Here is a 57,671-nt window from a genome sequence, read left to right as displayed (position 1 = left end):
CCCAAAATTACCAAAGTCTAGACACATCTGGACAGCGATAACCTTAGTGTTTACTTCCTGCTTCATCACGGTCTTAGAATGGCTTCTAAGAGGTTTTTCCACTCGACAGACAATCTCGGTAGAACTTACCGTTTCTGACCGTAGTTCCTAAAAGGAACCGCTACGCTACAGGGATAAAAATATCCGCAAACCATCGGTCAATGTTCCGCGCTGCATTTAAGTCCCTATCGGCTTTATAGCCACAATCAGGACAAACATAAACGCGGTTTTTTAATGGCATTTTATGACGATGATTCCCACAGTTAGAGCATATTTGAGAACTGGGGAAGAACCTATCCACAAGGATTAATTCACTCCCGAACTTCTCGGTTTTATACTCTAACTGTCGTTTGAACTCATACATCCCACAATCGGCGATAGCACCCGCTAATTTGTGGTTCTTCAAAAATGCCTTAACGTGCAAATCCTCTAGGTAGAGTCGAGGAGGGATATTATTCCCTGCCCCTCTCTGTTAAATCTGGGCGTGCAACTTTCACTGCACCCAGCTTCCGATGTTCTTAGCTTTCGCTTTTGCTGATATGAATATAATCGTGGCAGCTTTCATGAATTGCTAGAAGGTTTTTAGGTTTACCATTCTTATGGTTTCCATCTATATGATGTAAATGTACCTTCTCATCACTGAGCATTTTTAAACCACAATGACCACATTTATGGCTTTGCCGTTTGAGGGCTTTAGAGGTATGGTTGTCATAGAGCTTGCTGTTACGCTCGCTCCAATAACTCAAATCTCCGTCATAGGGTGATTTCTCACCTTTAACGTTGATGTATTTGTTTTCGGAGTAAGGAACTGATGGAAACGCTTTATCTAGTAATTCCTTGCTAGTGTAGCGATTCTGTTTGGTTTCCTTGTTGAATACCCTGTAAGCTCTGTGTTGAATGTGGAATAACGAGTTGCGTGACCCTTTCATCTTACAAAAGCGGTGGTAGTTCCTCCAACCTCTAACTACAGGGGCTAATTTCTCAGCCTTAGTGATAGCACCATAATTCGAGTTGTTGACGATGTGTTTTACTTTCTTGCGAAAAGCTTTGAAGTTATCCACTGATGGAACGCATTTAAACTTCCCGTTTTTCTGGACTTTAAAGTGCCAGCCGAGGAAATCAAACCCACCTGTCGCGGCGGTTAGCTTGGTCTTTTTCTCACTGACTTTCATTCCCCGCTCTGCTAGGAACTGACTGATTTTGTCAAGTATAACGGTAGCATCGTCTTGAGGTCTAAGTATTATCACCATGTCATCCGCATATCGGACTGATGGTTCTATTACGTTGTTTCCGGCATCTTTATATCTGTGGATACTTTCGATGCCGTTTAAGGCGATGTTAGCTAATAGTGGACTTACTACCCCGCCTTGAGGTGTTCCCTGTTCTGGGAATTGAGGATTAACTCCGGCTTTGAGACAGCGGAATATTCCCTGTCTTATGCTATAAGGAGCGATGAGTCTATCCATGATGGCGGTGTGGTTTATCCTGTCGAAGCATTTTTCGATATCGAGTTCTATAACTCGTTTATCTATTCCTTTTCGTGTAGAGCATAGGTTGTTGTACAGGTATTTCTGTGCGTCATGCGCTGAACGACCCGTCCTAAACCCGTAGCTCCTGGCGTGAAAGGTTGCTTCGTGTGCTGGTTCTAATGCGTATTTGACAAGGCATTGGTAAGCTCTGTCTGCAATAGTGGGGATTTTCAGCATCCTCATAGTACCGTCCTTTTTGGGGATTGGTATTTCTCTTAATTCCTGGTGTTTCCAGTTGCTAACAGATGCTTTTAGCAGTTCATTAAGCTCGAAGCGTTCCTTAAAGGTAAGGGACTTTTTGCCATCAATTCCTGCGGTCTTTTTCCCAGCGTTTAGCTGTGATACTTGACGAATAGCCAGTAATCTTGCTGCGGTTGATTTCAGAATCAGCTTCTGTAGTGACTGCGCTTTCCGCTTGTCTCCAACTTGAACCGCTTTATACACTCGTTTTTGTAGGCGGAATAAGTTACGGCGGAATTGCTTCCAGGGTAACGTCTTCCAAGATTCACTAGAGTTTTCTCTGTGTCCAATCATGCTCTGCTCCAATTTGTGTATTCTGAACACCTCAGACCAATTACGGTCTGTCCTACCCGAATTGAAGGGATTCCGCTGCTCGTCCAGCCTACTTATGGGGTTCGACCGCCCCTAGACCTTCAATCCGTTTTTATTCGTTCCCTCGGTTGATTAATAGTTCCGTCAGGTGTAGCCATTTCAACCACTGGATTCCCTGGACTCTGACCGCTATTTAAAAAAGATGCGGCGGGATTTCGCTCCAGTGAAGTCAGGTTTTTGAGTTGTGTCCTGCTTGCGTGTAGGTTGCTTTTCTAGGCTCTGTTTCACCGTGGGAACTCCCCATTAACGCCAAGTGTCACCCCACAACGGATGTCTGATTGCGTCCTGTTCCCAGCTTCACCCTCTAGAAACCGAGTCTAGTCAGTGTGGGCAGGTAGGGAGTCATACCTGAGTCTGGTAGATGGGACTTGCACCCATATCAGACCGAGAGTTCAACCTTTCTCCTTAATTGGGTTAGGTTGGTTAGTTTATGTACGGACTGATTACCGTGATTCAACTAACAACGAATCGCACTCTTTATCACGCTGTGGTTTTTAGCTAGATAGTAGGTTAATTTGTGTATGGAATCCTTGCGAATATTAGAAACTTTGGCGTGTAATTTAGCCAATTTTCTTACAGCTTTCTTGCGATTATTAGACCCCTTCACCTTTCGGCTAACGCTACGCTGTAAGCGTTTCATGCGTTTACTCATGCGGCGGTAGGCTTTAGGATTCTCGAATACTTCACCATTACTGCAAACGGCTAACTCAGTAAACTCAACGAGGTTGTCGCCAACCCCGTTGGTCTTCAAAACCGTGCTTGAGACTTTCACCTCACACGGCTCCTCAATGATTTGGTGCTTGTCACGCATACCTCATTACCCATTTGTCCGCGACTTTTTCAAGTTTTCTGGTGGGCTTAGGCTCGGCACTATTACAGCCAGATTTTATGCCAGGATTGCCATCATTGGCTGTCTTTATGTCGTGGCAATGTCTGTGTAAAAGTTGAAGATTTTTATACTCATCCTTACCACCTTTCGATATCGGGATGATATGGTCAACTTCCATCACATCGTCTTCACGGAAAAACATTCCACAGTGGGTACATTTCCCTTTTTGCTTTTTCAGGAGTTTTGATACTCTGGTTGGCATTTCTAGGTTATTACCCATTCTTGAACTCCAGTAAACCAGATTTCCGTCGTATGGTGACGATTCGCCTTTGACTTTCACATGACGCACTATTGGTGTGTCGGCATGGTTTATTAACCGAAGTGGGGTTAAACCTTCCTTCCTGGTTGCGAATACCCAGTTATCACCGTCTATGGATTGCCAATACCTTTTTGACACCCATTCCCCGTTCTTTTTGGGGTGGCGGCGTTTTGCCCAAGAGCTTAACTTTTGGTACGTGAGGTCATCTATATCTGAGAAAGCAACCTTACTTACCGCAGTCGCGTAGTAGTTAGCCCATCCCCTAATAATTGGGTTTAAACGGCTAATTAGCGCCGCCTGCGGTGCTGCCTTGTGAGCCTCGATAACCCTAGCGATTTGTTCGTAATGTACCTTTTGCTTCTGCTTGCTTGGGGTGATGATTGTCTTAAATCCCTGCTTTGAGTGATACTTTCCTTGTGGAAATTGTTGTATCGTAAAACCGAGGAAGTCAAACCCTGGTTTTTCTTGCTCGTACTGTGTGAGAGTATGGGCGAGTCTCGTCTTACTGGGATTTAATTCTAAACCCATGCCTTTTAACCATTCAGAGATAATCTCTTTACATCTTTGGACAACGGTTAGGTTTTCGTGGAGAATCACGAAATCATCGGCGTATCGGATTAAACTTAGGCTTCTACGGTTATCCCGTTTACCATGACTACTTCGGGTAGGCAAGGTTTCTGCATACTGTTTAATCCGTTCTTCCATCCCGTGGAGGGCAATATTTGCCAATAATGGAGAAATAACACCTCCCTGTGGCGTACCCTCGGATGTTGGAAACATTTGCTTACCGTCCATCACTCCCGCTTTTAACCATGCCCGGATTTGTCGGCGGATGGTGGGGAATGTATTTAATTTTATTAGCAGTGCTTCCTGGTCGATGCGGTCGAAACACTTTGCAATATCTGCGTCTAGTACGTATTTAGGCTTGAGCCTAATTGCACTAAATATTGCCTCTACCGCATCTTGGCATGAACGTCCGGCTCTGAACCCGTATGAGTTAGGTTCAAATCGCGCTTCCCATTCTGGCTCTAGTGCCAGTTTGACTAACGCTTGCAAGGCGCGGTCTTTCATTGTAGGTATGCCCAAAGGTCGCTTCTCTTCCGTTCCAGGCTTAGGAATCCATACCCGCCTGGTTGGGCTGACTATTGAACCCAAGTTTAAGTTACCAGTAAGTTCTAAACGTTGCTTTGGAGTCAGCGAATTAACACCGTCTACCCCTGCCGTCTTTTTCCCCTGGTTATCCTGGGTAACTCTACGAACCGCTAAAGCTCTTGCTGACCATGACCTCATCAGCGTCTTTTGGAGTCTGCGATATGCTTTCACATCACCACGGACAGAGGCTTGATAAATTCTCTTTTGGAGCTTATACACGCTACGCTCTAGCTTGCGCCAGTTAATAGAGTGCCATTCCACCATCAGTTGTTGAGACTGTGTATTAGACATATATACTCACTACTAGGGACTTTATCATCCAAATCACCGTAAATCTGTCAGCATATTCTGGGCATTACCCCAGACATTCGCTTCTGACTTAATCTCTCCTACTCGCTGCATACGGTTAGCACCTACTCAGGGATTCGACCACCTGAGAGCATACGAGAGGTTATCTCGTTCCGAATGACCATACTATGTACCTTTAGAGTGATGCTGTTCGCCGGGTTTATAGGAAGTGCTTGTTGGTCAAATCAAATCTTGCCAACTCCTTATCCTGTGCCTTTTGGCTCCAGCGCATTAAGCCTTATTTCGCTGGTTCATCGTAACGACGATTCAATCGCATCTTCAAGCCTGGGCTTTACTCATGGGTACTTTGCTCGATGCTTACCGACTTAGGCTATCAGTAATAACACCTTTTCTCCTCGCTTCAGGCGTTGATAGCTAGTCTCAAACCTGGGGGTGATGCTTTCACCGTTGCACCTACGGGGTAAGATTTGAGGGTTCTAGGATACTGGCTCTCACCTACATGGTCATTCAGTTGTCAAGGTTCATTACCTTGCGGCTAATCCCCCTAATCCTTTACAGGATTGGTTTCTAGCCAACGATTCGCACTTTGATTCCAATGTCAACGCCGATGGTCGGTCTATCTGCAAGTATGGGAGGTTTTTCAATCTCGTACTTGACAGAAATAAACCATTTATCAGCTTGTCGGGAAATTACACAGTTATGAGTTGCGGTAATTGGTAAAGGTATGGCTAATCGTACCCAACCGATTGACGGTAATTTAATTCTTTTACCATCGTTTTTAATTAACGGTTTCGCCTTAGTCCCTGACTCTAAATAAAAAGAATCGTGCTGTCCTTTTTTCTTGAATCGGGGTTGTTTCGATGTCTTTCTGAAGCATCGGTCCCATGCTTGGCGTAAGTCAGTTAACGCCTTTTGTGGGACATTTTTGTTAACTTCGTAATACCAAGCGTGTTCAGATTTAACCTCGGCGACTAACTTTTTATGCAAGTCAATCGCTGATGGTCAGAGGGAACAGGGAACAGGGAACGGGCAACAGGGAACAGGAAAAACTCATGTTTAAAAACATGAGATTGAAATAATGACACTGTTATATTATAGTAAGTATACCAACGATTAAGGTTAATGTCAATGAGATTTGAGAAAAATAATAAACTTGGTGCTAAAAAAATCCTCAAAGCTGAGTTAGACGCTCAACCAATTTGTTTTAAAGGTCGGAAAGGACAGAGGGTAAAAATTAAAACCGTCCCTAACTGGCAACAACGGTTAAGGGAATTTGTTGATCAATTAATTGAAGACTTGGACAAACAGTAATATATGGATAGTTATGGGTAGAAATTATCAAACTGTTTCTACCCCCCAATCTCAAAACAAAAACAACCCCCAAATTTGGAGGTTGTGAATTTTTATTTTTAAAACAAAACTGATTATTTTATGGACATAATACAAACGGAAGCTAGAAAAGCAGCGATAATGTAAAATACAGCCACTACTTGCAATTCTGACCAACCAGTTAATTCTAAATGATGATGTAAAGGAGCCATTTTAAATAATCGCTTACCTTTGCCATCTGGTCCTTTTGTAGCTTTATAATAACCAACTTGTGCCATCACAGAGAGGGTTTCCACAAAGAAGATACCACTCAGGATAAACAGAGCCACCAAGCTATTTGTTAACAGTGCAACCGCAGCTAAAGCGCCACCCAGGGCTAAAGAACCGGTGTCACCCATGAAAACACTAGCCGGGTTGCGGTTATAGGCTAAAAAGCCTAAGCAACTACCGCTGACAGCAGCACAAAAAACCATTAAGTCGGGGGAAGTTGGCGCAATGATCACACCTAATGCGAAAATAGCGATCGCCACTGTTCCCGCTGCTAAACCATCAATCCCATCTGTTAAATTAGTAGCATTGCTCTCTGCAACCAGGACAAATCCGGCTACAGGCCAGAACAACAGTCCCAAAGGTAAGGATAAACCCACCCAAGGTAAATGGATATTAGTTATACTAAAGTCACCTTTAAACATCAACCAGGCGCAAAATACAGCCCCAAAGATAACTTGCAAAGCTAACTTCATCTTCGGAGAAATTCCCTTGTTAGACTTCCGACGTAAAATTTGCCAGTCGTCTATCCAACCAATGAAACCGTAGCTGAGAGTTAAAGCCGAAACCGCCAGGACATTTTCAGAAAAATCCGCCAATATACAAGCAATTATCACCGCTACAGGGATAAAAAATATACCTCCCATAGTTGGTGTTCCTGCCTTTTTGAGATGTGCCTGGGGTCCATCTTCCCGGATAATCTGCCCCGTTTTCAGCCTTTGTAACAGAGGAATCACCCACTGTCCCAGAATTGTCACACCCACAGCAGTCAATAAAAAAGGTAGGGTGAGGGAAATAGGATACCAAGGGGTTCTATGCCCCATGCTATCGAAAATCAAGGCTGTTGCACTCAGTACCAAGGCCAGCAAGGAAGCCAAGCCAATTCCCGAAAAATTCAAACTTTGGTTAGGAGATAATTTAGCGTCCACAAAAAAAATTCCCTTCACTCCACACTTTAAAAAACCTAAATAAAACCATAGAGACTGTTTTTAGCTGATAGTTCGCAGTATTTTGGGAACTAGTACAGCACCGCCTCAATAAACTAACCATTCTCAATCGCCAAAAAGCTTGCTTAATATTACTTTTGACTTTTGATTTTTGACTTCCGCCCTGCGGTGCTAGTCATCATCAACAGGTGTATCATCGTCATCATCATAATCAATATCACCAATTCCGTCGTCTGCGCCCAGAAAATCGGATATTACTTCTACATCTTCCCGCGAGTCGGTGTCATGGATATCACGGGCTATCAATCTGCCACTCAGCCGCAACCAGTCCAACATAGAGGACTCTTGTTTTAAGGGAATAACTGATGCTCGCTGATTTCGGGGGGCTTCACGGAGGGGAGAATCTAACATATTAACAATCACACACGAGGGTTTATATAACTAGACACTAAGAGTCTATCATACTGACTTGATACGAGTTAATTTATTCCTTCATACAGGTCTTTAACTGCTGAATCCGAATCAAAGAAAATTTTCATTTAATTACCGAACGGTAGTCAAAAAGGCATTATTCATGAATTGTCTGGTTATAGACAAAGAACATTAATATTTTATTAATGCTATTTCATCATGTAAACTCTCTTGAGGCATTGGGTAATGATAGGCAAATCAACTCTTATTGATCTAATTGTTGGCACTAATCGCGGTTTATTAGCAAGTCAGCCACAACAACAAGCTATTTTAGCAGCGATCGCCAACCTAGAAGACTTTAATCCCACGCCACGACCATTAGCAGCTAGTAATTTACTAGAAGGTGACTGGCGACTACTATACACCACAAGCAAAGCCTTATTAAACATAGATCGTTTACCCTTTTGTAAACTTGGTCAAATTTACCAATGTATTCGGGTAGAAAGCAACAGTGTTTATAACATAGCTGAGATTTATGGCATTCCTTTGTTCGCAGGAGTAGTTAGCGTTGCTGCTAAATTTGAACCAGTATCCCAACAGCGTGTGCAAGTAAAATTCCAGCGTTCTATAATTGGTTTACAAAGCCTAATTGGCTATACGACACCGGGAAACTTCATCCAACAAATTGAATTAGGCAAAAAATTTACCGCTTTTGATTTTCCCATTCAAAGTGAACAACAACAAGGTTGGCTAGATATTACTTATATAGATAATGATCTCCGTATAGGTAGGGGGAACGAAGGTAGTGTTTTTGTATTAAGTAAGACATAGAACATTTTGCCAGGAGTGTTTGGGAATGAACTTACCCTATTATGGGTAGTTTGTCAAGAAGTCAAAGAGAAGATTAACAACTCATTACCCATGAAAACCCAGCAATTTGACAAATAACTTAACAAAACCACAAGCAAATACCTTGAGGTTGTAGAGTGAAAACAATCAGCCCTACTTTAACGGCAATTCATACTTCAAAAGGGAAGATCCATCATGGTTCAACGTGGTTCTAAAGTACGTGTTCTCCGCCCTGAGTCCTACTGGTTTCAGGATCTTGGTACAGTGGTTTCTGTTGACAAAAGCGGGATTAAATACCCTGTAATTGTTCGCTTTGACAAAGTTAACTACTCTGATCTCAACACCAACAACTTTGCTGTAGATGAATTAATTGAGGTGGAAGCACCTAAACCCAAAGCCGCAGCCAAATAAATAGTCAAGCATCAAGGGGATTGTTTAATGGAATAATAGGAGGAGATATCAACGTCAACAGCTTGATCAATTTCCTCTGTTTGACCATACCTTCCCCTAAAAATATTATTTGCTTGAATGCCTGAACTGCCTGAAGTTGAAACAGTCCGCCGGGGTTTGAATCAATTAACCCTGAGTCAAGAAGTGACGGGAGGGGATGTGTTGCTACAACGTACCATTGCCTACCCGTTTTCTGTTGATGAATTTATTGATAAAGTTAAAGGGAATACTATTGCTACCTGGCATCGTCGTGGTAAATATCTCTTAGCTGAACTTTCCTCATCTTCTCCCAGTTATTTAGGAGTTCACCTCCGCATGACCGGTCAGTTACTTTGGTTAACCCAAGATCAACCTTTACACAAACACACCAGAGTCAGGTTATTTTTTGGGGAAAAGCAAGAATTACGCTTTGTTGACCAGCGCACCTTCGGGCAAATGTGGTATGTTCCTGGTGATGTAGCTGTAGAAAGTATTATTACAGGTTTGGCAAAATTGGCAGTTGACCCCTTTTCCCCAGAGTTCACTGTGGCGTATTTTGCCGATAAATTAAAAAAATCCCGTCGTCCTATTAAAACTGGATTATTAGATCAGTCAATGGTGGCAGGATTAGGTAATATTTATGCAGATGAAGCTTTATTTAAAAGTGGGATTTTACCAACTACTCTCTGTACAGAATTACAACTTCCCCAAATTGAACTTTTACGAACGGCAATTATTCAAGTTTTATCAGCGAGTATTGCGGTAGGTGGAACGACTTTTAGTAATTTCTTGAGTGTTAAAGGTGTTAACGGTAATTATGGCGGTGAAGCCTGGGTTTATAACCGCACTGGAGAACCTTGTAAGGTTTGTGGTAATGTGATCGGGCGAATTAAGTTAGGTGGGCGTTCTAGTCATTTCTGTTCTCAATGTCAAAGTTAAGTAGGGTTTGCTGAAAAAGTTGCCTGTGAGGGCAGGGAACAGGGAACAGGGAACAGGGAACAGGAAGAGAGTTTTGAGTGATTTTACGTTTCTTTACACAGTTTGGTTTTATTGTGTTCACCTACTTAGGGACTTCCAATTAAAAAAATACCCAAAAATTTCTTGTGGTGCGGGACGAATTGCCTGCTAATCATCAAGGACGGGCAGGACTTGTGCTGAGCTTGTCGATAGCGTAGCGTGGCGTTAGCCATAGTATGCCCATCCCACAAAATTGGGTAATTTATTTTTTGGTGTTCACCTACTTAGGGTTTGCTGATAGCATAGCGTGGCGTTAGCCATACTCCTGAGTGGGCGCAGGCCCTGCGCCCCTACCTCCTGATAGCGTTCACGTAGTGTGCCGTATGCCTGCGGGAGCCGGAGGCATCAGGCGTAGCGTGGGGTTAGTCATACTTCTAGCCCTCACAGACAACTTATTCAGCAAGCCCTACTTAGATGCCGCTATATTTGAATGGTGCGGAAAAAATATGATGTTTGATTAATTAGTCGCACTTCGGCATATACATTGACTACATACCGCTATATCATGCGATTGATTCCCATTTAATCTCAGATAAATTAAGTTTATGACATCTACCATTTCCATTAACGACAGTCAGCGGTTAGGACTTGAACCTCTAAATATTCCCCACCGTCTCCTATTGGGTCCAGGTCCTTCTAACGTCCATCCAGCCATATTACAGGCGATGAATACCACACCTGTAGGGCATTTAGATCCGGCTTTTTTAAACCTCATGGATGAGATTCAATCTCTGTTGCGTTACGCATGGCAAACAGAAAACCCCCATACTATTGCTGTCAGTGGCACGGGTACAGCCGCTATGGAAGCCACGTTAGCTAATTCTGTAGAACCGGGTGATGTCGTATTAATTGGGGTAGCTGGTTATTTTGGTAATCGCTTGGTAGATATGGCGGGTAGATATGGGGCAGATGTGCGAACTATTACTAAACCCTGGGGACAAGTTTTCAATTTAGAGGAAATCAGTGCCGCAGTTGCTACCCATAAACCGGCAATTTTGGCTTTAGTTCATGCCGAAACTTCCACCGGCGCACGTCAACCTTTGGATGGTGTGGGTGAGTTGTGTCGTCAACATGGCACATTGTTGTTAGTAGATACTGTTACCAGTTTAGGTGGTGTTCCCATATTTTTGGATGAATGGGGCGTTGATTTGGCTTATAGCTGTAGTCAAAAAGGGCTGGGTTGTTCTCCAGGTGCGTCACCGTTTACCATGAGTGGGCGGGCAATGGAGAAGCTACAGAAGCGTCAATCTAAGGTGGCAAACTGGTATTTAGATATGACATTGTTGGGGAAATATTGGGGGAGCGATCGCACATATCACCACACTGCACCAATTAACCTATACTATGGATTACGGGAAGCTCTACGTTTAGTGGCAGAAGAAGGTTTAGCTAGTTGTTGGCAACGTCACCAAAAAAATGTCGAATATCTGTGGGAAGGATTGGAAGACATGGGTTTAAAAATGCACGTTGAAAAAGAATACAGATTACCAACTTTAACCACTGTTTGTATTCCCGAAGGAGTAAATGGTAAATCAGTTGCTAGGCAGTTATTAATTGAGCATAATATTGAGATTGGCGGCGGTTTAGGTGAACTTGCCGGTAAAGTTTGGCGTGTAGGTTTAATGGGTTTTAATAGCCGTCCTGAAAGTGTAGATAAGTTGATAGCTGCACTAGGAACAATGATCTCTAATAATTAGTTTTCCATAGGGGCAATGCCCCCGTGCTTGCCCCATTCGATTTACAGCAAATTGTCATCAAACCCGGAACAAGAACCCCACCCCCAACCCCCTCCAGTATCAAAAGCTTATCCTTTTCTTCCCCCCGCTGCGGGGGGATTTAGGGGGGTGCGATGAGGGGGCTAAGATGTACCTTATATTATATGATTGGAAATCGCTGTAGGCAACCACAGGAGGGTTGCCCCTACATTCACAAAACCTTTTCAGCAAACCCTCATTACTGACGCGCTTCTTAAACCTTGCACAGTAGAAATTACCTGTTGGGGCAACTTGATCAATTTCCTCAACTGTATTAAATCTCCCAATCCCAAATCGCACCGAAGCATAAGCTAATTGATCTGAATGTCCCAAGGCTTTCAACACATAGGAAGGGGCAATATTATTAGAAGAACAAGCAGAACCAGAAGACACAGCCACGACTGATTGTAACCCTAAAGAAAGTGCCGCACCATCTACACCTTCCACACTAATATTTAAATTTCCTGCTAATCGTTTTTGAGGATCTCCATTTATATAAATTCCCTCTACAATAGATAACTGTTGCCACAATCTTTCTCTTAATACTGTTAACCGTTGATTTTCTGTTTCTTGTTCGGTTATGGCAATTTCTACAGCTTTACCAAAACCGACAATTTGCGGTGTATATAATGTCCCAGAACGCATTCCTCTTTCATGTCCTCCCCCATGTTGTTGGGAAGCAAGTTTCACTCTGGGATTACGTCTGCGAACATATAAAGCCCCAATTCCCTTCGGTCCATAGACTTTATGGGCTGTAAGAGACATTAAATCAATATTCATCGCTTCCACATCTAAAGGGATTTTACCAATAGCTTGGGCTGCGTCTGTGTGAAAAATAATTTGCCGTTGATGGCACATTGCCCCAATTTCGGCTATTGGTTGTAAAACCCCAATTTCATTATTTGCAGCCATCACAGATACTAAAATTGTATCATCACGCAAGGCTTTTTCTAACTGATTTAAGTCAATTAATCCATCTTTTTTTACTGGCAAAATTGTAATATCAAAACCAAGACTTTTTAAATATTCGCAAGGATCTAAAACTGCTTTATGTTCCGTATTAATAGTTACAATGTGTTGACCTTTTGGGAAATAAGCTTCAGCAATACCTTTAATAGCTAGATTATTTGCTTCCGTTGCACCGCTGGTAAAAACAATTTCTTCGGGTGTCGCATTAATTGCGTCTGCTAAAATTTCCCGTGTTTGTTTAACAGCAGCTTCAGATTCCCAACCATAAACATGACTAATACTAGCCGCATTACCAAACTTTTCTGTAAAATAGGGAATCATAGCAGCCATTACCCTTTCATCAACGGGGGTAGTAGCATGACAATCGAGGTAGATAGGACGACTGGACATAATTAATTGACGATTAAGTAGGTTGGCGTTGAAAATTGTCGTTATGGCAAGGCAAAAGGCAAGAGGCAAGAGGCAAGAGTGAAGAGGGTTTGGGCGATTTTACGTTTCTTTACACAGTTTGGTTTTATTGTGTTCACCTACTTAATTCAAAATTTGACCTAGTTTTTTTAAGATTCGGAAAACTTGATAAAGTTCGTTTTCTCGCTTCAAAAGTGTAAATTGATCAGACAAAGCATATTGAGGTTGATTGATTTGAGAAAGTTTAAGAAAAATAAAATCACTGCCATTCATTACTAATCCAAACACGGGTTTTGTAGGTTGAGGATTAGCCAGCATATAAGTAAGTGCTTGAGGTATGGCTTCTAACAGGGAAAAAGTAGGTTTTTTCGACTCTATTACCAATAACCATAATTGTTGCTGGATAACTAAAACATCAATTCTGCCTCTGATAACTTCTTCTTGATCTTCGACGGCAATTTCTATTGATGATTCACTTCTAATCAAGAAAGGTTCATCATAAAATCCAGCTAAACTGAGTAAGGGAGATAAAACTACTAACTTTACTGTTTCTTCCGATAAAGGAGGATGTTTAACCAAGCGGAGAAAATGCAATTTTACTCTGTCTAAATATTGTTTTTCTAAATCAGAGATTTCTGGCAAATTTTCTAACCATTCAGTGAAGAATCCTTCATTGTCGGTTTGTTCTAGATCAAATCTTGCCTCTAAATAGGCAATGCCTATATTTTGCGCTTGGATGAATTGAACCATAATACAAATAATGGAATTGATATTCCTATTGTATAAGGTGAGAATATCTCGTTCCTAGTCTCTGACTAGGAATGCAATTGATGAGGCTCTGCCTCTAATATTATTGAAGGCAGAGCCTTCTAGAATTCATTCCCAGCCAGAGACTGGGAACGAGATGAATACTGCTGTTAGGACTTGAACCTAACCGTTGTTTCTTATGAGCCGGGATTTCTCCGTACTAGGATGCTTCAACACATAGATGTTTTTTTGTTCTTACTCACAATTTGATTGTAACATACCACAGGGATTAAAATCCCTCGTGTCCCTTATATCTCAGGTCTAAAGACACTGAGCTTTACGCTTACCGGATGCTCTTATAAAAGTTTAATTAGCAGCTAATTCCTGGATTTTCTTGAGTACAGATTCAGCATGACCTTTTGTTTTGACATTAGGCCAAATGTAGGCAATAATTTTATCAGGTGAAATCAAGAAAGTTGAACGAGCAACCCCCATATATTCTTTACCCATAAACTTCTTTAAACGCCATGCACCATAGGCTTCTATTAATTGATGTTCAGAATCAGTTAATAGGGTAATTGATAAATCATATTTGTCTATGAATTTACAATGGGAGGTTGCAGAATCTGGACTAACACCGATGATTTTTGCGCCTGCTGTGGTAAATTCTGAGGATAATTCTGTAAAATCTTGAGCTTCTGTAGTGCAACCAGGTGTATTATCTTTAGGATAAAAATAGAGGACTAGCCACTGATTTATATCAGCGAGATTCACTAGATTATTGTTTTGGTCAGGGGTAGAAAAATCCGGTGCAGGTTGGCCAATTTGGGGAATGTTGCTCATAATTAGAGGGCGATAAATTAGGGATAAGTGATAATTATAGCAAAATCATGCACTCACATTTGATTCAATTTCCCGTCTGCGAGGAACATCATAAACCATAAAATCATGAGCCATAATTGTTTTAGGAAAAATTGCTTTTGCTTCTTTAAGTAAATCTTTTAATTCAATAGTATTCCCTGGAGCGTAACGAGGGCTGAAATGTGTCATAATCAGTTTACGAACTCCTGCAATGTGTGCCGTTTGGGCTGCCATTGTAGTTGTAGAATGTAGCCTTTGAAAAGCCATTTCTGAATCTTGATGAGCAAACGTGGCTTCATGAATTAACACATCTGCATCATCTGCTAATTGCACTGCACCATTACAATAAACAGTATCTGTACAATAGGCAATTTTTCGCCCAATTTCTGTTGGACCACATAATTCACTACCATTGATTACTCTTCCGTCTGCCAGGGTGACTGTTTCACCGCGCTTGAGTTGTCCATAAATTGGACCTGAAGGAATTTCTAAGGCTTTGGCTTTTTCTATATCAAAACGTCCGGTTCTATCTTTTTCCGTGACTCTGTAGCCAAAAGCAGGAATACGGTGATGTAAAAGACCACAGCTAACTGTAAATTCATCATTTTCATAAATTACCCCCGGCTGAACGGTATGCACTTTAATGGGGTAGGAAAAATGGGTGTGGGAGTAACGAGAAGCGGCTTGTAAGTATTCGTTTAATCCCGATGGACCATAAATATCAATTTTGTCTACATTACCTGCTAAACCGCAACTAGCCAGCAATCCCATTAAGCCGAAAATATGATCACCGTGCATATGGGTGACAAAAATTCGGGATAGTTGGCTAACTTTTAAATCACTCCGCAAAATTTGATGTTGAGTTCCTTCTCCACAGTCAAATAACCACAGTTCTGCCCGTTGTGGCAATCTCAGCGCTACGCTGGAAACGTTGCGTGATCTTGTTGGTACACCTGAACTCGTCCCTAAGAATGTAATCTGCACGGTGTTTTTTAGCTTTCCTTTTGCTCAATATGATCCTTGATTCTCTATTTTGACACAGTAAGTAGGGTTTGCTGAATAAGTTGTCTGTGAGGACAGGAGTATGGCTAACGCCACGCTGCGCTATCAGGCAGGTAGGGGCGCAGGGCCTGCGCCCATTCAGGAGTATGGGAACAGGCAAGGGGGGAGAAGTTTTGGGCGATTTTACTTTTCTTCACATACCTTTAATTTTTTCTGTTAACCTACTTATTTGCACAGTCAGCTATTAAAGAAAAAGCGAAACATCAAGATTTTCTAATTTTCCTAGTTTTTATTGCCACCATGAAGAATTTTGTAAATGCCAAGATAACTCGCAAAGAGTACCTTGAGGATAAAGGGGAACTCGCCTAAATTTACCTTTAATTTGTTGTGCTAAATTTTTAAATTGTTTTGTTCCCCAACCTTCTTTTAATGGGTAAATCCCTAAACCATCATCTATAATGCTCAGAGTGTAAATCCCTTGATCTTCAACCCAGGAATAAGTAACTTGTAAACAGGTGATGCCGGTGGCGTGTTTACCAACATTACATAAGGCTTCTTCTAAAAATCGGCAAAGTCCTCGCTTATTTTCAATACTCAAACTGCTTTCATCTATAGGCTCAAAACTATGGATTTTTAGTTTGAGGGTTTTAAAACAGGGAAAATCCCGTTCTAAGGTGTAGGTATAAACTTGGTAGAGAATTTCATGTAAAGGGTTTCGCAAATCTATAACTACATTACTTCCTAAATAAAGGCTAGTATCTTGATTAAGAGTTTCTTGTTGCCAAAATTCATATATTCCTCGTAACTCTTGGTTCAATTCTTCAAGTTCTTTTTCTATAATAGGCAGCAATTTATTCATTGGTAAATCCTGCCCTTTAACTAATCTTAAAATTTTAGCTAGACTTTGCAGGGGTCCATTATGAATTGTTTCAAATGTAGTTTCAATCATGGTTTGACGAGCTTTGATTCCAGATTTAATTGTTTGATTATATTGATATAAAGACACGATACTGATGCCATTTACAACCATGACAAAAATTGCTGGAAACATGGAAAATGACCACCCCCAAGTTAATAAAAAATGACTAATCAATACTAGACTAAAAATAGTAATGATAACCTCTGATAACTTGCCTACAGAAACAAAATAAATTTCTTCCTGTAGTTTCTTCCAAAATTGAGTTTGCATAAGCTTTTATTCCAGTCTTAACACCTTAATGATGGAAAAAATATTATTGATTAGAGGATGTTTGAAAAGTATCAGAATTAATCGAGATCCCCCCCAACCCCCCTTACAAAGGGGGGCTAAATTCCTCAAAGTCCCCCTTTTCAAGGGGGATTTAGGGGGATCTGCGGGTGTCAGATCCCACACGAAAAAGTTTTCAAACAACCTCTTATACTAACTTTATTTGTTAGTTGATTAATCAATTAATCCTTCGGCTCTAGCTCTCATTTCCGTTTGAATACGGATATTTTTACCTTCTTCTGGGTAAATATTTAAAGCATCTTGTAACTTACTCCAATAATGACGTACCATGCGTTCAGATATGCACATATTTTTAGCAATTACTTTATCTTGTAATCCTTCTTCAAAGGCTAGATTCAGCACCTTCAACCATTCTGGTTTTACCTCTAAACCTGAATGAATTCCTTTGATATCTTTTGTATGAGTTAATCCCTGTAATGCCCAATCAACTCTAGTTAACATTTCCTGGGTAGGAAGACTTTTATCAGCGACAGTGAAGCCTCCTTTATGATTATCAATATAAGGACGAATGCGGATCAATGTTTTCACATGGGCGCTTTGAATAACAAGATTCAAATGGGAATAATTTTTCATCAAAACCTTAAGCAGTTGAATCCCTGTATCAACTTTCGCTGTAGTTTCCGGCTTCTCTGGTATGGAAAGATCCATAACTACTAGGTCAGGTTGGTAATTAATAACTTGCTCAAAAGCATAACTAGCATTTGTAGCCAGATTAAATTCAGCACCAGGATAGTTTTTTCGTAAAATTTCTACTGTCCCATTTAAAACTGACTCGTGGTCATCAATGACTATGAATTTTAAACATGATTTTTCTGATGGAATTTGTTGCATATCTAATAATTATCCCAATAGTTATACACCTGATCAATTTTGGTTGCTATCTACTACTATTAATTACTTTTTCCTAGATTCTCTTAGTTATAACTTATTGGCTATGGGGGGTGTTACCCCTCACCCTATGAAAAATATTAGAAAATACTGAGATTATGAAGTTGATGTATAACAATAATAAATATGTTTGTTTAACAATAATTTAGGATTAATCAGAGTTTTGACAGATATATTACCTGGTACTATAGGAGATATTAAGTAATAGAAAATGCTTATAAATAAAAGTGCCAAATTGACATAAGGTTTTTGTTAAGTAGAAGCATTTACCTGATATTAAGAATTTAAAGCTATTGTAAAGATGCTCTAATTCTGGTAAATGGGAATAAAAAATCAGAGTAGATATATCAGGGTCAGAAATTTTCATGAGATATTTATTCAAATTACAGGACTATTCAATAAATAATACGACAGAATTAATTACATACATGATTTTCCTGTTCTTTGTTTCTACTAAGAGGATGTTTTAAAAGTGGTATCCCGTAATTTTCATCACATTTTTACCCCCCTTAATCCCCCCGATGCTTTGGGGGGAAACCGGAAAAATTAGTTCCCTCCCCTTTATAAGGGGAGGGTTAGGGTGGGGTAAAATATTTTATCCAGCAATCATGACTTTTCAAACACCCGCTAAGAGGATATTTTAAAAGTGGTATCCCGTATTTTCATCACATTTTTACCCCCCTTAATCCCCCCGATGCTTTGGGGGGAAACAAGAAAAATCTAGTTCCCTCCCCTTGCAAAGGGGGGAAACAAGAAAAATCCAGTTCCCTCCCCTTTATAAGGGGAGGGTTAGGGAGGGGTAAAACATTTTATCCAGCAATCATGACTTTTCAAACACCTGCTAATTAATTTAAGTTTTCTGGGTTTTCTGGCTATTTAGCTACTTATAAATCAGCAATTAGTCTAGCTTTTCTCAACATAAATTGCAATGCTGTTTCTTCTCTAGAAATAATATCGGCTGTAGCGTTCATTCCTGATTGTAGCAGACATTTATGACCATTAATTCCAAATGAATTGCTTTCGGGCTGAATTGTGGCTTCAAAGTAGCTAATACCAGGAGAATTTGTCGTATTTGTATCTTTATTTTGAGGTGTAATTGCGTCTGGAGCAATGGTTTTAACAGTCCCCTTAGCAATTCCATAATCAGGATAGGGACAAGCATCAACACGAAGTTGCACTTTTTGACTAATAGCAATTTTGTTAATTTCCGCCGTGGGAATCATGGCTTTAATTACTAAAGAAGCACTATCAGGGACAACTTCAGCAATAGATTCGCCAGCGCGGACAACTTGACCAGAATTTCTTAAATTAAGTTTAAAGATAATGCCATTACTTGTGGCAACAATAATGCTACTTTTTCGCTGATTTTCAAGTTGTTGAAGTTCTTTTTGTGATTGTTTTATTTGAGTTTGTATTTCTACCAATCGCTGAATTAAGCCTTCTCTTTCTTTGTTTAGAGCCGCTATATTTGCTTCACCTCTAGCAGTTTCTTGAACAATCCGTTCTTGTGCCATTTTTACCATTGCTGTAGTTGGATTAATCGCAGCTTGAGTTGATTTAATTTTGATTTTAGCAAGATCAACAGCTTTTTTTGCAGATTGTAGTGTTAAGGTTGTCTGTTGCACAACTAGCTGTTTTTGCTCAAATTCTCTGTTACCAATTGCACCGATTTTGGATAACTGCTTATAACGATCTCTATCCGATTTTGCGAAATCTAAATCAGCTTTTGCTTTTTCTAAATCTACTAATTCTTTTTGAATATTTACCTCTGCTGTTATTAATTCACTTTCAGTATTGATTTTTCGCTCTTGATATTCCCTTTGATTTCTTAATAAGTCCTCTTTTGCAGAATTAACGATAGTTTCTATAACTTTTTTTTCAGCTATAATTTGATAATTTAATGTCCGGTTTTGAGCATATATTTGTAATATTTGTAATGTATTTTGTTTAATACTGTCTTCTAATTGGCTTTTTTTAATTAGCAATTGCTCAGTATCTAAAAGGGCAATTACGTCTCCTTGCTTAACAATTTGATTTTCTTTGACTAAAATACTTTTAACTGTCCCTTCTATTCTTGATTGCACCACACGAGTTTCACCTATGGGACGAACAATAGCCGCAGCTTTTACCGTGACATTATATTTCACCCATGAAGATAAATAAATGCTAGTAATAACAGTCCCCATCAAAAATAAACCTGCTAAGGATGTCCAACGACTAACAGGTGGAAGTGAATTATCAGTTTCAATGACAGAATTAAATTCTTGATTGTGAGTGTAAGTCATGGTTATCTGAATAATGAATGATATAGGGGATGTGGGGGGGTGGGGGATGTGGGGGGGGTGGGGGATGTGGGGGATGTGGGGGGTGGGGGATGTGGGGGAAGATTAATATTTATGGTTTTTATGGTTTTTATGATTCATTAACCAGCGTGATGGGTTATTGATCATAGTCACTAAACCAGATAAAACTTGATTATAATTACCATAAAGTTTACGTCCTGTTTCAATATCTAAGTAATTACATTTAACTGTAAATTCTATCCATGTTTGAGTTTCAGCAGATTCAGCTTCACAATCATTTAATTTAGCAACAAAAGCAGCCTCATAACGACGTTTACGCCAAGCTTCTGCCATATTCGCACAAACAGAACGAGAAGAACGACGAATTTGATCTGTTAGAGAATATCTTTCTTCAACAGGAAAATTTTTTGATAACCCAAAAATTTTCATTGCTGCTTCAACAGCAATTTGATAAATTCCCAAATCTCTATGAGATTTAACCATTGATATTGAGTTTGATTCTTCTGAGTTACCAATCATCTTCTTTCTCACCTCCTTTACTCTTTTACTCTTCACTCCCCTACCTCCCCTACCTCCCCTACTCCCCCTACTCCCCCTACTCCCCCTACTCCCCTACCTCCCCTACTCCCCCTACCTCCCCTACTCCCCCTACTCCCCCTACTCCCAATTAAGGGGGGTAAACACAAGAGGAAATTAAGGAATTACAAAATCTAAATGATCTCCTGATTTAGTACGTAAATCCTGTAAAGAACCTTCTAATTTCAGCCTACCTTGATCTATTAAAACAATCCAATCAGCACGATTAATTACTTTGGGTCGGTGAGTAATTAAAATCGTTGTTTTTCCTTGACGATGTTCAAATAATTGGTCTAAAACTTGGGCTTCACTCACTGGATCAAGTCCACCTGTAGATTCATCTAAAATGAGAATTGCTGGGTCTGTAACAATGGCTCTAGCTATGGCTAATCTTTGTCTTTGTCCACCAGAAATATTAGCACCAAATTCACCCAAAATAGTTTGATATGTCTCAGGCATTTTACTGATAAATTCATCAGCACCAGCAATTTGACAAGCTTTAACAATCTGCTCAAAGCTAACATAAGGCGCTCCTAATCGGAAGTTTTCGACAATTGAACGATTCCAAAAATGAGCATCTTGGGGAACGAGAACTACCTGTTGACGGAGAGATTCTAAGGAAAGGTCTTGGAGATTATAAATCCCAATTTGTATATTGCCAGATTGGAGTTTATATAAACCAGAAATTAGTTTAGATAATGTACTTTTACCACAGCCAGATTTGCCAATTAAAGCAATATTTTTACCTCCAGGAATCGTTAAAGAAAAATCATCTAATAAGTCAATACGACCAGGATAATGAAAGGTTAAATTTGTACAAATAATATCAGCATTTTCAGAAATTGTCGCAAAAGGTTTTTTACCATTATCATCATCTTCTGGAGTGGCATCAATAACTTCTGTTAACCGCCGTACAGCAGTTTTTGCACGAGTAAATTCATCAACAAAATTAATAACTGTACTAATTAACCCAATAAAATTACCATTCATTGAGTTAAAGGCTAGTAATTGTCCAATACTCAAATTTTCAGATGGGTTAATTACTAAATAGCCACCAAACCAAAGTAAAATTACACTACCAATACTAGAAACAAAACCAGAAAATGTATTATTAATAATCCCAATTTGCATTGTCTGAAATGTGAGCCTAGCTAGACGATTAAAGCGATTTTGTAATTCATCCCAAAATTGTCTTCCTGATGTGGTTGTTTTGAGAGTTAATGCACCTTTAAAGGTTTCGACTAAAACCCCTTGGGTTTCGGCTTCTGTAACTAACAGTTCATTAGTTTTTTGCTGTAATGTGGGTTGAAAAATAAATGTAGATATGGTCATTACCACAGAAATTACTAAAGCTGCTGAGGTAAGTTTCCAACTATAAAATAACATGAGAAATAAGGAAATTACCGCAATAAAAAGTTGACTGGGTAAACCAACAACAACTTGAGCAATTAATTGATTAATTTGGTCAATATCTCGCAGCCGACTGACAACTTCACCACTGCGACGGGTTTCATAATAAGTTAATGGTAAACGCAGAATTTGCCGCCCAAATTCTAAGACTAAACCTAATTGCATTCGTTGGGCAAAATGAGCAATTAAGTTAGACTGGACAAATGAAAGACTATGAGAAATAATATTCATGACGACTACAGAAATTACTACTGTAGTCAATAATTTTGTGTCACCTCTAACTAATACATCATCAGTAAGAATTTGCAGCAAAAAAGGGGAAGCTAAAGACAGCAAACCCAATACTAAATTGAGAGGTAATGCTTGGAATAAAATGCCACGATAAATCCAAACTCGTTGGAAGAAACGCCAAAAACCACCGACCTGATCTTGCTTTTGAGCAAAAAAGCGAATAGGGTCTGGTTCTACTAATAATAATAACCAATCTGTCCAAGCTGCTTCTACATCTTGTTTGGAAAGATAACGCAAGCCCACTGCGGGGTCTGCAATCAGAAATTTTTTACCTTTTTTACCATATAAAACAACCCAATGATTTCCTTGCCAATGAATGATTGCTGGTAAGGGTGCTTCATTAATTTTATCTAATATTTCTGGCGAAGTTTTCACGGGATTGGCTTTAAAACCCAGGATTTCTGCGCCTCTTTTTAATCCTAATAAGGTGGTTCCAAATTGCCCAGTTCCTACAGCTTCTCTAATTCTGCTAATAGTAAAAGTCTGACCATAATGTTTAGCAATTGAAGCCAAGCAAGCTGCTCCACAATCTTCTTCGCTATGTTGTTGAACTAACTGGTATTTCATGGATAAAGCACTTTGGAGAATAAGAAGTAGATAGTAGGTTTTTGGAATTATCTTTTTTTTGATTTGTGATGTAAATATACAGACAATATATAAGTAGGTTGGCGTTGAAAATTGTCGTTATGGCAAGGCAAAAGGCAAAAGGCAAGAGGCAAGAGGCAAGAGTGAAGAGGGTTTAGGCGATTTTACATTTCTTTACACAGTTTGGTTTTATTGTGTTCACCTACTTAGGTTTATTAAAATAATTTAATCTTCATTTAATTTATAACTAGCTAAGAGCCGAAAGCCGAATGAGCTAAAAAAATTACTGTAATAATTTGATAGTAATTTTTTTGGGTTTTTATAAAACTAAAAATCACTACGTAGCATCAAAAAAAGTTATAAAATGTAATTAATATCTTATTATTAATAATAAGTAAACATTTATAACTTTTTGTCAAAAATTTACCAGAATATCTTCTAATATTTGCTCTTGATAAATTGAGAGATATCTACGATATTGCCGTTACCCATAACAAGTAAAGTTATCAGATTAATATTGAAAATATTGAAAATATTAATCTTATTCCTGTCATTATTCCTGCGCTTATTTTTGTGTTGTAAACAACCACCAGCTACACTTTCTTGTTGTGCTAGAGATACTTCGGTGAATAATAGATTGGACATGGTAAATGCTCCTTGATTTTAATTATTGCCAAGTAGTCAACAGCCAGTAAAATGACAATGTAGAGGATGTTAATATTGCCTATTTGATCATATTTAGCAAAGTGCTGACTGCTTTTATCTGATCAGACAAAGGTTATAAATTCAAAATCCAATTTATTCTTTTTTATTGAGAATGGGGTAAAGTTATAACTTTTTTCAATCATTCACAAAAATATTCTATGGGTAGCTTTGAATATATTGACCGATGTTTATAATGTTATTTTTACCTATCGCAATCCCAACCCCAATGTTTGTATTAAAACTAGTATTTATTCGGGGATTAACATTAACATTAATATTAAACTTATTGCCAGTGGGAATACCTTTTAAAGTGCCACCAGCTATAGTTTCTTGTTGCGCTACAGATACTTCTGTGAATAATGAATTAGACATGGTAAACTGCTCCTTTTTTTATTTCAATTGCCGGGATGTAGTCAGCTATTACTAGAGTAGAAAATAACTAGAGAGAAATTAAGCTTACCTCTTCATTTACTTCTATCTAGTTGGTAGCTGACTTAAGTGATTTTAAAAGGCTCTTAATTAAATACCTAACTCCTCTTCTTTATAAAAAATAGGAGAGATTATAGAACCTTTCATCAATCAAAACCTATTATTAACGCCAAGAATAAGGATAACTTTGATAGGTTTTTGTTTTCTTGATAATGCTCTTAATTGTTTGTTCAACGGCAGTGATATTTCCTAAACCTTTAACGGTTGTGATCGCAACGTTACTAATGTTGGTGTCGCCACCACCAGATAGGATTTCTTGTTGTTCAACAGATACTGCGGTAAATAGATTAGACATGATTAAATACTCCTTGATTTGTATCGCTTGGAGTTGTTTACTGCTTGTTTGCCGTTTAACTCCTCGCTTGTTAATAGAATATCTAAGAGTTCTAGATAATTCACTCTCATTTTCTGCAAACTTAATTACCAGATTGGGAAAGATATAGTTCTCTATTACGTCAGTGATATTTCCGAAAAATACACGGTAGTACACTGCGGCGTAAATAAGATGACTATTAAAATCTCCGAAAATTTGATTGATTACAAGGCTTGAAAATGGTTCATTCACTTACGCTGCACGGTACTAGTACCGCCGGGCGGAAGTCAAAATTCAAAAGCCAACACGAATATGGTATAGGCTTTTAGGAGATTGATCATGGTTGGTTTATTTACGCCGTTGTGTACTAGTGTGGGTAATTTTTTGATTAAATTATGAATTTAATTCTGCAATTAATCCATTTTGAGACCTTGAAGCAAGTAGATTGACAGGACAAAAATGAAGGGTATCGCGTTTTGTAAAATGGTTGAAACTCAACCAGAATCTACTGGTATTTAATTCATATTTATGGTGAAGAATATTAATTTAATTTTTATAGTTTGGGGTTGATTTTGTTCAACCCAACATTAGTAATAAGATAGCAAAGGATGTTCAGTTGAGGAACGAAACCCAACCTGCAATAAATGTTGTTTTACATAAAGATAACGATGGATTCAAAAAAAAATATACCTTTTTTCCAATCATTTATAAAAACAATTTATAATTAGTTCCAAGTGCTGTAATTGATTGTTACGGTATTATCCTAACCACCGGAACTTTAGCACAATATTAATACTTCTAGTGATCTCTTTTTAACCACAAGCTACACTTTTTATTAGAAATACTTCTGTGAATAATAGATTAAATATAGTAAATGATCCCTGAATAAGTTAGAAATGGTAAACTATCCCGGATTTTAATTATTCCCAATTAGTCCATAATCAGTCTAATCGTAATAGAGAAGATATTAATATTCCCTATTCAGTTAATCTGTATTTAGTTGATAGCTGACTTATTTGAGGTGATCAAATAAAGATTATAAATCACAAGTCTAACTCATCCTTATTCATTAAGAATAGGAGAGGATTTGTAACTATTTGTGAATTATTTGTAAAGACCCTATGATCTGCTTGTGGCGGTTTGACCAATTGTTCCTTGATTAGTTTTACCCACCTGAGTTAAAACCGCAATATTGGTGGCGAGACTGGTGCTGATCTTGATAGTGGGATTGACAGTGACATTGATCGTTCTGAGACCACCAGCTATGGTTTCTTGTTGTGCTAGAGATACTTCTGTAAATAACGGATTAGACATTGTAAAACGTTCCTTTTCTTATTTTAATTGTAGGTAGATAGTCAGCTATCAGTAGAAGATAAATGGACAAGATATTAAGTTTACTTCTTCATTTACCTCATGTCTAACTGATAGCTGACTTATTTTAGGCGATCAAACAAAGGTTATAAGTCCAATATCTAACTCATCTTTTGTTATGAAAAAGAGGAGAGATTGTAAAACCTTTTTTATGCAGTAGCAACAGCATTGGCACTTTGAATTGTGGTATTTTTATTCACAGCCAATCCAGCCAATCCAAGATTAACTTGAACACTTTCACTCTTGTTCCCAGCAACAGCAATAGCAACAGATTTCTTAGAAACACCAAAAAAACCACCAGCTACGGTTTCTTGTTGATCAACAGGTACTGCGGTAAATAATACAGACATGATCGAATTCTCCTTGATTTGTATTATCGCTTGGAGTTATTTACTGCTTGTTTGCCGTTTAACCCCTCGCTTGTTAATAGAATATCTAGGAACAATTAGTTAATTCATCCTCAGTTTCTGCAAACTTAATTACCGGATTGAGAAATAGATATTTCTGTAAAATACACGCCAATATAGCTAAATCATTGTCACCAAATAGAAAATTTCTGCTACCATCTTTCATCATTCTGACCAACCAATAACAGAAGTTGTCTTTTGATGACTAAAAGAACTAGAAAATTTTTGAATTTGCTTAGTTTACTTTAGTAACCTTTAGCTATTAGCCTGGAACTTCAGTGGGGCTGTCAGCTATACTCAAAACGGCTTGATTGTTTGATTCTAAACGTAGGGGTAAAGCAAGAGCTTCATTGGTGTCAACTTAACGTAAAACATCTATCCCGCAAAGAAGTCAACTCGTCTCATTCCCCTGCTCTGACTGGGAATGAATTCTAGAAGGCTCTGCCTTCAATGATATTAGAGGCAGAGCCTCATCAACTGCATTCCTAGTCAGAGACTAGGAACGAGATGTGGTAGGGATTTGAGCTTACAGCAATTTCCAATCATATAAGGTACATCTTAGCCCCCTCATCGCTTGCGGGGAGGGGGTTGGGGGTGGGGTTCTTGTTCCGGGTTTGATGACAATTTGCTGTAAGTTGGCACCTATGAAGCTCTTGCTTTACCCCTACACATCTGGGTTATTTGTCATTTGGCAAAAGTTTAAATCTCACCCGTGTTTAGTATAAGTAGGTGAACAGAAAAATTTAAAGGTATATAACGGTATGTAAAGTTGTCTCAATGCGAGATTCTGATTGGGTTTCAGCCATTTTACAAAACGCAATACCCCTCATTTTTATTTTGTTTACCTACTTAAACAAATAAGCTATCTGTAGCTTAAGTTGACACCTGTGGTTGCCATACATTGGTGTCAACTTACAGCAATTCTTGTTCTCATGAAATAGAATGGAGGGCGCAGGCCCTGCGCCCCTACGGGTTTGGCGATAGAAAACTGTAGCTATCTGTAGCTTAAGTTGACACCTATGGTTGCCATACATTTTAGAATTCATTCCCAGTCAGAGACTGGGAATGAGACGACTTGAGGTTTTTCGTAATTTTGTAAAAGTCCATGTCTCAACCGTGTTTAGTATAGTTATGGAGAAAATTAACTTTCAAAATTCATAGCGCCCAAATATTTAGTTAAAAACGGCGAAAAAACTTCATAAATCAAAGTCAGCGGTTGTCCATGATGCCAAAATAAATAATGGCGACCCCAAAACGGACCTTTTTCATTAAAACCCGACTCTAACGCCTCTGAGTTACCATAATAAATACCTTGCACATCTCTATATAACTCAGTTCGTAACCGCGCTAAACTTGCCCAAATTGGTAAAGACTTGTTTTGTAAATACTCATCTACATGACTTGCTTCCCACCAAGAAGCAGCATAATATAACCGCTGTCCAGAAGCAGTTCGCACCCATACCTGTCTTCTAATTCTTGGACCTGGTAGCATCTGCATTATAGTCGGTGCATTATCGGAACTCATGCCAATTGCTGACATATCAATCACATCTACCTCCGTTGGTTCACCCGTAAGTAGTTGGACGTGCCGAGTCGGAGAACCATCACCCAAAAGCAGTAATTGCCAAGTTGGTGCTAACTGAGTGTGCGGTAAACCGCATTTAATCGCTTCCTCCCCACCTTGCCAAATAGGAGTCAGGCAATGCCAAGCACTTGGTAGGATTAGATCATTTGTGGGATTAAAAGTAGTAGCCAATGTTCTTTACAAAAGTTTATATATATTTCTATCAATAGCATAAAAACCAGCATCACTAGGGACGCTGGCAAGGAATCAAAAATATGGATTTTGATCAAAAAATGTAAACCCGCTGCTATAGTCATTTTTCTGACCTAACAGCGGGTTATTTAGAGAACTCCATAAAAAGAAATGCCCAATGTCATTCTGTTCGCGCAGCGTGCCAGAGGCATTACGAAACGAAGTGAAGAATCTCTTGAGACGCTTCGTTTCGCTTTGCTACACTCAGCATGACAAAACAGGATCATTTATTTTGTGGCTTACTCTTAGAGGTTGTTTGAAAACTTTTTCGTGTGGTATCTGACACCCGCAGATCCCCCTAAATCCCCCTTGAAAAGGGGGACTTTGAGGAATTTAGCCCCCTTTTGTAAGGGGGGTTGGGGGGATATCGATTAATTCTGATACTTTTCAAACATCCTCTTACATTCAAAAATGCGGATGGCGAGACTCGAACTCGCAAGGGCTATGCCCACACGCACCTCAAGCGTGCGCGTATACCAATTCCGCCACATCCGCGCGGTTTGAACACAGATTACAGTATAACATAAAAAAATTTCTCAAACACAAGATTTTGCAAATATTTCCCAGATATTTTTTGAATGGGTATGAGACTAACAGAAATATAGTTGCAGCACAAGTCATATTAAAAGGTCTAGGAAAGATGCCACATAATCTAAATAGTCTGTTAAAAATTATGTTTGGGGATCTCCTGTCACGATTTACAGTAATGCAACAGCTTTATGTCAACAGGATGGGAGAAAATGTGAATCTACTGGTACTGATATCGTAACTAGAAAATGAAATTTGACAAAATATTAATTGCCAATCGAGGAGAAATAGCCCTTCGCATTCTCCGAGCCTGTGAAGAAATGGGAATTGCCACAGTAGCTGTTCACTCGACTGTTGACAGAAATGCTCTCCACGTCCAACTTGCAGATGAAGCGGTTTGCATTGGTGAACCTGCCAGCAGCAAGAGTTATTTGAATATTCCCAATATTATTGCTGCTGCACTAACGCGCAATACTAGTGCCATTCATCCTGGTTATGGTTTTTTATCAGAGAACGCCAGATTTGCCGAAATTTGTGCCGACCACCACATTGCTTTTATTGGTCCTAGTCCTGAATCTATCAGGCTCATGGGGGATAAGTCCACAGCCAAAGAAACAATGCAAAAAGCTGGTGTACCTACAGTTCCCGGTAGTGAAGGATTAGTAGAATCAGAAGAAGAAGGATTAGCGATCGCCAAAAAAATTGGCTATCCTGTGATGATTAAAGCTACCGCAGGCGGAGGCGGTCGAGGAATGCGGCTAGTCCGTTACGAAGAGGAATTTGTCAAACTTTTCTTCGCGGCACGGGGGGAAGCAGGAGCAGCCTTTGGCAACGCAGGCGTTTATATAGAAAAATTTATTGAACGTCCCCGCCACATTGAATTTCAGATCCTAGCGGATAACTATGGTAATGTTATCCATCTGGGTGAAAGAGACTGTTCAATTCAGCGTCGTAACCAAAAACTCCTAGAAGAAGCCCCTAGTCCGGCTCTCGACCCTGACTTACGGCAAAAAATGGGCAAAGCTGCCGTTAAAGCCGCCCAGTTTATTAACTACACCGGAGCAGGAACTATCGAGTTTCTTCTAGATAAATTCGGTAAGTTCTATTTCATGGAAATGAACACCCGGATACAAGTGGAGCATCCAGTAACAGAAATGATTACTGGTATAGACCTAGTAGTTGAACAAATTCGCATTGCCCAAGGTGAAAGACTAAAGCTCACGCAAAAAGAAGTGGTTCTGAGAGGACATTCCATTGAATGCCGGATTAATGCTGAAGACCCAGATCATGATTTTCGTCCAGCCCCCGGCAGAATTAGTGGTTATCTTCCCCCCGGAGGACCAGGGGTGCGGATTGATTCCCACGTATACACGGACTACCATATCCCCCCTTACTACGACTCCCTCATAGGTAAATTAATTGTGTGGGGACCAGACCGAGCCACCGCTATTACCCGTATGAAACGCGCATTGAGAGAATGTGCAATTACAGGAGTCCCTACAACCATTCCCTTTCATCAAAAAATTATGGAAAACCCGCAATTTTTAGAAGGTAATATTTACACCAGCTTTGTCCAGGACATGAAAATGCAGTAATTAGTCATTGGTCATTGGTCATTGGTCGTTTTCTTCCTCCTGACTCCTGACTCCTGACTGGGCGCGGGCCCCGCGCCCCTACATTCTGGCTCCTACTACTTGTCTAACATGGTCAGTAACCCTTGCTGACCTAGCAAAATTTCTCGGATAAAGCTGAAAATCGCCACTAAAATAATCGGGGTAATATCTACACCACCAATAGGTTGCACAAACTTCCGCAGTGGGATTAAAAATGGTTCAGTCGGCCAGGCGATTAGACTAAAAGGCAAGCTATTGAGATTGATTTGGGGATACCACGTTAGAATAATGCGGAAAATAAATAAAAACGTCATCACTCCCAAAACCGGACCAAGAATCCAAGCAGTCAAGTTAACACCAGTCATTTTGTTTAGCTACCATCTGTGAGAGAATCCAAAACTTGGACGCAAGTTGATAAACTTTAAGTTTTGTAACGTATTCTTCCCTCAATTTTAACTAAATAGTGCCATTTTATTGTGAGAATAGAAAAACAAAGTTATTGACTTGGGATCATCAATCAAGTAAATACCAGGTTAGATGTGCGGTATGTACTTGATTGAGATACATTCAGGAAATCGTCAACCCTCTATGAGTGGGGTTTCCCAGCACTCGATTGTATTACATCCGACCAATAACCCTGATAATCTTGGATTACTTTTCAAGAAAGTAATCCAAGATTAAAATGAAAATAAACTGTGTAAAAAAAGGTTGAGAACTATGACACCCTCTTTAGCAAATTTTCTTTGGAGTCTCCTTTTGGGTACTGCGATCGTTGTTATCCCTGCTACCATTGGTCTAATTTTCATTAGCCAAAAAGATAAAATCCAACGTTTTTAATTTTTGGGGACTGGGGACTGGGGACTGGGGAAGCATCTTCTTCTTTCTTCTGGACTCCAGTATTCCTCTTCCACAATATTATGACTGGTTAAAATAGTGATAGTAAGTGTAACTCGTTAATATAGATTTGATATTAGGAAAACATCAATGGTTAATTTGGGGCTGAACTCAGCCAGTGTTTTGGCTCAGGTAAATTTTGGAGCAAACTCAGCCAGTATTCTAGGAATTTTCCTAGCTGTAGCTGGAGCAGCATTGTACTTTCTTCGTTCTGTCCGCCCAGAACTTTCAAGAGATCAAGACATCTTTTTTGCCGCAGTTGGCTTGTTATGCGGCTTTATTCTCGTATTTCAAGGATGGCGACTTGATCCAATTTTGCAATTTGGTCAATTGCTTTTGGTAGGTTCTACAGTATTTTTTGCCGTCGAAAGTATTCGTCTGCGAAGTATCGCTACTCAACAAGCAAAACGAAATACTCCCATCGTGGACGATGAACGCGAGGTTAGCAGAAAATATTCTTATTCTGAGCGGCGCAACTATCAAGCTGAGATGGATGCGGATTTAGAACCGCTACCGTATGAAGAAGACGAAGAAGCCCCTCAGCGTCCGAGAATTCGCGGTAGTCGAGACGAACGTTCTACCCGTGATGACTATTACGAAGATCAGCCACCACGCAGTTCACCAAACTCACGTACCAGGGAAAAACCAGAATCACCAGAAAGAAAGCGTCGTAACAATTCTGGGCGTTCAGTCAGTCGTCCCAGTGAGGGTTATGAAGATGAAAATTGGGGTTCTACTCCCAAACCAGTTGACGATTGGGAAACTTCAAATTCCCAAGATGCAGTGAGAAAACCAGCACGTCGCAATAATACTGGCAATAATCGCCCTCAACGCCAAGAAAGTCGTGAGGATGATATTACCCCTACTCCTAGACCAAGAAAACGTCGTCCACCTAGAGATTCAGTTTCTCCCAGAAGACAGGATGATGATGAAGCTATCCCAACGGAATATGTTCCTTACAATCCCATTAACAAGCCAAATAACGAGCCAGATAATTCCGATTTTGATGATGACATTTAACACGTTTGGGGTTGACGACGGAAAATAGTAATGTGAAAACATTTACACCTAGCTTCTGGCTCCAAAAGTCAATTTATTGGAGCCTAATTTTTGGTTTGACAAGTTTGCTGATATCTTGCAGTGCTGATAATATCCCCCTGGGAGTTACTTCTCTGAATAGCCGATATACTGAAGAACAACCTGCTATCAGTGGTAATGGGCGTTTTTTGGCTTTTGTCTCCAATCGTTCTCGTTATCAGCAGTTGTTATTATACGATTTAGAAAATCAAAGTTTTATTCCTACACCAAGATTAAACAGACAGTCAGTAATTATAGAAAGTCCTAGTTTGAGTTATACAGGCCGTTATATTTGTTATATTACCAGTGATCAAGGTAGACCTGTTGTTGCACTTTACGATCGCGCTTCCCAACAATCACAAGTTCTGACCCCTACTTATCGTGGTTGGGTGAGAAATCCTAGTATTAGTCCTGATGGGCGTTATATTGCGTTTGAATCCTCTAGTCGTGGACAATGGGATATTGAAGTTCTTGATAGAGGTCCAACTATTGAGTTAGATATTCCTAATGGTGCAAGGGTGTCAACCAAAAATTGACCGAAAAATTTTAGATTTTAGATTTTGGATTTTAGCTTAAATATGTCACATTGGGAGTTTTCGGTACAGATTCCCCGCCTCTTCAGGGCGGAATTAATCAAAAATACTCGCTGCGCTGCGTACGCTTCGCTAACGCCAATCTAAAGTCCTCAAGCTGCACACTTTAGGGTTGAGTCAATCCAAAATCCAAAATCGTAAATCCAAAATCTGTTGACCGTTGGAAAATTTCTACACTTACCTGAATATTTCAATTGTATATCGTCACTAATATCTAGTATCAATAAAAGCTAATTTTATGTTCCCTACTCTGAAGCAATTTGGTATTTTAACCGTGTTTATGTTTTTCGTTCTTTCGACAAGATACCTAACTGTATCTTCGGTTCTCTATTGGTTGCTTTGGGTTCGTCGTCCCCCGTCTTGGGAGGTTCGTCGTCTTCATGATATGCACCAACGCAAAAGCAAAATGAAGAGTGAAATCAAATGGTCTCTTTTTTCCTGCTTTATTTTTGCATTACCAAGTGCTTTTATGATCGAAATGATCAACTTGGGATATACCAAGGTTTACTTAAATTTTATGGATTATGGTTGGGTTTATTTACCTTTGAGCCTATTTATATATTTGATTCTCCACGACACTTATTTTTATTGGACTCATCGCTGGTTGCATATTCCTAGTATATATCGCCGCTTTCATCAAGTCCATCACGAATCTATCAACCCTACACCTTGGACTTCTTTTTCTTTTGATCCTGTTGAGAGTATTATTCAGGCAATTATCATTCCTCTGATGGTTTTTATTATTCCCATTCATATTAGTATGGTGGGATTATTACTAACGTTAATGACGATATTTGGTGTTGTCAATCATACGGGTTATGAAGTTTATCCATATTCATGGATACGTGGTTTTTGGGGTAAACATTGGATTACACCAACGCACCATACTATTCATCATCACAAGTTTAATTGTAACTATGGTCTTTATTTTCGGTTTTGGGATAAATTAATGAACACCGATATAATGGTCAAAACGCAGATAAACGCAGATAAACGCAGATAAATTTGTACTTCGTTAGACTAGGAAATAATATAAAAGATGATGGTTTTTGAGGAGAAATAGAGCTTTGCCCATGTGACAATTGAAAATTTGGGTATAAAATAATGTTTTTTAATAATAGTAATAGAAAAATAATTCTCAACTACTTGGCAAATAAAAAATCATCTGCTATATTTAGAGCATACCCAAAAACCTAATCCCCTAATCCCCTGTCCCTACGGGGATGTAGAGACGTTCCTCGGAGCGTCTCTACTCTTTTGTATTCACCTAATCAGCATTAAGAATTTTGGGAACTCGGAAAAAATCTCCTTCCTGTTGAGGCGCACTGTTGAGGATTGCTTCTCGTTCGGGATAGGGTTGGAGAATATCTTCTCTGGTGACGTTGCTAACATCAATAGCTCTGGTTGTCGGGGCTACATTAGTGACATCCAGTTGATTTAGTTGTTCTATATAGTCTAGAATACCACCCAGTTGAGTGGTAAATTGTGCCTCTTCGTCTGCTGTTAATTCTAAACGAGCGAGATTAGCGACTTTACGAACTTGTTCACTATCAATCATAATTTGTTAATTGTCAGTTGTTAGTTGTCAGTTGTCAGTTGTCAGTTGTTAGGCAAACTTTTACAACCGACTAATGACTAATGACTAAGTTAAAAGAATACGTCAATTTGCGATCGCCCGGTGGTTTTTATCCAGTTCTGAGCTTCAATATAGTTATTGGGAGCCATACGAATCGCTCTAATCCAATAATCCGCTGCTTGATCAAGTAATGCTTCACCACCGTCATTATCCCCTGCTTCCTTAGCTCTCTCACCTTGAAAATGATAAATCACGGCAATATTATTCAAGGCTTGGGGTAATTGTGGATTTAATTCAATGGCCTGATGATAATACTCTAAAGCCTTATTATGATCGCCGTTACTGGCATAAATTAAACCCATGTTATAAAGGATATAACTCCGATCATTAGAGTCTTCCTCCATTTCTAAGGCTTCTGTATAGTAGTCTAGTGCTTCGGCATATTCACCTTCTGCCTGTGCGGACATTCCATCTCGATAATAAACAAAGGCTTCTTTCGCCTTTTTGTTGGTTGGCAATATCTTGAGAATGATATCTGCCATTACTGTAAAGGATTTGTCAACAAAGTTATCGTTTTTCTGTGTTCTTGGCATATTTGTCTCTATGGTTGCTTAATTGCAGCATACCGCTAATTTAACTAATTTTTGGAGGTTTGAGTTATCCCAATTAATATGAAGTAAGATTTTCAGAATTATTGACCGCAGATAAACGCAGATAAACGCAGATAAATTAATAGTTTTATTTAAATTTTAAATTATTTCGTTTCCATTTCCGAAACGGAAGTAAATACTATTGTATAACCGAGTTAAGTTAACTATTGCACACAAGCCACACCCAGCCGCGATGGTAAAAGAAATAGCAATTCGCACCACTGGACTCACTAAGCAATTTGAAAGACATATTGCTGTAAATGATGTTGACTTAGAAATCCATACGGGTGAAGTTTACGGATTAATTGGTCCTAATGGTGCAGGTAAAACCACCCTAATTCGGATGTTAGCCACTGCTGAAGAACCAACTACGGGTGAGATTTATATTAATGGCGATCGCGTAGCGGGTCCTTCGGACTATCGCCTCCTGCAAGATCAAAACAACCTAAAACTTAAACGTCGTCTTGGTTATTTACCTGATGACTACCCACTGTATGAAGATTTGACAGTTTGGGACTATTTAGATTATTTTGCTCGATTGTATCTCTTACAAGGAAAGCGCCGTACCCAACGTCTGCACGAAGTTTTAGAACTGATTCAACTGGGTAATAAACGACATAGTATGATTTCTACCCTCTCACGGGGGATGAAACAGCGTTTAAGTTTAGCCCGCACCATTATTCATGAACCAATTTTACTACTTTTAGATGAACCTGTTTCGGGACTTGATCCTATTGCGCGGATGCAGTTTCGGGAAATTATTAAGGCTTTGCAAGAAGCCGGCATGACAATTTTAATTTCTTCTCATGTACTTAGCGACTTAGCAGAGTTATGTACATCCGTAGGAATTATGGAATTAGGTTTTTTAGTGGAAAGTTCTTCACTCAAACATCTCTATCAACGTCTTTCCCGACAGCAGATTTTTATCTCTACCTTGGGCAATATAGATATATTAGTGAGTGAATTAAAAAATCATCCCTTAGTGGAAGAATGGGAATTAATACTTAGTCAAAATAGTGTGCGAGTAAATTTTTCCGGTAAACCAGAAGATTCCGCTGATTTATTGCGATCGCTTATCAGTGCAGGAATTCCCTTCATTGTACCCAAGAAGACCTAGAAACTATTTTCCTCAAATTAGGTCATAAACAAGCATCATAGATAATTTTGGATTTTAGATTTTGGATTTATTTTCTGCACAAACTTAAAAATTGTTCCCAAATAAAACTTATCAACTTTTAGAGGTAAGTAGGTGAACACAATAAAACCAAACTGTGTAAAGAAACGTAAAATCGCCCAAACCCTCTTCACTCTTGCCTCTTGCCTCTTGCCTTTTGCCTTGCCATAACGACAATTTTCAACGCCAACCTACTTATTAACGATGTTACTAAATTTCATAGACAGAATTGGAGAATTAAATCCCCAGTTATTTCGAGAACTAAAAGGCAGATTCAAACCTTTTAATCTGATCATATCTATGGGTTCTTCCTTACTACTACAACTCATAGTTTTCATATTTCAATTCCGAGAATTTCCTGACGAAAACTACTATCTCCGAGTCACCAATTATCTATTTCCTAATCTGTTTCGTTCCTATAAAGATTCATCAATAAGCCAATTACAATTTTTCTACTTACCAATAGGAAAAAATTTCCTTACCTTAGTCGGCTTTCATTTAGTGAATTACGGAATTTGTTCCTACGGTATTTGGCAAGCAATGAAACGCTGCTTTCGGAATACAGATAGCACAATATTGAGTAAAAAACAAAGTTATTTATTTATAGCCTTTACTCAGGTAATGTTTTTGGGATTGACTATAGGTGCAGTTGATAACAAATCAGATATGGGGATCATCATCCTCATGGCTTTACTCAATTTTGCCTTAGTTCTAATTTTAACTATTGTGCTTTCACCTCAGAGGCAAACTATCCAAGATTGGGCAAGATATAGACACCAAAATCATCGAGATAAATCTGTATTAAAAGATTTAGTATTTGGTGAAAAAAGCCCAGCTATTGTTGCCATAGCAATTAATCTATCAATTGCCACCATACCAATAATAATCTGGATTCTGTTCTCACCTACTAATTTTTATAATGGTAGTGTTGATAAGAACAAAGTCATATTAGCTATGATTTTAGCTTTCACATTGATGTTGATGTATGCCACAATTGCTCAATTGATGCTACTCATGAAAAATCCCAAGCGTTATGTATGGACAGTGCTAACTATTGGTGTAGCGATGTTTTTACCATCAATTGTTCTTGCCATTTTGGGTATTAGTCCTTCAAAACATCCTATTTTGTGGTTATTCTCCACCTGTCCTTGGGCAGCGATAGAATACACTCAGACGACAACAATTTTTCTGGCACTTTTAGCAGAGATAACAGTTGTAGCTTTGTTAAATTTCCAATTAAATCGTCAAGTCAAAGTTTTAGGGGAATCCGCAACCAAAGCACTATTAACGGGACGATAATGGTTAGCGACTAAGTAGGTTGGCGTTGAAAATTATCGTTATAGCAAGGCAAGAGGCAAGAGGCAAGAGTAAAGAAGTTTTCAGCGATTTTACGTTTCTTTACACAGTTTGGTTTTATTTTGTTCACCTACTTAGTAGAGTTTTACCGATAGGAATAATATCTGATTTTTGTATTCCTATCGGTGGATATTAGCTAATTCTTCCTCAAGCTCGAATAGCATACATATTGAACATCTTGAGTGTAGACGGGATCATATTATTGGGATCTATTATAATCCTAAAACCTTGATTTTCAAGAAGAGTTTGTATTTTACTTATTCTTCCTTCTGTATCTTGCACTTCCAGAACAATTTGTTGAATTTTGTTCCAATCACTTTGATTAATGCCATTTAAAACTTCATATTCTTCTCCTTCTACATCTATTTTTAATAAATGTATAGTTTTAATGGCTAATGAATTAATTACAGAAGATAATGTTTTTATTTCGCATTTTACTTCCTGACTCTGAAAAAAACAATCAACTATATCTTGATTTAGAGCCGTATTCATAACTGCTCTTTGATTTACTTTTTCCCAAGGTTTGCTTGTTGAATTACCAGCCATATTTGGGTAAAAAGTAAATGTCTTTGCAGAAATATTTTCAGTGCCTAACCCATGATTGTATAGAGATATATTAGGAACAGAATGAAGGTTAACATTAGCTTTTAGAACCTCAAATATTGGCTTTACTGGTTCAAAAGCAAATATGTTAAATTGCTTTTGCAATGTACTCAAAAATATAGAAAATAATCCAATGTTAGCACCAACATCAAAAATGCAGTCTTTATCATTTATAGTTATACCATGTTTTAAATATTCTTTTTCAATAAAAATTTCTTTATATATAAATTCTGTTTCTGCTTTACTAAGATAGAATAAATCTAGATTGTTGGGTAGAATCATCTTTTTCATAATCTTTTGCTTCCTGTATTTTGTAAAAAAAATCAATTTCTTGCTTGCAAATCGCGTTTTTATCTAAAGGAATAGTTCACACTATTTATTCTATTGCTTGAGTCAGTTTTATTGATTTAAAACAGGCTTACCAGTAGATACAGCCTGTTCCACAATATCAATTGCTCGCTTTGTTCCCCCTGCTTTTTTAATTGCTGCTCGTAACCGCAAAGCATTTTTTCTATAACTATCTTCTGTCAATACTTTTTTAATAGCAGTCCGTAAATTATCAACATTAACTTTTTTCACAGGAATAGCTTCCCCACATCCTGACCAAACTATACGAGAAGCTACTCCTGGTTGATCATTAGCAACAGGAATAGCTACCATTGGTACAGCATTTGTTAAACATTCCAATGTAGTATTTAATCCTGCATGAGTAATAGTTAAGTCTGCTTTTTCTAATAATTGTAATTGCGGTGCATAACGAACTACTAAAGGATTCCCTACTATTCCTTGGAGAACTTCAGGATTAGCCGAACCACCTAAAGAAATTACTAATTGTGCATCCAACTCTTCACAAGCTGCGGCAATTTTTTGGAAAACTGGTAATAACCGATTTTGTAAAGTTCCCATTGAAGCATAAATTAAAGGTTGTCCTGTTAATTTATCAAAAGGGAAATCAGCAACTTCCCTACCAGTTGCACTATGATATGGTCCTGTAAAATGAAACCAATCAGGTAAATTTTGCCGAGGAAATTCTAATTCCGCAGGTTGTTGACTGATTTGAGCTAATTGAGAATAGCGTTGATTTGGGCTAGAGTATGCAGGTAAATTTTTCTCTCGACGATAGCTTTCTATTAGTTCTGTGATAGGTTGAGTAGCCCGATTTAATAATTTATAACCTAATTTGTTACGCAGTTTTGCCCACCAAGCTGGGCTATAAGACCAATTTGTCATGAAAGGGGGAACACTTGGCTCTCGATTTAAAACTACAGCACTACAAATAGTAATAAAGGGAAGACCAGAAACATCTGCAATAGTCCCTCCTTGTGACATAGTTTGATCTATTAATAGTGCTTCTATACCTGCGTCTTTAATAGCTGTTGGGGCATCCCTGAGCGTAATATTAGTAATATCTCTAAACAGAGTAACAGTATATTTTAGTGCTTCTTGTCCGCTTAACTCTCCTAACTTAGCCATAGATGCTTCCGTTGAACCCAGGGGACATTCCGATTCACCAATAACTCGAAATTCTAAACCGGCTGCTTGTGCCTTGGGTTGGGCATCAGGAATACCAATTAAGGTAACACGATGTCCACGCTGTTGTAATTCTTTTCCCAAAGGTAGTATTGTGTTCCAGTGTCCGGTAGATGCAGGACACATTAAGCCATAATGAGTCATAATCGTATTTTCTGGTTATTTTTATGATATATACCAGAAAACTGCCCCATAATTCAATACAGATCACTGTAGTAGATTTGGATCTATGTTTAAAATACCTTATTAATGTAATATTATTGCGTCAGACTTTCACCAAAGTCAGCACCAAAGCAATTATGATTAAATCTTGGATGATTATTGGCACTATAGCATTCTTCGTAGGCTTCGCTGGTAACTGGATTACACCCAACCAGAGTCAATGGTTTCGGCATTTACAAAGACCTAAATGGTTAACCTTTGAATCAGCAATTCCTCTGATTTGGACTATAATTTTTATCTGTGGTGCTTGGTCAGCTTATATTATTTGGGAACACAGCCCAAATACCGATATAACTCGCTTAATGATGGGTTTGTACCTACTTCTAGAGATATTTACCATAGCCTATAGCCCCATAATGATCCGTCTTCGCAGTCTTATCGCTGGTACAATCATTGGTGGTACAGGTCTACTAATTTGTATATTAATCACCCTTGCAGTCTTATCTGTATCGCTTTGGGCAGCATTACTATTATTACCTTATTTAATTTGGAGTCCTATAGGTACATACACCACATGGCAAATGAGTCGTCTTAATCCGCAAGATGCTTAATTAGAGAACTCCCTCTTTGGGGGTTTTTTAATTTCTCTCTTTGAACTTTCTCAACTTGCTTGGGTGCTTCCATTTCCGTAAATAATTTTGGCTCTTGAGTACATAATAAACCATTCTAAATCGTTAAAAAGCCTATACTGTCTTCGTTTTGACTTTTGACTTCCGCCCTACGGTACTAGCCCGCCTGGGAATGATAGCGTAGCGTGGCGTTAGCCATATTCCCAGTCTAATAGCAAAAGTTGTCTGTTGATGACTAAAAATCCCCATAAATCTATAGTTTACTTTAGTAAACTTTGACTATTAGCAACTGTAGGGGCGCAGGGACTGCGCCCTATATTTTATTGCATCCGACCGATAACCGCTATATTGGTGATAAAATCCCTGTTTTTATCCTGCTACCTGCTGTCATCTCCTTCTTACTTTGTCTCTCTGTCCTACAAAACAGAAGATTTATTTTCTGTTGTCTGAATGAAAGTTTGAAAATCCCCATTAGGTGTCCATTGAATCGCACCATCTTTACCAGTAAAGAAAAGTTTTGTTTGTCCTTTACTCAAAGAAGATAATATTTTCCTATCTAGATTATTAGCAGGAGAGATAGCTATTTGTGGTTTGAGTGCTAAAACTAAATCTTGCAAAGATTCTGATGGACTCCACAACACCTGGGGAGAAGACAAATCACCACTTTTAATTAATTCTTTAATTTGTTGAGATTTAATATTCCCTACTAATAACCAACTTTGACCAAAAATTTGTAACTTTAAAATCGGTACTTGGTCATTAATTAATTGTGCTGTCATTGTGGGAGTATTTATAGGTTGTCCAACTCCTAAACTTTGATAAATTCCTTGCTGTTTTTGGAGTTCCTGTTGTAGTAATTGAGTTGCAATATTTTCCTCCAACTTAGGAGCATATTCATACAAATTTTTAATTGGTAGACTTTGCATAATTTCCAACCAAGCATCATTAGTATAACCTGTAAACTTACTAGCGATCGCCCAATTAATCTGATTTACCCCTTGCTGTCTCAAAAATGGCAAAATCGTAAATCTACCCGTGCCTTCATTTCCACTATTAATTACGGCAATATTTCCCCGATCTTGAATTACTAAAACAGGTTCAGTTCTAGTATCTAACAAAGTAATTCTCACCAAATTATTAGCAGAATGCCAAATGGGAACAAGTACCAAACCAACTGCTATGAAACCTGCAAACCACCAACGTTTTTGCCACCATCGGACTAAGCAAGCTAAAATAATTAAGATATAAATAGTGAGCATTTGCAAAATTGATATACTCCCAACTGCCACTAAACTACCTGGCAACTTAACAAAAAATTCCACCATTTGAATTAATAAATGGGTTGGATAATATAAAAAACTGGCTAAAGTGCCACCTAAATCTGGGGAAATCAAACTCACCAAACCGCTAATCATGCCCCCAATACTAATGATAGAAATAAATGGTGTCGTCAAAATATTTAGAGGCACACTATAAACGGGAATGACACTAGAAAACTCTAGCAGTCGGGGTAAAGTCCAAATTGTGGCTGCTAAAGGTACAGAAATTAAAGAAGCGATCGCAGGTGGTAGCCAATCTAAACGTTGAGTGATTGCAGATGCACTGACAATTAATCCCAAAGTCGCTAAAAAACTCAATTGAAAACCTAAATCCCAAATCCAGAGAGGATTAAACAACAATAATAATGTTGCGGCTATTAATAAAGATCCCAATTGCTTCACATTTCTTTCTAAAGCCAAACCCAACAAAGCGGCAAAACCCATAATTACGGCTCTTAATACTGCGGGTTGAAAACCTGATAAAAACAGAAAAGTAATTAATCCCAAGCTACCAAGAGTAATTTGTGTGGCTTTATTTGTACGTCTTGTTAGCTGTAAAACTACACCCAAAATCAGAGAAGTTTGAAACCCAGATGCGGCTAAAGCATGGGCTAAACCTGCTTTTACGAATAAATCCCGGATATCATAGGGTAAATCAACAGCTTTACTACCTAAGACCATTGCACTAACAAGGGGACCTTCAGGAACACCTAATAAACGAGATTGCGATCGCCCAATCTTCTCACGAACCTGCCACCATCCCCAAGGATGTTCATCATCCAAAATATTAATCTGCCTACCAATTAAACCCGCAAAAGTCCCCTCCTGCCGCAGATATTTCTGAAAATCAAACCCACCAGGATTAGAAGCCGCAGTTGGTTTATACAAAAATCCAGTCACCGCAATTTGTTGTCCAGGATATAACCCAGTAGATTGCAATATCGGCACAGTCACATATAGCCTACCCGTCACACCCTTGGGAATCCCCCCTCCCTCCTGACCCTCTTGCAGCGGCACTAGTTCCCTCCGGGACGCTCCGCGAACGCTATCATTTTTCACCTCATCTAACTGAGTCGCTGCTAACCAAAATTGTCCCCGTTGATTACGAGTTACGCGGGGATTACTATCCACCAACCCCCGTACAATCACTAATTGTTCAAGATTACTATTATCCCCAGCCGCAAACTGACTAATATCCTCAATTCCCGGTTGAGGAACACGCAATTGCCAATAAACAGTAGCCAACAAACCCACCACACCAGCAATTAACCATATTCTCGGATGAGGAATACCCGTCCAGTTATTAGCGATCGCCTTATCTTTGCCAACAGCACCTTCTCTTTTCAGAGCAAACTTCCGCAGATTAGCATATATGCGGCGAAAGAAAACCGCCCCAACCACACCCAATAATAAAATCCACACACCACCCCAAGGAATAGCCGTAAACAGCAAACCCAAAATATAACTAAGACAGATAATTATTCCACTCGTCTGCATCATAAGAATTTAATTGCCAAAGCACCCAGTTCAGAGAATACCGCATAAATATTTAATCTGCTTGGGAAAGATATAATTCATCTGTCAAATTTATTTTGACGGGAATGATCGGAAAAAACCTCTGTTCTTCCCTCCCCTACCCCCCCTACCTCCCCTACCTCCCCTACCTCCCCTACCCCCCTACCTCCCCTACCCCCCCTACCCCCCCTGCCTCTCTTCTCCCCCTGCTTGCCTTCACCCGTCATTTTCGGCTTCACAGACTACTAGGACTTACAGCAGAATTCAGGAGGTAGGGGCGCAGGGCCTGCGCCCAATCAGGAATTAAGAGTAAAACCCGCTTGCTGTCCGGGGTAGAATTTAGATTCTGTACCTCATTAATCTGCAATTTGCTGTATTTAAAATAATTTGAATTTAGCCAATTGGTTTTCAATCATTCCTGTCAGCATTTGCTTGAGTTCCGTACCATTTTGAAATTGTAAAACCTGCTGGGTAGGTAAATCAAAAGGAAACTGCCCTACCAAGTCTGGACGTTGCATTTGCACCAGCAAAATTTGTTCAGTCCGTTTACTGTGAATAGCATAACCCATTTCGACACAGACATGAGGACTGGGAATTAGTTGATTTGTTTCCTGACTGTCAATGCTAGTTATGGCAGTGGTATCAGCAATAAATAATAAACTCTTACGGATTTTTCTCATGCTGGCGCGATTTAAACGCAAACAAGCATTTTTTGGACGAGGTGATTCTACTAAAGTTAGGGGAAAATGCGATTTTTCATTTATACTTTTTAAAGTGGTAAGCAATTCTTCTCTGAGGAGATCATTAGCTGTCCCATATTCGGTTTGATAACAGAAATATATTGTCGGATCTAATTGGGCTAATACAGCCTGTTTAGTAAAATAAATTTCATGACTAATCAAGTCAATGTTAGCTACAGAATATCCACCGCTGCCTTCAATATAAAACTCAATATTTTCTCCTTCTAAATATCGCCCAAACCAAGTTGATGTTTTTACTGCGTCGCTATCCTCTAAAAAGTCTGCTCGCAATCCTGATTTTAATAAGCTTTTTTTACTCAGCCGAATATCTGGAGGACGTTTTTCCAGTTCTGCAATCGGTTCATAATCCGGTAGATACCACGCTCTGAGCGCAATAATTGACATAAGGCGCTATTTTCAATATCTCTTTCTATTTAATTCTAGTACAAAATTACAAACAACAACACCCAGACATCTACTAGCTTGTTGAATCCCTCTTTTTGTTAACTCTAGCCAGGGATGTACTACCTTTCATCAACTTGATCAACAAGGGATGGAAACCAGTCACAGCGCCCCCTGATTTTCATTCATTTGAGGAAATATCAGCTTTCGCGTTGGGTGTTGTTGTTTGTTGACGAGACAGATGTAAATTAAACAGCGCTTTTACCTCTCATTTGTGGTTTCTTTCTTCTTTCTCTCTAGCTGTCGTATCTGCCAGGGAAGCTATACCTGCTTCAACTATTAAGATAACAGCTTTAAATTCGATGGGACATTTTTGCAATTAAACTTTACTAAATAAAAAACATAAGTTTGATGAAAACCTATATTTTTGGGAATTACACGCTACTTTTAGCAGTAATTTTATTTTGATGCAATTGAGTAATTACTCAGGATTTTTTAAGTTTTGAAACAAAACAGATTTCACCCTCATGCACCCTAAAATACCTTAAAACCCTCCTAATGCACGAATATTATCAAGAATGGTAACTTCTCCATAGGGATCGCCCACAGCCCGCATTAAAGGTAAAGCTTGATTGTAAAAGACCAGTGCCTTTTGCTTTTCTCGTGACATACTCCACACACTCCCTTTCAGGTGAGTGTGGGCTTCTCGGCGACTCCTCTATGAAGACATTAACCGAGCTTTAAAGCCCTATGCCCTAGGGACTTTTTGAGATAATTTTTAACTTTTTTGATAGGCTGCTTTTCAGCATTTAATTGAGTTACACCTACCCTTGAAAATTATATCAAATATTTGAAAAAAAATCAAGAAAGTGTTCATTCCTCATCGCCTTCCTATCGGGTAGGTGAGAGGCTTCTACTGTTTAAGCTAAACAGTATTTTAATAGACAAGCAGTATAAAATTTTTCATATTTCTAATAACTGTAACCGTATTTCTGCCCGTACACTCATGAGGATTTTACCGAGGTGATTTTCTCCTGTATGATTTGCACCACAGCCCCAGAAACAGTCTGTAGGCGAATTTTCTATGAGCATTTCATCACCTGTGATTAATAATATTTCCCTAATATCAGGATGAGTGATAAATTTCTTGAATACTGCCCTTCGCATCACCTGAGTTTTCACCAATTCCCAATCTGGACGGAGACAACGAGAGGGACAACGTCCTAAAGCAGCAGCTTCTTCAGGGGTAGGAGCAGCGTGGATTAAAGGTATAATCGGGGCATCTGGACTACCAACAAACTTTTGTCCTTGATAATAATGCTCAACAGTTGGCCAATAAGTACCTTCGACATCAATCCCGTGAGGAGAAAAATTAGAAAAACACCCGTATGGCTGGGAAACCTTATAAAAGTAAATAGTCATGCTATTGGAGGAGGTAGGGGTGCAGGGACTGCGCCCAGTCAGGAGGAGTGCTGTAAGGCTTTTGACTTAATTTTTGGACTTCATTCAAGTACATACCGCTATAACATTAGCAAAATCAGTAATGATGTAAATAAATAATAGGTTAAGCCATTCTGTTTTATGACTACAGATGCTTTTGAACAAACAAATTGGGTGTGGCAGTTTTCCTTATTCCAACAGCAGGTAGGAGAATGGGTAGAATACCAATTTTCCAGATTTGAAACCACCTTACCAGAGTTGCCTCCTGGCTGGTCAATCAGTCCTTGGTTAAATGAATTACTAACAATCCTATTTTGGTCAGGATTGGGTTTATTCTTGCTATGGGTAGGTTGGCGCTTATGGCAGGAATTTAATCCTTATATCTATACTTGGCTGAAGGCGGTGAGTAATGCTAGGGGTTCTAAAACCAAAGCTAATTCCAGAGAAACATCCATTACCCTGTTATTAAGCCAAGCTCAGGAATTTCAACGGCAGTATAATTATAGAGAAGCCTGTCGTTGTATTTATTTAGCAATGTTACAACAATTACATGAACAAGCGATCGCTCGCCAACAACCCAGCCGCACGGACGGAGAATATTTGCAATTACTCAAATCCTCCGTCACCCTCCTCCAACCATATCAAACATTAATCACCACCCATGAACAACTGTGCTTTAGTCAGCATGAGATTTTAGCAGAAAATTATCAACAGTGTTGGCAAGCTTATAGAAAAATCCAGGAATCATTAGTCAGGAGTCAGGAGTAAAAGTTTCTTTTAAGGGACTTCCAAATAAAAATATGTCCCAAAACTAACGCAAAAACTCTCTCTATTTCTTCTCTCTCTGTGTTCTCTGTGCCTCTGTGGTTCTTTTGTTCATTTATTGGGATAATTTTTTTCTTGGAAATTCCTAATTCAGATAAATCATGAAACGCAATCAGCGCGTTGCTTGGTTAGGTGCGATAGTCTTAGCCGTGATTATTTTACTTACCACTATAGCAGCCCCCAACACCCAAATAACTAGTGGTTCTACTTATAATCGCGGCCCTGATGGCTATGGTGCGTGGTATGCCTTTATGCAAGATCAAAATATCAGTATTCAACGTTGGCAAAAACCATTTAGTGATTTACCAACAACAAAAAACCCTATTACTTTATTACAAGTTAATAGCGCCCTTCAAGAAATAGAAATATATTCAGAACCAGAAGAATGGGTAAAAAAAGGGAATAACCTCGTAATTTTAGGAATTAAACAACCAGTAACAGCAGCAGTATTTAGTACACAGCAGCAATCACCCTTCGGAAACATCAAGATTGATACCCGTCGCCGATATCATACTTCAAAAGCAGAACAAGTCATATTAGGAGACGAATTTGGAGCAATAATTTGGCAGAAAAAATCCGGTAAAGGCAAAGTAATTTTAGTAACAACACCATATTTAGCTGCTAATGCCTATCAAGAGAATGACAGTAATTTTAAATTATTAGCAGATTTAGTCACTAAAAATAGTCAAAAAGTATTTGTAGACGAATATATACATGGCTATAAAGACAAAGATATTCAGAAAAAAGTAGGAGAAGATAGTATATTCAATTACTTCGCCAAAACTCCCCTATTACCAGCCTTTATCCAGCTAATTGTCCTATTATTGGCATTAATTTGGGCAGAAAATCGCCGCTTTGGTAAACCAGTAAACTTAGAAACACCTGTCATAAATAATAGTCAGGCTTATATTCAAGCTTTAGCGGGAGTTCTCCACAAAGCAGAATCTACCGATTTTGTCGTGGAAATGTTGGGGAAAGAAGAACAAATACAACTGCAAAAAGCTTTGGGTTTGAGTCAAATTCCTGTAGACAATCAGGTTTTACTAAAAATCTGGGAAGAACAAACAGGGAATAATACAGAAAAACTTAATGCAGTATTACAACTACAATCACAAAAACGTCGAATAAGTGAACGAGAACTGATAAGCTGGTTAGAGAAATGGCGTAATTTGCGAAAATAATTAAACGCAGATGAACGCAAATAAACGCAGATAAATACGGATGATTATGATTCTGTGCAGCTTTAGATAAATTTGGTATAGATCTTTTGATGAACATGATATTTCTCGAAATCTTTTTTTATTCCTTTTTTTTGTGAGTGATTGATAAATATGAGTGAAACTAATAATTCGGTTTTAATTAACCTGGGAAAAGCAATTAATCAAATAGTTGTTGGACAACCCGCTTTGATTAAACAGACATTAATTGCTTTATTAGCAGGTGGACATATTATTTTAGAAGGAGTTCCTGGCACAGGAAAAACATTGTTAGTTAAAGTATTGGCACAATTAATCCAATCTGATTTTCGTCGTATTCAACTAACTCCAGATGTTCTCCCGTCAGATATTACAGGGACAAATATTTTTGACTTAAATACCCGCGATTTCACATTAAAAAAAGGTCCCGTTTTTACAGAAATACTTTTAGCCGATGAAATTAACCGCACTCCTCCAAAAACCCAAGCTGCACTTTTGGAAGCAATGGAAGAAATGCAAGTTACCCTCGACGGTGAAAGTTTACCATTACCTGATTTATTTTGGGTAATTGCTACCCAAAACCCTTTAGAATTTGAAGGAACTTATCCTTTACCAGAAGCACAATTAGATCGGTTTTTGTTTAAATTAGTTGTAGATTATCCAGAACAAGCAGCCGAAAAACAAATGTTATTAAATCGTCAGTCTGGATTTACTGCAAAACGTACAGATATTGCTAACTTAAAACCTGTCACTACAGTAATTGATATTTTGCAAGCTAGACAAGCTGTAAAACAAGTTCAAGTATCAGAAACAATAGTTGATTATTTATTAGAAATTGTGAGAAAATCCCGTCAATATCCTGATTTAGCTTTAGGTGCATCTCCTCGCGCTGCGGGTGCTTGGTTGCAAACTTCTCAAGCCGCAGCTTGGTTATCGGGAAGGAATTTTGTCACTCCAGATGATGTAAAATCAGTGGCTTCACCCTTATTGCGTCATCGTTTATTATTGAAACCGGAAGCAATGCTAGATGGTTTACAAATTGATGCAGTAGTTGCAGCAGTAATTAATCAAGTTCCAGTTCCTAGATAAGTAGGTTGGCGTTGAAAATTGTCGTTATGGCAAGGCAAAAGGCAAGAGGCAAGAGTGAAGAGGGTTTAGGCGATTTTACATTTCTTTACACAGTTTGGTTTTATTGTGTTCACCTACTTAATTCATTGATAATCTCATGTTGAAAACGACTCTCATCACAAGAATTACGTTCCCTAAGAGACTTCCAAGAAATAAATTATCCCAAGAAACGAACCACAGAGGCACAGAGTACACAGAGAGAGAATTGTTGCATCAGTTTTGGGACATTTTTTTATTTGGAAGTCTCTAAAGAGACAAGGATAGTTAATAAAAACCATGAATGATTCAGCATTTATTATCTTTATTCTCTTTGCAATAATTTGGCTTTTAATGGCAACTGCATCTGTAATTATCTTCTTGAAATCAGATGGGCAAAAAATTCATTTTGGCAAAACCGGACTGATTATTTCTATCTCTATTATTCTGCCAATTATTATGGCTCTGAGTTATGCAGCATTTAAGGGAACATTTTGAAATTTTCCTAATAGTCTAGTTGCAATTTGTCACAAAATTGACCGCAGAAGTCAGTATTCATAAATTCATCCTTGATAATATGATTCCATCCAAAAAAGTTTATTTTTTATTAATTGCGGGAATATTTATCTCCCCAATTTTATCTATGATTCTGGGAATTTATCAAACCATAATCATAACTTGTTTATTTGATCTTACGGTTTTCACCTTCATGGTAATTGATGGTTGGAGAATGAAAGCAACCCGCGTAGAAATTACCCGCGAATTACCATCACGTTTATCTATTGGTAGAGATAATTCAGTTATTTTAAAAGTAAAAGCTGGGAAAATTGATGCAGTTATTGAAATCCACGATTATTACCCACAAGAATTTACTGTTTCTACAACCACAGTTACAGCTAATATTAATGCTAATCAAAGCCAGGAATTAACTTACACAGTTTACCCAAATCAACGAGGAGAGTTTTCTTGGGGAAATATCCAAGTCCGACAGTTGGGAATGTGGGGGTTAGTGTGGCATGATTGGCAAATTCCCCACAGTACACAGGTAAAAGTATATCCTGATTTAGTGGGATTGCGATCGCTCTCTATTCGTCTGACATTACAATCATCAGGTTCTATCCGCAAAACTCGGCAAATGGGTATAGGCACAGAATTTGCAGAATTGCGAAACTACCGCAGCGGTGACGATTTACGCTTTATTGATTGGAAAGCCACTGCTAGACGTGCCTACGGTAATACAGGACCCCTCGTTAGAGTTTTAGAACCAGAACAAGAACAAACATTATTGATATTACTAGATCGTGGCAGATTGATGACAGCCAAAGTCCAAGGTTTGCAACGATTTGATTGGGGTTTAAACACCACATTGTCCCTAGCATTAGCAGGATTGCACAGAGGCGATCGCGTTGGTGTTGGTGTATTTGACAACAAATTGCATACGTGGATACCTCCAGAACGAGGACAAAATCATCTCAACCAACTCATTGATAAACTCACCCCTATTCAACCAGAATTACTCGAATCTGATTATTTAGGTGCAGTTACCCACGTCGTCAAACAACAAACCCGCAGGGCTTTAATAGTCATCATTACCGACTTAGTTGATATCACCGCTTCCTCCGAACTTCTCCTAGCCCTCACCAGACTCGCACCCCGTTATTTACCATTTTGCGTCACCCTGCGAGATCCTCAAGTTGATAATTTAGCACATACATTTACTGAAGATGCCACACAATCCTATATTCGCGCAGTTGCTTTAGATTTATTAGCACAAAGACAACTAGCATTTGCCCAATTAAAACAAAAAGGAGTATTAGTTCTTGACGCACCAGCAAATCAAATTTCCGAACAATTAGTTGATAAATATTTACAACTTAAAGCCAGAAATCAACTGTGAAATATTGCAGGAATTAATGGAGGTAGGGGCGCAGGGCCTGCGCCCAGGAGTCATTGGTAAAACAATACAATTTCTTCCTTCGCGCCTTTGCGTGAGACATTCATATTTTCTTCTTCCGACTACAATACCTCACCAAAACCACAAACAAACCCATCCCAAACAAATATTTAATTGGATCTGGAACAATCGGATTTGGAGACAAAAAACCCTCAATTAAACCAGCAACAATCAACATCGGCACAATCCCAAAAACCAATTGTACAGCCAAAGAACCGTAAAATTTCAACGCATCACGGCGGCGATATTTACCAGGAAATAAAATTGCCCTTGCCAGCAACAAACCTGAACCTCCCGCAAAAAATATCGCAGGTAATTCCAAAGCACCATGAGGAAATACAAACGCCCAAAACGGGTAAGCCAGATTATTTTGAGCAACTAAAGCACCAATAGCGCCCATTAACAAACCATTGAATACTAATAAATAAATTGTATATAAACCCGCCGTAATTCCCCCAGCTACAGCCCCAAAAGACACAGAAATATTATTCATCATAATATTACTAGAAGCTAATGGTTCAATCCCCACAATCGAACCCATCCATAATTCACCCTTATCTCGCACCAGAGAAATCAACCTTTCCGGTACTACCAAAGACATAAAACTCGGATCTTGCCAAGCATACCACCAAGCAATTAAGCCTCCCAAAATGAACATAGCGGTGGCTATGGCAATGTATAGCAACGTTTGCTGCACCACTTGAGGAAACCCCCACAGGTAAAATTCCTTCGCTGCTTGCCATTCCTGTCGCCGCGAACCCTGGTAGATTTGTGTATAGGCGCGAGTTGTCAATGATTGTAAACTTTGAATTAAAGTTTTACCAACTTGCTGAGTCCGCGCCCTAGCTAAATCCGCTGCTACAGAACGATATAAACTCGCCAGTTCCCTAATTTCTGCCGAACGCAGGGACTTTAAGCGTTTTTGTTCTACCTTCTTCAACAAAGCATCTAAACGCTGCCAATTAGCCTCTCGTCTTCCTATCCAACGTTGAATATTCATAAAATTTCTAAATACTTAGTACAGATTAGCTTAAAATAACTTCAAAGTAAGCACCGTATCTTAGGAAAAAATTAACACCATGTCTGGAAATTTTGGTTCTTCTAACCCTATTCAACCATTAAGTTTAGGTAGTGTTGTCAGTGCGGGAATACGATTGTACCGTTCCCATCTCAAAAAATATTTTCTCATAGCCCTTAAAGCTTATGCTTGGTTACTAGTTCCTATTTACGGTTGGGTGAAATTTTATGCCCTTTCAGCCCTGATTTCTCGATTAGCTTTTGGCGAATTAGTTAACCAACCAGAAAGCGTCTCATCCGGTGAGCGGTTTGTCAATTCCCGCTTATGGGAATTTTTTGTCAACATTATCCTCATGCTCGTCATTACTCTAGGAATTACATTTGGATCTATACTTATTGGTGGTTTACTAATAGGTATATCAACAGAATTACTAGGAGGATTACAGGATGCAAATCCAGCTAATATAGCTATTATCATTTTAATAACTTTGGTAGAAATAATAATCATTTTTACAGGAATTGTATGGATAGGAACTAGATTTTATTTAGTAGATGTTTCCCTAGCTATTGAGGATGATGTTAACGGTAGTTCAACGATTAATCGTAGCTGGGAATTAACCAAAGGAAATATCGGCAGAATAGTGTTAATCTCCCTAATTGGTAGTTTAATAACCATTCCCATCCAACTTATTATTCAAATCATCACTAGTATTGTTCAGTTGATTTTCACACCTTTACTAAAAGAGGGAAATGCTGGTTTTTCAATGATTTTTTCCCTGTTAATTCTTGGGCTGACTTTTGCTGGTTTAGCATTAATTACACCTTTTTGGCAAACAGTTAAAGCCGTTATTTATTATGACCTTAGAAGTCGGCGAGAAGGGTTGGGTTTACAATTACGTGATCACGATATTTAATTAAATTCAAATATAATGCACCTTTTTAATCGCATTAAATTCACTACACCTGAAAGTGTAGAAATAGAATTTACCCTGGCTGGAATTGGTAGTCGGGCTTTAGCACTAATGATTGACTACCTAATTTTAGCTTTTACTTTAGTAATATTGGCGTTAATATGGTCGTTTATTTTTCAGCAAATTACTGATTTGGGAGTTAGTATTTTTGGCTCTAATTTTGGTTTGTGGTTGATAGCCATATCTCTATTAAGTTTTTTCTTTATTTACACAGGTTATTTCGTCCTTTTTGAAACTCTTTGGCAAGGACAAACACCCGGTAAAAGGATTGCTAAAATTCGTGTTGTGCGCGATGATGGTAGACCTGTGGGTTTACAACAATCAGCATTACGAGCCTTACTCCGTCCTCTTGATGAATCCTTATTTATTGGTGCTTTTTTAATTACTTTTAGTAATCGAGAAAAGCGTCTTGGTGATTTAGCTGCTGGGACAATTGTAATTCAGGCAGAAACAGTTGTGAAATCATCAAATTTAGCTATTTCTGAAACAGCTAAATCTTTCCATATTCAATTACGAGAAATAGCCGATTTATCACTTTTATTACCAGATGATTTTGCCATTATTCGAGAATATTTACGCCGACGCGGTGGAATGTCCACAAAAGCCCGGACAGCACTTTCTTTAAAACTCACCCAACAGGTTCAATCTATTATTAATTTAGAAATTCTGCCAGGAAATATTGCCTCAGATGTATTTTTAGAAGCTGTTTATCTCGCCTATCAAAACCCTGAATTTTAGAGGTTGTTTGAAAAGTATTAGATGCAACCGATCATCTCCAGAAACCTAACCTCCATTCCTCTAACATCCCTCTAAGATACAAGGTTGGGTTGTGGAACGTAAATGTATCCCTGACGGGAGGCGTTAGCTATAGGCGTACCCCTGCGGGAGCCGGAAGCATCAGCCATAACCCAATATTATCATGGATTTTGTTGGGTTTCGCTATCGCTCAACCCAACCTACATTTCCTTGGGACTTCCAATTAAAAAAATACCCAAAAATTTCTTGTGGTGCAGGCCGAAAAGCCTGCTAATCATCAAGGACAGGCAGGATGCCCATCCCACAAAATTGGGTAATTTATTTTTTGGTGTTCCCTTAACCGACAAGTATTGCTACTTAATGGTGATTTTACCTTCAGCAAATTGGATTAAAGCTGTTAATTCTTCTGCTGATCCTACCACTAATAGGCGATCGCCTAGAAGGAGTGTAGTTTGACTATTGGGATAATCAATTTCTTCTCCATCAACCCGACAAATAGCCATTAAACTCACCCCAGTTAAATAACGCATATTCACTTCTTCTAAAGTCATGCCAATTAAAGGTGAATCTGCTGGTAAGTCATACCAACGACGATTTAGATCACGGGTGACTTTTTGTAAATATTGAGAAACTTCAGCAGCAGAACTTTCAGGGCGTAAATCCAAATAATGATCTTGGCGAATTTGTTGCATTTTCTCTTGTACCACTTCTGGTAACAAACCCACAGTAATTAAGAGATGATTTACCATTTCCAAACTAGCTTCAAATTCTGGTTGGACAACTTCCTTTGCCCCCAATTGATAAAGAAGCTCAATATTTTTATCTTGGGTAGCACGGACAACTGTATCTAATTCTGGACATACTTCCAAAGATCGTTTTAAGCATAGTCGAATACTAGCAGGATCTGGGAGTGCGATCGCCATTCCTTGAGCATGACTAACACCAGCAGTTTCTAAGACATGAAGACTCACCGCATTACCATAAACATAGGCAATTCCTGCTTCCCTTAACTGTTGAATCCGACTTTCTGATTGGTCAATTACTACCACAGATAATTGATATTGCTGTAACAACTTCACCAAATTTTTACCCAGTCGTCCATAACCACAAACTACGATATGATTTTTCTGTGGCAAATCTTCCGAAAAATCACGAGCTTGGTCATCCACCAAATATGGTTTTAGCCAAGGCATAGATTCAGCAAAATCGAATAAAAATGGCACTAATCGCAAGACAAAAGGAGTCAACATTAAAGTAACGGCAGTAGTTCCTAAAATTAGTAAATATATCCGCCGAGACACCAAACCTAAAGATTGCCCTTCACTAGCCAGAACAAAAGAAAATTCCCCAATTTGTGCTAATCCCAACCCCACAATTAAAGATGTTTTTAAAGGATAGCGAAACAGGCTTACTAAAGGAGTAATAATTAAAAACTTACCCACAAAAACCAAAGCCACCAATCCGAGAATCAATTCTAGATTTTGCCACAAAAATACCGGATCAATCAACATCCCAATGGCAGCAAAAAATAAACTAGCAAATATATCCCGCAATGGTTCAACAATAGTCAAAGTTTCATCAGCATATTCCACCTCAGAAATCATCAATCCAGCGACAAATGCCCCCATTTCAATAGATAACCCCAAGTATTCTGTGAATATGGCAATTCCTAAACAGATGGTGACAATACCTAATAAAAATAACTCCTTACTTTCCGTTCTGGCTAATAATCTGAGTAAGGGAGGAATTAACCAAATCCCCGCTACAACCGCACCAGCGGCAAATAAACCAATCTTTAGCAATGCCATCAGCACAGCAATGCCAATCACCTCTCCTGGTGCATGGAGGGCTGGTAAGACAGCTAACATTAGTCCCAGGGCTAAATCCTGGACAACCAACATCCCCAGCATCACCTGACCGTGAGGTGTTTCCGTCTCATTGCGTTCCATTAAGCACTTGAGAACCACCGCAGTGGAAGACAGAGACAAAATCGAACCCAAAAATACACCCTTAGCGGGCAAAGTTCCCCAAGCGCCAGTGACACCACAGACCAAAACAGTGATGAGAATAGTCAGGATAATTTGTAAAGTACCACCTCCGAGAGCGATCGCTTTAACTTTCCTAAGTTCCGTTAAGGAAAACTCCACACCCAAAGCAAACAACAAAAACGCCACCCCAAACTGAGCCAAGGTTTCCACTTGGATAAGTTCCTTAATCAGTCGCAGTCCAGAAGGACCAACAACCATCCCACCAATGATATATCCCAGCAAAACAGGTTGTTTTAACAGCGCAGCTAATAGTCCACCGCAAGCTGCAACAGCAAACACCAAAACTAAATCAATAATTAAACGAAAATCTTCTTGCACCAGTTTTAATTAAGAACTATAAACAACCATATAGATTCAGCATACAAACTTTTAGCAATTTGCGGGGAGGGCTGCGATACAAGAAAATATAGCAGGGGGGCAGGGGGGGAGGATTTATTTAAGATTCCTCTGCGCCTCTGCGCCTCTGCGAGAGCAAAAAATCTAATTCAAGTACCCAAAAATCAGCCTAAAACCCGATAACCAATATCTCGGCGATAATACATTTCATCAAATTGAATGCTCTTTATACCTGCATAGGCTTGAGCTAAAGCTGCTTGAAAATCCTCACCCAAACCAGTGACATTTAACACCCTACCGCCATCTGTCACAACTTCCTGGACGGCATTTAACCTTGTCCCCGCGTGAAAAACCGTCGCCCCTACGGTCTGGGCTGCGGCAAAACCAGTAATTACCTTACCCTTAATATACTCTCCCGGATAACCACCAGAAGCAGCCACCACCGTCGCCGCTGCCCCTTGTTTCCAAGCAATCGGCGGCATATTTCCTAACCGCTGTTCTATACAAGCCAAAATTAAATCTTCCAAAGGTGTTTCTAGCATTGGTAAAATCACTTGGGTTTCTGGATCACCAAAGCGACAGTTAAATTCTAAAACCCGAAAATCCCCATCTGGTGAAATCATTAACCCCGCATACAAAATGCCTCGGTAGTCAATGCCCCTAGCCTGTAAGGCGTGAATAGTTCTTTCTAATACTTCTGTTTGTACCCGTGCCATTAACTGCGGTGTGGCTATTGGGGCGGGAGCATAAGCACCCATGCCCCCGGTATTGTCTCCTGTATCACCTTCACCAACACGCTTATGATCTTGAGCAGGTAATAATGGACGAATGGTTAAACCATCGGTGAGAGCTAAAATAGATACTTCTTGCCCGACTAAACATTCTTCAATGACAACGGAACTACCAGCAGATCCAAATTGTCCTTGAAAAATTGCCTCAATTGCTGCTTCAGCTTGGGCAATGGTTTCGGCAACTGTTACCCCCTTTCCAGCCGCTAAACCATCGGCTTTAATCACAATGGGCGCACCTGCGGATTGAATGTAAGCTTTTGCTGGGGCTGCTTCTGTAAATACCGCAGATTTAGCTGTGGGAACTCCGGCTTCTGCCATTAAGGCTTTAGCCCAGGCTTTACTTGCTTCTATTTGCGCCCCTTCCTTATTTGGACCAAATACCATTAAGCCTTGATTTTGCAAATAATCAGTAATTCCCTGAGCTAAAGGTACTTCTGGTCCAACAATTACTAGAGGAATATCATTATTTACCGCATATTCGCTAATACCAGCAAAATCATCCACTGCTAAGGGCAAGTTTTCACAACCGGGCATAGTTGCAGTACCACCATTACCTGGTACACAGACCACTTGCTCGATTTTATCAGATTGCAGCAGTTTCCACGCTAGAGCGTGTTCCCGTCCCCCATTCCCGATAACTAAAACTTTCACTTATTTCCTCGCGCGTAATCC

General features: G+C 39.0%; 53 protein-coding genes, 1 tRNA gene and 2 pseudogenes. 20 read left to right on the top strand and 36 right to left on the bottom strand.

Features of this window, described 5'->3' with window-relative positions; genetic code table 11:
• Positions 1 to 160 precede the first annotated feature (160 nt).
• From AA650_RS26540 to AA650_RS13920, 5 genes are all read right to left on the bottom strand, one after another.
• The gene (locus tag AA650_RS26540) at positions 161 to 445 is read right to left on the bottom strand and encodes an RNA-guided endonuclease InsQ/TnpB family protein (protein WP_233455509.1); all 285 of its coding nucleotides are present in this window, start codon (positions 443 to 445) and stop codon (positions 161 to 163) included.
• A gap of 112 nt (positions 446 to 557) precedes the next feature.
• Entirely contained in the window at positions 558 to 2,102 is a 1,545-nt protein-coding gene (locus AA650_RS13935) for a group II intron reverse transcriptase/maturase (protein ID WP_053537706.1), read from the bottom strand.
• A 535-nt stretch (positions 2,103 to 2,637) separates the two neighbouring features.
• Positions 2,638 to 2,952 carry a transposase gene (locus tag AA650_RS13930; RefSeq protein WP_234413182.1) on the bottom strand — a complete coding sequence of 105 codons (315 nt, stop codon included), beginning with the start codon at positions 2,950 to 2,952 and terminating at the stop codon, positions 2,638 to 2,640.
• Between the two features lie 31 nt (positions 2,953 to 2,983).
• Positions 2,984 to 4,771: a group II intron reverse transcriptase/maturase gene (ltrA, locus tag AA650_RS13925; RefSeq protein ID WP_053537704.1), complete on the bottom strand. Its 1,788-nt coding sequence runs from the start codon at positions 4,769 to 4,771 to the stop codon at positions 2,984 to 2,986.
• Between the two features lie 585 nt (positions 4,772 to 5,356).
• Positions 5,357 to 5,776, bottom strand: a complete 420-nt coding sequence (locus AA650_RS13920; protein WP_234413181.1) for a hypothetical protein — start codon at positions 5,774 to 5,776, stop codon at positions 5,357 to 5,359.
• Positions 5,777 to 5,917: 141 nt separating this feature from the next.
• Between AA650_RS13920 and AA650_RS13915 the strand changes: the two genes are divergently transcribed.
• Positions 5,918 to 6,100 (top strand): hypothetical protein, encoded by a 183-nt coding sequence (locus AA650_RS13915; protein WP_053539468.1) that lies wholly within the window; start codon positions 5,918 to 5,920, stop codon positions 6,098 to 6,100.
• 113 nt (positions 6,101 to 6,213) lie between these two features.
• On the opposite strand, the gene mraY is transcribed toward AA650_RS13915, so the two are convergent.
• Positions 6,214 to 7,314 carry a phospho-N-acetylmuramoyl-pentapeptide-transferase gene (gene mraY / locus AA650_RS13910; protein WP_053539467.1) on the bottom strand — a complete coding sequence of 367 codons (1,101 nt, stop codon included), beginning with the start codon at positions 7,312 to 7,314 and terminating at the stop codon, positions 6,214 to 6,216.
• Between the two features lie 189 nt (positions 7,315 to 7,503).
• Positions 7,504 to 7,743: a DUF3134 domain-containing protein gene (locus AA650_RS13905; RefSeq protein ID WP_027400977.1), complete on the bottom strand. Its 240-nt coding sequence runs from the start codon at positions 7,741 to 7,743 to the stop codon at positions 7,504 to 7,506.
• A gap of 246 nt (positions 7,744 to 7,989) precedes the next feature.
• Between AA650_RS13905 and AA650_RS13900 the strand changes: the two genes are divergently transcribed.
• From AA650_RS13900 to AA650_RS13880, 4 genes are all read left to right on the top strand, one after another.
• Positions 7,990 to 8,574, top strand: a complete 585-nt coding sequence (locus AA650_RS13900) for a PAP/fibrillin family protein (protein ID WP_027400976.1) — start codon at positions 7,990 to 7,992, stop codon at positions 8,572 to 8,574.
• A 213-nt stretch (positions 8,575 to 8,787) separates the two neighbouring features.
• Positions 8,788 to 9,003 (top strand): photosystem I reaction center subunit IV, encoded by a 216-nt coding sequence (locus AA650_RS13895; RefSeq protein WP_027400975.1) that lies wholly within the window; start codon positions 8,788 to 8,790, stop codon positions 9,001 to 9,003.
• Between the two features lie 117 nt (positions 9,004 to 9,120).
• Positions 9,121 to 9,960 carry a DNA-formamidopyrimidine glycosylase gene (locus AA650_RS13890; RefSeq protein ID WP_053539466.1) on the top strand — a complete coding sequence of 280 codons (840 nt, stop codon included), beginning with the start codon at positions 9,121 to 9,123 and terminating at the stop codon, positions 9,958 to 9,960.
• Positions 9,961 to 10,583: 623 nt separating this feature from the next.
• Positions 10,584 to 11,735, top strand: coding sequence for an alanine--glyoxylate aminotransferase family protein (locus AA650_RS13880; RefSeq protein ID WP_053539464.1), 1,152 nt, complete (start codon positions 10,584 to 10,586; stop codon positions 11,733 to 11,735).
• Positions 11,736 to 11,977: 242 nt separating this feature from the next.
• Here AA650_RS13880 and AA650_RS13875 read toward each other — a convergent pair.
• The 17 genes and pseudogenes from AA650_RS13875 to AA650_RS13800 form a co-directional block, all read right to left on the bottom strand.
• A pseudogene (locus tag AA650_RS13875) lies at positions 11,978 to 13,151 on the bottom strand (IscS subfamily cysteine desulfurase).
• 141 nt (positions 13,152 to 13,292) lie between these two features.
• Positions 13,293 to 13,919, bottom strand: coding sequence for a type I restriction endonuclease (locus tag AA650_RS13870; protein WP_053539463.1), 627 nt, complete (start codon positions 13,917 to 13,919; stop codon positions 13,293 to 13,295).
• Positions 13,920 to 14,282: 363 nt separating this feature from the next.
• Complete coding sequence (bcp, locus tag AA650_RS13865) at positions 14,283 to 14,759, bottom strand: thioredoxin-dependent thiol peroxidase (protein ID WP_053539462.1); 477 nt, start codon at positions 14,757 to 14,759, stop codon at positions 14,283 to 14,285.
• Positions 14,760 to 14,804: 45 nt separating this feature from the next.
• Positions 14,805 to 15,761 carry a ribonuclease Z gene (locus AA650_RS13860; RefSeq protein ID WP_053539461.1) on the bottom strand — a complete coding sequence of 319 codons (957 nt, stop codon included), beginning with the start codon at positions 15,759 to 15,761 and terminating at the stop codon, positions 14,805 to 14,807.
• Between the two features lie 307 nt (positions 15,762 to 16,068).
• The gene (locus tag AA650_RS13855) at positions 16,069 to 16,968 is read right to left on the bottom strand and encodes a histidine kinase (RefSeq protein ID WP_053539460.1); all 900 of its coding nucleotides are present in this window, start codon (positions 16,966 to 16,968) and stop codon (positions 16,069 to 16,071) included.
• 231 nt (positions 16,969 to 17,199) lie between these two features.
• Positions 17,200 to 17,877, bottom strand: coding sequence for a response regulator (locus tag AA650_RS13850; protein ID WP_053539459.1), 678 nt, complete (start codon positions 17,875 to 17,877; stop codon positions 17,200 to 17,202).
• Positions 17,878 to 18,818: 941 nt separating this feature from the next.
• The gene (locus AA650_RS13845; RefSeq protein WP_053539458.1) at positions 18,819 to 20,219 is read right to left on the bottom strand and encodes an HlyD family secretion protein; all 1,401 of its coding nucleotides are present in this window, start codon (positions 20,217 to 20,219) and stop codon (positions 18,819 to 18,821) included.
• A 102-nt stretch (positions 20,220 to 20,321) separates the two neighbouring features.
• Positions 20,322 to 20,756, bottom strand: coding sequence for a four helix bundle protein (locus AA650_RS13840; protein WP_174763458.1), 435 nt, complete (start codon positions 20,754 to 20,756; stop codon positions 20,322 to 20,324).
• Between the two features lie 174 nt (positions 20,757 to 20,930).
• Entirely contained in the window at positions 20,931 to 23,081 is a 2,151-nt protein-coding gene (locus AA650_RS13835) for a peptidase domain-containing ABC transporter (RefSeq protein ID WP_053539457.1), read from the bottom strand.
• Between the two features lie 456 nt (positions 23,082 to 23,537).
• Entirely contained in the window at positions 23,538 to 23,744 is a 207-nt protein-coding gene (locus tag AA650_RS13830) for a hypothetical protein (RefSeq protein WP_053539456.1), read from the bottom strand.
• 216 nt (positions 23,745 to 23,960) lie between these two features.
• On the bottom strand, positions 23,961 to 24,176 hold the full coding sequence (locus AA650_RS13825) for a hypothetical protein (RefSeq protein WP_053539455.1): 216 nt from the start codon (positions 24,174 to 24,176) through the stop codon (positions 23,961 to 23,963).
• Positions 24,177 to 24,396: 220 nt separating this feature from the next.
• Complete coding sequence (locus AA650_RS27945) at positions 24,397 to 24,588, bottom strand: hypothetical protein (RefSeq protein WP_199924251.1); 192 nt, start codon at positions 24,586 to 24,588, stop codon at positions 24,397 to 24,399.
• 1,137 nt (positions 24,589 to 25,725) lie between these two features.
• The gene (locus tag AA650_RS13815; RefSeq protein ID WP_053539453.1) at positions 25,726 to 25,920 is read right to left on the bottom strand and encodes a hypothetical protein; all 195 of its coding nucleotides are present in this window, start codon (positions 25,918 to 25,920) and stop codon (positions 25,726 to 25,728) included.
• A gap of 206 nt (positions 25,921 to 26,126) precedes the next feature.
• Positions 26,127 to 26,327 (bottom strand): hypothetical protein, encoded by a 201-nt coding sequence (locus AA650_RS13810; RefSeq protein WP_053539452.1) that lies wholly within the window; start codon positions 26,325 to 26,327, stop codon positions 26,127 to 26,129.
• Positions 26,328 to 26,412: 85 nt separating this feature from the next.
• Positions 26,413 to 26,553, bottom strand: a complete 141-nt coding sequence (locus AA650_RS27940; protein WP_199924250.1) for a hypothetical protein — start codon at positions 26,551 to 26,553, stop codon at positions 26,413 to 26,415.
• 972 nt (positions 26,554 to 27,525) lie between these two features.
• Positions 27,526 to 28,140 (bottom strand): chorismate lyase, encoded by a 615-nt coding sequence (locus AA650_RS13805; protein ID WP_039200681.1) that lies wholly within the window; start codon positions 28,138 to 28,140, stop codon positions 27,526 to 27,528.
• A 472-nt stretch (positions 28,141 to 28,612) separates the two neighbouring features.
• A tRNA-Leu gene (locus AA650_RS13800) sits at positions 28,613 to 28,695 on the bottom strand.
• Positions 28,696 to 28,976: 281 nt separating this feature from the next.
• Between AA650_RS13800 and accC the strand changes: the two genes are divergently transcribed.
• Positions 28,977 to 30,323, top strand: coding sequence for an acetyl-CoA carboxylase biotin carboxylase subunit (accC, locus tag AA650_RS13795; protein ID WP_039200677.1), 1,347 nt, complete (start codon positions 28,977 to 28,979; stop codon positions 30,321 to 30,323).
• A gap of 95 nt (positions 30,324 to 30,418) precedes the next feature.
• On the opposite strand, the gene AA650_RS13790 is transcribed toward accC, so the two are convergent.
• The gene (locus AA650_RS13790; RefSeq protein WP_027401501.1) at positions 30,419 to 30,706 is read right to left on the bottom strand and encodes a YggT family protein; all 288 of its coding nucleotides are present in this window, start codon (positions 30,704 to 30,706) and stop codon (positions 30,419 to 30,421) included.
• Between the two features lie 352 nt (positions 30,707 to 31,058).
• On the opposite strand from AA650_RS13790, the gene psbX reads away from it, so the two are divergent.
• From psbX to AA650_RS13770, 4 genes are all read left to right on the top strand, one after another.
• Positions 31,059 to 31,178: a photosystem II reaction center X protein gene (gene psbX / locus AA650_RS13785; protein WP_039200676.1), complete on the top strand. Its 120-nt coding sequence runs from the start codon at positions 31,059 to 31,061 to the stop codon at positions 31,176 to 31,178.
• Between the two features lie 147 nt (positions 31,179 to 31,325).
• Positions 31,326 to 32,255: a Ycf66 family protein gene (locus tag AA650_RS13780; RefSeq protein ID WP_039200675.1), complete on the top strand. Its 930-nt coding sequence runs from the start codon at positions 31,326 to 31,328 to the stop codon at positions 32,253 to 32,255.
• A gap of 32 nt (positions 32,256 to 32,287) precedes the next feature.
• Complete coding sequence (locus tag AA650_RS13775; RefSeq protein ID WP_027401503.1) at positions 32,288 to 32,848, top strand: TolB family protein; 561 nt, start codon at positions 32,288 to 32,290, stop codon at positions 32,846 to 32,848.
• 526 nt (positions 32,849 to 33,374) lie between these two features.
• Positions 33,375 to 33,908, top strand: coding sequence for a sterol desaturase family protein (locus AA650_RS13770; RefSeq protein WP_233455571.1), 534 nt, complete (start codon positions 33,375 to 33,377; stop codon positions 33,906 to 33,908).
• Between the two features lie 264 nt (positions 33,909 to 34,172).
• Here AA650_RS13770 and gatC read toward each other — a convergent pair whose 3' ends face one another.
• Positions 34,173 to 34,463 carry an Asp-tRNA(Asn)/Glu-tRNA(Gln) amidotransferase subunit GatC gene (gatC, locus tag AA650_RS13765; protein WP_027401505.1) on the bottom strand — a complete coding sequence of 97 codons (291 nt, stop codon included), beginning with the start codon at positions 34,461 to 34,463 and terminating at the stop codon, positions 34,173 to 34,175.
• Between the two features lie 89 nt (positions 34,464 to 34,552).
• Positions 34,553 to 35,074, bottom strand: a complete 522-nt coding sequence (locus AA650_RS13760; RefSeq protein ID WP_053539450.1) for a photosystem I assembly protein Ycf3 — start codon at positions 35,072 to 35,074, stop codon at positions 34,553 to 34,555.
• A gap of 250 nt (positions 35,075 to 35,324) precedes the next feature.
• Between AA650_RS13760 and AA650_RS13755 the strand changes: the two are divergent.
• Together AA650_RS13755 and AA650_RS13750 are read left to right on the top strand one after the other, a co-directional pair.
• Positions 35,325 to 36,289: pseudogene (locus AA650_RS13755) on the top strand (ABC transporter ATP-binding protein).
• Positions 36,290 to 36,509: 220 nt separating this feature from the next.
• Complete coding sequence (locus AA650_RS13750; protein ID WP_053539449.1) at positions 36,510 to 37,604, top strand: hypothetical protein; 1,095 nt, start codon at positions 36,510 to 36,512, stop codon at positions 37,602 to 37,604.
• A gap of 204 nt (positions 37,605 to 37,808) precedes the next feature.
• On the opposite strand, the gene AA650_RS13745 is transcribed toward AA650_RS13750, so the two are convergent.
• On the bottom strand, positions 37,809 to 38,555 hold the full coding sequence (locus tag AA650_RS13745; protein ID WP_053539448.1) for an FkbM family methyltransferase: 747 nt from the start codon (positions 38,553 to 38,555) through the stop codon (positions 37,809 to 37,811).
• Between the two features lie 108 nt (positions 38,556 to 38,663).
• Entirely contained in the window at positions 38,664 to 39,938 is a 1,275-nt protein-coding gene (locus AA650_RS13740; RefSeq protein ID WP_053539447.1) for a glycosyltransferase, read from the bottom strand.
• Between the two features lie 155 nt (positions 39,939 to 40,093).
• Here AA650_RS13740 and AA650_RS13735 point away from each other — a divergent pair, with 155 nt between their 5' ends.
• On the top strand, positions 40,094 to 40,567 hold the full coding sequence (locus AA650_RS13735) for a TspO/MBR family protein (RefSeq protein ID WP_027401510.1): 474 nt from the start codon (positions 40,094 to 40,096) through the stop codon (positions 40,565 to 40,567).
• A 434-nt stretch (positions 40,568 to 41,001) separates the two neighbouring features.
• Here AA650_RS13735 and AA650_RS13730 read toward each other — a convergent pair whose 3' ends face one another.
• The 4 genes from AA650_RS13730 to AA650_RS13720 form a co-directional block, all read right to left on the bottom strand.
• Entirely contained in the window at positions 41,002 to 43,404 is a 2,403-nt protein-coding gene (locus AA650_RS13730; RefSeq protein WP_053539446.1) for a ComEC/Rec2 family competence protein, read from the bottom strand.
• Positions 43,405 to 43,796: 392 nt separating this feature from the next.
• On the bottom strand, positions 43,797 to 44,564 hold the full coding sequence (locus tag AA650_RS13725) for a hypothetical protein (RefSeq protein WP_053539445.1): 768 nt from the start codon (positions 44,562 to 44,564) through the stop codon (positions 43,797 to 43,799).
• A 541-nt stretch (positions 44,565 to 45,105) separates the two neighbouring features.
• Positions 45,106 to 45,231, bottom strand: a complete 126-nt coding sequence (locus AA650_RS29125; RefSeq protein WP_256366891.1) for a hypothetical protein — start codon at positions 45,229 to 45,231, stop codon at positions 45,106 to 45,108.
• Between the two features lie 293 nt (positions 45,232 to 45,524).
• Positions 45,525 to 45,983 (bottom strand): NADAR family protein, encoded by a 459-nt coding sequence (locus AA650_RS13720; RefSeq protein WP_053539444.1) that lies wholly within the window; start codon positions 45,981 to 45,983, stop codon positions 45,525 to 45,527.
• A 159-nt stretch (positions 45,984 to 46,142) separates the two neighbouring features.
• Here AA650_RS13720 and AA650_RS13715 point away from each other — a divergent pair, with 159 nt between their 5' ends.
• The 5 genes from AA650_RS13715 (at position 46,143) to AA650_RS13695 (ending at position 51,023) form a co-directional block, all read left to right on the top strand.
• The gene (locus AA650_RS13715) at positions 46,143 to 46,769 is read left to right on the top strand and encodes a DUF4129 domain-containing protein (RefSeq protein WP_053539443.1); all 627 of its coding nucleotides are present in this window, start codon (positions 46,143 to 46,145) and stop codon (positions 46,767 to 46,769) included.
• 158 nt (positions 46,770 to 46,927) lie between these two features.
• Positions 46,928 to 48,007, top strand: coding sequence for a DUF4350 domain-containing protein (locus tag AA650_RS13710; protein ID WP_053539442.1), 1,080 nt, complete (start codon positions 46,928 to 46,930; stop codon positions 48,005 to 48,007).
• Between the two features lie 150 nt (positions 48,008 to 48,157).
• Positions 48,158 to 49,111 (top strand): AAA family ATPase, encoded by a 954-nt coding sequence (locus AA650_RS13705; RefSeq protein ID WP_053539441.1) that lies wholly within the window; start codon positions 48,158 to 48,160, stop codon positions 49,109 to 49,111.
• Positions 49,112 to 49,426: 315 nt separating this feature from the next.
• Positions 49,427 to 49,624, top strand: a complete 198-nt coding sequence (locus AA650_RS13700) for a hypothetical protein (RefSeq protein WP_053539440.1) — start codon at positions 49,427 to 49,429, stop codon at positions 49,622 to 49,624.
• Between the two features lie 79 nt (positions 49,625 to 49,703).
• Positions 49,704 to 51,023, top strand: a complete 1,320-nt coding sequence (locus AA650_RS13695; protein WP_053539439.1) for a DUF58 domain-containing protein — start codon at positions 49,704 to 49,706, stop codon at positions 51,021 to 51,023.
• 100 nt (positions 51,024 to 51,123) lie between these two features.
• Here AA650_RS13695 and AA650_RS13690 read toward each other — a convergent pair whose 3' ends face one another.
• The gene (locus tag AA650_RS13690; RefSeq protein WP_053539438.1) at positions 51,124 to 52,080 is read right to left on the bottom strand and encodes a stage II sporulation protein M; all 957 of its coding nucleotides are present in this window, start codon (positions 52,078 to 52,080) and stop codon (positions 51,124 to 51,126) included.
• Between the two features lie 79 nt (positions 52,081 to 52,159).
• Here AA650_RS13690 and AA650_RS13685 point away from each other — a divergent pair, with 79 nt between their 5' ends.
• Positions 52,160 to 53,011 carry a DUF975 family protein gene (locus AA650_RS13685; protein WP_053539437.1) on the top strand — a complete coding sequence of 284 codons (852 nt, stop codon included), beginning with the start codon at positions 52,160 to 52,162 and terminating at the stop codon, positions 53,009 to 53,011.
• A 15-nt stretch (positions 53,012 to 53,026) separates the two neighbouring features.
• A complete protein-coding gene (locus tag AA650_RS13680; protein ID WP_053539436.1) occupies positions 53,027 to 53,806 on the top strand; it encodes an RDD family protein in 780 nt (259 codons plus the stop codon).
• Between the two features lie 371 nt (positions 53,807 to 54,177).
• On the opposite strand, the gene AA650_RS13675 is transcribed toward AA650_RS13680, so the two are convergent.
• Together AA650_RS13675 and purD are read right to left on the bottom strand one after the other, a co-directional pair.
• Positions 54,178 to 56,190: a cation:proton antiporter domain-containing protein gene (locus tag AA650_RS13675; protein WP_053539435.1), complete on the bottom strand. Its 2,013-nt coding sequence runs from the start codon at positions 56,188 to 56,190 to the stop codon at positions 54,178 to 54,180.
• Positions 56,191 to 56,372: 182 nt separating this feature from the next.
• Positions 56,373 to 57,650, bottom strand: coding sequence for a phosphoribosylamine--glycine ligase (gene purD, locus AA650_RS13670; RefSeq protein ID WP_053539434.1), 1,278 nt, complete (start codon positions 57,648 to 57,650; stop codon positions 56,373 to 56,375).
• Positions 57,651 to 57,671 lie beyond the last annotated feature (21 nt).

It is taken from the genome of Anabaena sp. WA102 (assembly GCF_001277295.1).
GTDB classification, from domain to species: Bacteria; Cyanobacteriota; Cyanobacteriia; order Cyanobacteriales; family Nostocaceae; genus Dolichospermum; species Dolichospermum heterosporum.
The sequence above is the reverse complement of the archived record's forward strand: the minus strand, read 5'-3'. Positions and strand labels throughout refer to the sequence as shown.

Coding starts and splice junctions, on each gene's coding strand:
- AA650_RS13695 (WP_053539439.1), top strand. CDS start 49,704: ATGATTCCATCCAAAAAAGTTTATTTTTTATTAATTGCGGGAATATTT.
- AA650_RS13740 (WP_053539447.1), bottom strand. CDS start 39,938: ATGACTCATTATGGCTTAATGTGTCCTGCATCTACCGGACACTGGAAC.
- AA650_RS13710 (WP_053539442.1), top strand. CDS start 46,928: ATGAAACGCAATCAGCGCGTTGCTTGGTTAGGTGCGATAGTCTTAGCC.
- AA650_RS13815 (WP_053539453.1), bottom strand. CDS start 25,920: ATGTCTAATCCGTTATTTACAGAAGTATCTCTAGCACAACAAGAAACC.
- AA650_RS13850 (WP_053539459.1), bottom strand. CDS start 17,877: ATGCAACAAATTCCATCAGAAAAATCATGTTTAAAATTCATAGTCATT.
- AA650_RS27945 (WP_199924251.1), bottom strand. CDS start 24,588: ATGTCTAATCTATTTACCGCAGTATCTGTTGAACAACAAGAAATCCTA.
- AA650_RS13845 (WP_053539458.1), bottom strand. CDS start 20,219: ATGACTTACACTCACAATCAAGAATTTAATTCTGTCATTGAAACTGAT.
- AA650_RS13870 (WP_053539463.1), bottom strand. CDS start 13,919: ATGGTTCAATTCATCCAAGCGCAAAATATAGGCATTGCCTATTTAGAG.
- AA650_RS13720 (WP_053539444.1), bottom strand. CDS start 45,983: ATGACTATTTACTTTTATAAGGTTTCCCAGCCATACGGGTGTTTTTCT.
- AA650_RS13725 (WP_053539445.1), bottom strand. CDS start 44,564: ATGTCAATTATTGCGCTCAGAGCGTGGTATCTACCGGATTATGAACCG.
- AA650_RS13705 (WP_053539441.1), top strand. CDS start 48,158: ATGAGTGAAACTAATAATTCGGTTTTAATTAACCTGGGAAAAGCAATT.
- AA650_RS13770 (WP_233455571.1), top strand. CDS start 33,375: ATGATCGAAATGATCAACTTGGGATATACCAAGGTTTACTTAAATTTT.
- AA650_RS13690 (WP_053539438.1), bottom strand. CDS start 52,080: ATGAATATTCAACGTTGGATAGGAAGACGAGAGGCTAATTGGCAGCGT.
- AA650_RS13745 (WP_053539448.1), bottom strand. CDS start 38,555: ATGAAAAAGATGATTCTACCCAACAATCTAGATTTATTCTATCTTAGT.
- AA650_RS13750 (WP_053539449.1), top strand. CDS start 36,510: ATGTTACTAAATTTCATAGACAGAATTGGAGAATTAAATCCCCAGTTA.
- AA650_RS13790 (WP_027401501.1), bottom strand. CDS start 30,706: ATGACTGGTGTTAACTTGACTGCTTGGATTCTTGGTCCGGTTTTGGGA.
- AA650_RS13825 (WP_053539455.1), bottom strand. CDS start 24,176: ATGTCTAATTCATTATTCACAGAAGTATCTGTAGCGCAACAAGAAACT.
- AA650_RS13730 (WP_053539446.1), bottom strand. CDS start 43,404: ATGATGCAGACGAGTGGAATAATTATCTGTCTTAGTTATATTTTGGGT.
- AA650_RS13735 (WP_027401510.1), top strand. CDS start 40,094: ATGATTAAATCTTGGATGATTATTGGCACTATAGCATTCTTCGTAGGC.
- AA650_RS13685 (WP_053539437.1), top strand. CDS start 52,160: ATGTCTGGAAATTTTGGTTCTTCTAACCCTATTCAACCATTAAGTTTA.
- AA650_RS13880 (WP_053539464.1), top strand. CDS start 10,584: ATGACATCTACCATTTCCATTAACGACAGTCAGCGGTTAGGACTTGAA.
- AA650_RS29125 (WP_256366891.1), bottom strand. CDS start 45,231: ATGTCACGAGAAAAGCAAAAGGCACTGGTCTTTTACAATCAAGCTTTA.
- bcp (WP_053539462.1), bottom strand. CDS start 14,759: ATGAGCAACATTCCCCAAATTGGCCAACCTGCACCGGATTTTTCTACC.
- AA650_RS13700 (WP_053539440.1), top strand. CDS start 49,427: ATGAATGATTCAGCATTTATTATCTTTATTCTCTTTGCAATAATTTGG.
- AA650_RS13915 (WP_053539468.1), top strand. CDS start 5,918: ATGAGATTTGAGAAAAATAATAAACTTGGTGCTAAAAAAATCCTCAAA.
- ltrA (WP_053537704.1), bottom strand. CDS start 4,771: ATGTCTAATACACAGTCTCAACAACTGATGGTGGAATGGCACTCTATT.
- AA650_RS13760 (WP_053539450.1), bottom strand. CDS start 35,074: ATGCCAAGAACACAGAAAAACGATAACTTTGTTGACAAATCCTTTACA.
- AA650_RS13840 (WP_174763458.1), bottom strand. CDS start 20,756: ATGATTGGTAACTCAGAAGAATCAAACTCAATATCAATGGTTAAATCT.
- AA650_RS13780 (WP_039200675.1), top strand. CDS start 31,326: ATGGTTAATTTGGGGCTGAACTCAGCCAGTGTTTTGGCTCAGGTAAAT.
- AA650_RS13810 (WP_053539452.1), bottom strand. CDS start 26,327: ATGTCTGTATTATTTACCGCAGTACCTGTTGATCAACAAGAAACCGTA.
- AA650_RS27940 (WP_199924250.1), bottom strand. CDS start 26,553: ATGATGAAAGATGGTAGCAGAAATTTTCTATTTGGTGACAATGATTTA.
- AA650_RS13835 (WP_053539457.1), bottom strand. CDS start 23,081: ATGAAATACCAGTTAGTTCAACAACATAGCGAAGAAGATTGTGGAGCA.
- AA650_RS13830 (WP_053539456.1), bottom strand. CDS start 23,744: ATGTCCAATCTATTATTCACCGAAGTATCTCTAGCACAACAAGAAAGT.
- psbX (WP_039200676.1), top strand. CDS start 31,059: ATGACACCCTCTTTAGCAAATTTTCTTTGGAGTCTCCTTTTGGGTACT.
- AA650_RS13680 (WP_053539436.1), top strand. CDS start 53,027: ATGCACCTTTTTAATCGCATTAAATTCACTACACCTGAAAGTGTAGAA.
- AA650_RS13905 (WP_027400977.1), bottom strand. CDS start 7,743: ATGTTAGATTCTCCCCTCCGTGAAGCCCCCCGAAATCAGCGAGCATCA.
- AA650_RS13895 (WP_027400975.1), top strand. CDS start 8,788: ATGGTTCAACGTGGTTCTAAAGTACGTGTTCTCCGCCCTGAGTCCTAC.
- AA650_RS13715 (WP_053539443.1), top strand. CDS start 46,143: ATGACTACAGATGCTTTTGAACAAACAAATTGGGTGTGGCAGTTTTCC.
- accC (WP_039200677.1), top strand. CDS start 28,977: ATGAAATTTGACAAAATATTAATTGCCAATCGAGGAGAAATAGCCCTT.
- AA650_RS13900 (WP_027400976.1), top strand. CDS start 7,990: ATGATAGGCAAATCAACTCTTATTGATCTAATTGTTGGCACTAATCGC.
- AA650_RS13855 (WP_053539460.1), bottom strand. CDS start 16,968: ATGCAAACTCAATTTTGGAAGAAACTACAGGAAGAAATTTATTTTGTT.
- gatC (WP_027401505.1), bottom strand. CDS start 34,463: ATGATTGATAGTGAACAAGTTCGTAAAGTCGCTAATCTCGCTCGTTTA.
- AA650_RS13890 (WP_053539466.1), top strand. CDS start 9,121: ATGCCTGAACTGCCTGAAGTTGAAACAGTCCGCCGGGGTTTGAATCAA.
- AA650_RS13935 (WP_053537706.1), bottom strand. CDS start 2,102: ATGATTGGACACAGAGAAAACTCTAGTGAATCTTGGAAGACGTTACCC.